Origin of the sequence: Siminovitchia sp. FSL H7-0308, assembly GCF_037980985.1 — a bacterium.
GTDB lineage: Bacteria > Bacillota > Bacilli > Bacillales > Bacillaceae_C > Siminovitchia > Siminovitchia thermophila.
Window position 1 is genome coordinate 865,074 of the sequence record NZ_CP150282.1, and the last position, 57,671, is coordinate 922,744.

56 protein-coding genes, 1 pseudogene and 1 other annotated feature (1 of these 58 only partly in view) are annotated in these 57,671 nt (G+C 42.2%); of the genes and pseudogenes, 41 read left to right on the plus strand and 16 right to left on the minus strand.

The features are described 5' to 3' along the window. Positions 1 to 280: 280 nt before the first annotated feature. Positions 281 to 613: a DinB family protein gene (locus MHB50_RS04125; RefSeq protein WP_205179308.1), complete on the minus strand. Its 333-nt coding sequence runs from the start codon at positions 611 to 613 to the stop codon at positions 281 to 283. A 162-nt stretch (positions 614 to 775) separates the two neighbouring features. Here MHB50_RS04125 and sigY point away from each other — a divergent pair, with 162 nt between their 5' ends. The 12 genes from sigY to MHB50_RS04185 all read left to right on the plus strand — a co-directional run bounded on the left by sigY (position 776) and on the right by MHB50_RS04185 (position 9,062). Beyond that, a complete protein-coding gene (gene sigY, locus MHB50_RS04130; protein WP_236017058.1) occupies positions 776 to 1,312 on the plus strand; it encodes an RNA polymerase sigma factor SigY in 537 nt (178 codons plus the stop codon). Beyond that, positions 1,309 to 1,644, plus strand: coding sequence for a YxlC family protein (locus tag MHB50_RS04135; protein ID WP_077110003.1), 336 nt, complete (start codon positions 1,309 to 1,311; stop codon positions 1,642 to 1,644). Before sigY ends, MHB50_RS04135 begins: the two co-directional genes overlap by 4 nt. Next, positions 1,631 to 1,831 (plus strand): transcriptional regulator, encoded by a 201-nt coding sequence (locus MHB50_RS04140; RefSeq protein WP_139345559.1) that lies wholly within the window; start codon positions 1,631 to 1,633, stop codon positions 1,829 to 1,831. Before MHB50_RS04135 ends, MHB50_RS04140 begins: the two co-directional genes overlap by 14 nt. A gap of 14 nt (positions 1,832 to 1,845) precedes the next feature. Continuing rightward, positions 1,846 to 2,037 (plus strand): PLDc N-terminal domain-containing protein, encoded by a 192-nt coding sequence (locus MHB50_RS04145; protein WP_077110004.1) that lies wholly within the window; start codon positions 1,846 to 1,848, stop codon positions 2,035 to 2,037. Between the two features lie 12 nt (positions 2,038 to 2,049). Then, entirely contained in the window at positions 2,050 to 2,937 is an 888-nt protein-coding gene (locus MHB50_RS04150) for an ABC transporter ATP-binding protein (RefSeq protein ID WP_077110012.1), read from the plus strand. Next, complete coding sequence (locus tag MHB50_RS04155; RefSeq protein ID WP_077110005.1) at positions 2,934 to 3,710, plus strand: ABC transporter permease subunit; 777 nt, start codon at positions 2,934 to 2,936, stop codon at positions 3,708 to 3,710. The genes MHB50_RS04150 and MHB50_RS04155 overlap by 4 nt, the downstream gene beginning before the upstream one ends. 869 nt (positions 3,711 to 4,579) lie before the next feature. Then, positions 4,580 to 5,218 carry a hypothetical protein gene (locus MHB50_RS04160; RefSeq protein ID WP_077110733.1) on the plus strand — a complete coding sequence of 213 codons (639 nt, stop codon included), beginning with the start codon at positions 4,580 to 4,582 and terminating at the stop codon, positions 5,216 to 5,218. Then, entirely contained in the window at positions 5,215 to 5,757 is a 543-nt protein-coding gene (locus MHB50_RS04165; RefSeq protein WP_077110735.1) for a TlpA disulfide reductase family protein, read from the plus strand. Before MHB50_RS04160 ends, MHB50_RS04165 begins: the two co-directional genes overlap by 4 nt. A gap of 206 nt (positions 5,758 to 5,963) precedes the next feature. Continuing rightward, a complete protein-coding gene (locus MHB50_RS04170) occupies positions 5,964 to 6,680 on the plus strand; it encodes a cytochrome c biogenesis CcdA family protein (protein WP_077110737.1) in 717 nt (238 codons plus the stop codon). A 14-nt stretch (positions 6,681 to 6,694) separates the two neighbouring features. Further along, positions 6,695 to 7,282 carry a TlpA disulfide reductase family protein gene (locus MHB50_RS04175; protein WP_077110739.1) on the plus strand — a complete coding sequence of 196 codons (588 nt, stop codon included), beginning with the start codon at positions 6,695 to 6,697 and terminating at the stop codon, positions 7,280 to 7,282. Between the two features lie 12 nt (positions 7,283 to 7,294). Continuing rightward, a complete protein-coding gene (locus tag MHB50_RS04180; protein ID WP_077110741.1) occupies positions 7,295 to 7,978 on the plus strand; it encodes a response regulator transcription factor in 684 nt (227 codons plus the stop codon). Continuing rightward, the gene (locus MHB50_RS04185; protein ID WP_077110743.1) at positions 7,965 to 9,062 is read left to right on the plus strand and encodes a HAMP domain-containing histidine kinase; all 1,098 of its coding nucleotides are present in this window, start codon (positions 7,965 to 7,967) and stop codon (positions 9,060 to 9,062) included. The genes MHB50_RS04180 and MHB50_RS04185 overlap by 14 nt, the downstream gene beginning before the upstream one ends. Before the next feature lie 350 nt (positions 9,063 to 9,412). Here MHB50_RS04185 and MHB50_RS04190 read toward each other — a convergent pair whose 3' ends face one another. Together MHB50_RS04190 and MHB50_RS04195 are read right to left on the minus strand one after the other, a co-directional pair. Further along, positions 9,413 to 9,817 carry a DUF3021 family protein gene (locus MHB50_RS04190; RefSeq protein WP_077110745.1) on the minus strand — a complete coding sequence of 135 codons (405 nt, stop codon included), beginning with the start codon at positions 9,815 to 9,817 and terminating at the stop codon, positions 9,413 to 9,415. Between the two features lie 7 nt (positions 9,818 to 9,824). Further along, positions 9,825 to 10,271, minus strand: coding sequence for a LytTR family DNA-binding domain-containing protein (locus MHB50_RS04195; protein ID WP_077110747.1), 447 nt, complete (start codon positions 10,269 to 10,271; stop codon positions 9,825 to 9,827). A gap of 129 nt (positions 10,272 to 10,400) precedes the next feature. On the opposite strand from MHB50_RS04195, the pseudogene MHB50_RS04200 reads away from it, so the two are divergent. The 3 genes and pseudogenes from MHB50_RS04200 (at position 10,401) to MHB50_RS04210 (ending at position 12,491) form a co-directional block, all read left to right on the plus strand. Further along, positions 10,401 to 11,373: pseudogene (locus MHB50_RS04200) on the plus strand (D-glycerate dehydrogenase). 47 nt (positions 11,374 to 11,420) lie between these two features. Further along, positions 11,421 to 11,696: a YciI family protein gene (locus tag MHB50_RS04205; RefSeq protein ID WP_205179296.1), complete on the plus strand. Its 276-nt coding sequence runs from the start codon at positions 11,421 to 11,423 to the stop codon at positions 11,694 to 11,696. Between the two features lie 180 nt (positions 11,697 to 11,876). Then, positions 11,877 to 12,491, plus strand: coding sequence for an ankyrin repeat domain-containing protein (locus tag MHB50_RS04210; RefSeq protein ID WP_236017057.1), 615 nt, complete (start codon positions 11,877 to 11,879; stop codon positions 12,489 to 12,491). Positions 12,492 to 12,512: 21 nt separating this feature from the next. Here MHB50_RS04210 and MHB50_RS04215 read toward each other — a convergent pair whose 3' ends face one another. Continuing rightward, positions 12,513 to 13,391 (minus strand): cation diffusion facilitator family transporter, encoded by an 879-nt coding sequence (locus MHB50_RS04215; RefSeq protein ID WP_205179292.1) that lies wholly within the window; start codon positions 13,389 to 13,391, stop codon positions 12,513 to 12,515. 574 nt (positions 13,392 to 13,965) lie between these two features. Here MHB50_RS04215 and MHB50_RS04220 point away from each other — a divergent pair. The 3 genes from MHB50_RS04220 (at position 13,966) to MHB50_RS04230 (ending at position 15,913) form a co-directional block, all read left to right on the plus strand. After that, complete coding sequence (locus MHB50_RS04220; protein ID WP_077110858.1) at positions 13,966 to 15,171, plus strand: amidohydrolase; 1,206 nt, start codon at positions 13,966 to 13,968, stop codon at positions 15,169 to 15,171. Positions 15,172 to 15,329: 158 nt separating this feature from the next. Then, positions 15,330 to 15,521, plus strand: coding sequence for a hypothetical protein (locus tag MHB50_RS04225; RefSeq protein ID WP_077110757.1), 192 nt, complete (start codon positions 15,330 to 15,332; stop codon positions 15,519 to 15,521). Between the two features lie 197 nt (positions 15,522 to 15,718). Further along, entirely contained in the window at positions 15,719 to 15,913 is a 195-nt protein-coding gene (locus tag MHB50_RS04230) for a hypothetical protein (protein WP_077110759.1), read from the plus strand. Between the two features lie 20 nt (positions 15,914 to 15,933). Here the strand turns inward: MHB50_RS04230 and MHB50_RS04235 are convergent, their stop codons facing one another. Beyond that, a complete protein-coding gene (locus tag MHB50_RS04235) occupies positions 15,934 to 16,509 on the minus strand; it encodes a YhcN/YlaJ family sporulation lipoprotein (RefSeq protein WP_077110761.1) in 576 nt (191 codons plus the stop codon). A 190-nt stretch (positions 16,510 to 16,699) separates the two neighbouring features. On the opposite strand from MHB50_RS04235, the gene MHB50_RS04240 reads away from it, so the two are divergent. The 6 genes from MHB50_RS04240 to ccpA all read left to right on the plus strand — a co-directional run bounded on the left by MHB50_RS04240 (position 16,700) and on the right by ccpA (position 25,836). Next, positions 16,700 to 19,387, plus strand: a complete 2,688-nt coding sequence (locus tag MHB50_RS04240; protein WP_340085286.1) for a DNA translocase FtsK — start codon at positions 16,700 to 16,702, stop codon at positions 19,385 to 19,387. Between the two features lie 85 nt (positions 19,388 to 19,472). After that, entirely contained in the window at positions 19,473 to 20,573 is a 1,101-nt protein-coding gene (locus MHB50_RS04245; RefSeq protein ID WP_077110762.1) for a nicotinate phosphoribosyltransferase, read from the plus strand. A gap of 208 nt (positions 20,574 to 20,781) precedes the next feature. Next, a complete protein-coding gene (gene murC / locus MHB50_RS04250) occupies positions 20,782 to 22,101 on the plus strand; it encodes a UDP-N-acetylmuramate--L-alanine ligase (RefSeq protein ID WP_077110764.1) in 1,320 nt (439 codons plus the stop codon). 139 nt (positions 22,102 to 22,240) lie between these two features. Continuing rightward, complete coding sequence (locus MHB50_RS04255) at positions 22,241 to 22,744, plus strand: DUF948 domain-containing protein (RefSeq protein WP_077110766.1); 504 nt, start codon at positions 22,241 to 22,243, stop codon at positions 22,742 to 22,744. 36 nt (positions 22,745 to 22,780) lie between these two features. Continuing rightward, on the plus strand, positions 22,781 to 23,296 hold the full coding sequence (locus tag MHB50_RS04260; RefSeq protein ID WP_077110768.1) for a YtxH domain-containing protein: 516 nt from the start codon (positions 22,781 to 22,783) through the stop codon (positions 23,294 to 23,296). Positions 23,297 to 24,834: 1,538 nt separating this feature from the next. Further along, a complete protein-coding gene (gene ccpA, locus MHB50_RS04265) occupies positions 24,835 to 25,836 on the plus strand; it encodes a catabolite control protein A (protein ID WP_077110770.1) in 1,002 nt (333 codons plus the stop codon). A 69-nt stretch (positions 25,837 to 25,905) separates the two neighbouring features. On the opposite strand, the gene MHB50_RS04270 is transcribed toward ccpA, so the two are convergent. The 3 genes from MHB50_RS04270 to MHB50_RS04280 are packed head-to-tail and all read right to left on the minus strand — an operon-like array spanning position 25,906 to position 28,395. Then, entirely contained in the window at positions 25,906 to 27,090 is a 1,185-nt protein-coding gene (locus tag MHB50_RS04270) for an acetoin utilization protein AcuC (RefSeq protein WP_077110862.1), read from the minus strand. Further along, the gene (locus MHB50_RS04275; protein WP_205179290.1) at positions 27,087 to 27,734 is read right to left on the minus strand and encodes an acetoin utilization AcuB family protein; all 648 of its coding nucleotides are present in this window, start codon (positions 27,732 to 27,734) and stop codon (positions 27,087 to 27,089) included. The genes MHB50_RS04270 and MHB50_RS04275 overlap by 4 nt, the downstream gene beginning before the upstream one ends. A gap of 28 nt (positions 27,735 to 27,762) precedes the next feature. After that, on the minus strand, positions 27,763 to 28,395 hold the full coding sequence (locus MHB50_RS04280) for a GNAT family N-acetyltransferase (RefSeq protein ID WP_077110773.1): 633 nt from the start codon (positions 28,393 to 28,395) through the stop codon (positions 27,763 to 27,765). Positions 28,396 to 28,585: 190 nt separating this feature from the next. Between MHB50_RS04280 and acsA the strand changes: the two genes are divergently transcribed. After that, complete coding sequence (acsA, locus tag MHB50_RS04285) at positions 28,586 to 30,304, plus strand: acetate--CoA ligase (RefSeq protein ID WP_077110775.1); 1,719 nt, start codon at positions 28,586 to 28,588, stop codon at positions 30,302 to 30,304. Positions 30,305 to 31,308: 1,004 nt separating this feature from the next. On the opposite strand, the gene MHB50_RS04290 is transcribed toward acsA, so the two are convergent. Both MHB50_RS04290 and MHB50_RS04295 read right to left on the minus strand, forming a co-directional pair. Then, positions 31,309 to 31,461 carry a hypothetical protein gene (locus MHB50_RS04290; protein ID WP_171973854.1) on the minus strand — a complete coding sequence of 51 codons (153 nt, stop codon included), beginning with the start codon at positions 31,459 to 31,461 and terminating at the stop codon, positions 31,309 to 31,311. Between the two features lie 63 nt (positions 31,462 to 31,524). Then, positions 31,525 to 34,527 (minus strand): transglycosylase domain-containing protein, encoded by a 3,003-nt coding sequence (locus tag MHB50_RS04295; RefSeq protein ID WP_077110777.1) that lies wholly within the window; start codon positions 34,525 to 34,527, stop codon positions 31,525 to 31,527. Between the two features lie 110 nt (positions 34,528 to 34,637). After that, positions 34,638 to 34,854, plus strand: a binding site (T-box leader). Positions 34,855 to 34,902: 48 nt separating this feature from the next. On the opposite strand from MHB50_RS04295, the gene tyrS reads away from it, so the two are divergent. After that, positions 34,903 to 36,168: a tyrosine--tRNA ligase gene (gene tyrS, locus MHB50_RS04300; protein WP_077110779.1), complete on the plus strand. Its 1,266-nt coding sequence runs from the start codon at positions 34,903 to 34,905 to the stop codon at positions 36,166 to 36,168. A gap of 73 nt (positions 36,169 to 36,241) precedes the next feature. Here tyrS and MHB50_RS04305 read toward each other — a convergent pair whose 3' ends face one another. From MHB50_RS04305 to MHB50_RS04315, 3 genes are all read right to left on the minus strand, one after another. Further along, positions 36,242 to 36,508 (minus strand): phospholipase, encoded by a 267-nt coding sequence (locus MHB50_RS04305; protein ID WP_077110864.1) that lies wholly within the window; start codon positions 36,506 to 36,508, stop codon positions 36,242 to 36,244. 80 nt (positions 36,509 to 36,588) lie between these two features. After that, positions 36,589 to 36,756, minus strand: a complete 168-nt coding sequence (locus MHB50_RS04310; RefSeq protein ID WP_171973855.1) for a hypothetical protein — start codon at positions 36,754 to 36,756, stop codon at positions 36,589 to 36,591. A gap of 19 nt (positions 36,757 to 36,775) precedes the next feature. Next, on the minus strand, positions 36,776 to 36,985 hold the full coding sequence (locus MHB50_RS04315; protein WP_077110781.1) for a hypothetical protein: 210 nt from the start codon (positions 36,983 to 36,985) through the stop codon (positions 36,776 to 36,778). Positions 36,986 to 37,297: 312 nt separating this feature from the next. On the opposite strand from MHB50_RS04315, the gene MHB50_RS04320 reads away from it, so the two are divergent. Next, a complete protein-coding gene (locus tag MHB50_RS04320; RefSeq protein ID WP_077110783.1) occupies positions 37,298 to 37,840 on the plus strand; it encodes a GNAT family protein in 543 nt (180 codons plus the stop codon). 515 nt (positions 37,841 to 38,355) lie between these two features. Here the strand turns inward: MHB50_RS04320 and MHB50_RS04325 are convergent. Then, on the minus strand, positions 38,356 to 39,285 hold the full coding sequence (locus MHB50_RS04325; RefSeq protein WP_077110785.1) for an aldo/keto reductase: 930 nt from the start codon (positions 39,283 to 39,285) through the stop codon (positions 38,356 to 38,358). Between the two features lie 498 nt (positions 39,286 to 39,783). Between MHB50_RS04325 and MHB50_RS04330 the strand changes: the two genes are divergently transcribed. From MHB50_RS04330 to MHB50_RS04355, 6 genes are all read left to right on the plus strand, one after another. Then, positions 39,784 to 39,900, plus strand: a complete 117-nt coding sequence (locus MHB50_RS04330; protein ID WP_321189662.1) for an RAxF-45 family protein — start codon at positions 39,784 to 39,786, stop codon at positions 39,898 to 39,900. Positions 39,901 to 39,989: 89 nt separating this feature from the next. Next, positions 39,990 to 41,693: an ABC-F type ribosomal protection protein gene (gene abc-f, locus MHB50_RS04335; RefSeq protein WP_340084899.1), complete on the plus strand. Its 1,704-nt coding sequence runs from the start codon at positions 39,990 to 39,992 to the stop codon at positions 41,691 to 41,693. Positions 41,694 to 41,799: 106 nt separating this feature from the next. After that, positions 41,800 to 42,345 (plus strand): DUF1697 domain-containing protein, encoded by a 546-nt coding sequence (locus MHB50_RS04340; protein ID WP_077110789.1) that lies wholly within the window; start codon positions 41,800 to 41,802, stop codon positions 42,343 to 42,345. 981 nt (positions 42,346 to 43,326) lie between these two features. After that, a complete protein-coding gene (locus MHB50_RS04345; RefSeq protein WP_077110793.1) occupies positions 43,327 to 43,803 on the plus strand; it encodes a DUF2975 domain-containing protein in 477 nt (158 codons plus the stop codon). A 10-nt stretch (positions 43,804 to 43,813) separates the two neighbouring features. After that, positions 43,814 to 44,029: a helix-turn-helix transcriptional regulator gene (locus MHB50_RS04350; protein ID WP_077110794.1), complete on the plus strand. Its 216-nt coding sequence runs from the start codon at positions 43,814 to 43,816 to the stop codon at positions 44,027 to 44,029. Positions 44,030 to 44,771: 742 nt separating this feature from the next. After that, positions 44,772 to 45,533 (plus strand): isoprenyl transferase, encoded by a 762-nt coding sequence (locus MHB50_RS04355; RefSeq protein ID WP_077110796.1) that lies wholly within the window; start codon positions 44,772 to 44,774, stop codon positions 45,531 to 45,533. A gap of 777 nt (positions 45,534 to 46,310) precedes the next feature. On the opposite strand, the gene rpsD is transcribed toward MHB50_RS04355, so the two are convergent. Beyond that, entirely contained in the window at positions 46,311 to 46,913 is a 603-nt protein-coding gene (rpsD, locus tag MHB50_RS04360; protein ID WP_077110798.1) for a 30S ribosomal protein S4, read from the minus strand. A 752-nt stretch (positions 46,914 to 47,665) separates the two neighbouring features. Between rpsD and refZ the strand changes: the two genes are divergently transcribed. The 7 genes from refZ (at position 47,666) to rarD (ending at position 55,842) form a co-directional block, all read left to right on the plus strand. Beyond that, positions 47,666 to 48,328 carry a forespore capture DNA-binding protein RefZ gene (refZ, locus tag MHB50_RS04365; RefSeq protein ID WP_077110802.1) on the plus strand — a complete coding sequence of 221 codons (663 nt, stop codon included), beginning with the start codon at positions 47,666 to 47,668 and terminating at the stop codon, positions 48,326 to 48,328. A gap of 249 nt (positions 48,329 to 48,577) precedes the next feature. Then, positions 48,578 to 50,287 carry a septation ring formation regulator EzrA gene (gene ezrA / locus MHB50_RS04370; RefSeq protein ID WP_077110804.1) on the plus strand — a complete coding sequence of 570 codons (1,710 nt, stop codon included), beginning with the start codon at positions 48,578 to 48,580 and terminating at the stop codon, positions 50,285 to 50,287. A gap of 120 nt (positions 50,288 to 50,407) precedes the next feature. Further along, entirely contained in the window at positions 50,408 to 51,559 is a 1,152-nt protein-coding gene (locus MHB50_RS04375; RefSeq protein WP_077110806.1) for a cysteine desulfurase family protein, read from the plus strand. Next, on the plus strand, positions 51,556 to 52,770 hold the full coding sequence (gene thiI / locus MHB50_RS04380) for a tRNA uracil 4-sulfurtransferase ThiI (protein WP_340084904.1): 1,215 nt from the start codon (positions 51,556 to 51,558) through the stop codon (positions 52,768 to 52,770). Before MHB50_RS04375 ends, thiI begins: the two co-directional genes overlap by 4 nt. A 100-nt stretch (positions 52,771 to 52,870) precedes the next feature. Continuing rightward, positions 52,871 to 53,074 carry an alpha/beta-type small acid-soluble spore protein gene (locus MHB50_RS04385; RefSeq protein ID WP_077110810.1) on the plus strand — a complete coding sequence of 68 codons (204 nt, stop codon included), beginning with the start codon at positions 52,871 to 52,873 and terminating at the stop codon, positions 53,072 to 53,074. A 177-nt stretch (positions 53,075 to 53,251) separates the two neighbouring features. After that, on the plus strand, positions 53,252 to 54,838 hold the full coding sequence (locus MHB50_RS04390; protein ID WP_077110866.1) for an acyl--CoA ligase: 1,587 nt from the start codon (positions 53,252 to 53,254) through the stop codon (positions 54,836 to 54,838). 92 nt (positions 54,839 to 54,930) lie between these two features. Beyond that, a complete protein-coding gene (rarD, locus tag MHB50_RS04395; RefSeq protein ID WP_340084907.1) occupies positions 54,931 to 55,842 on the plus strand; it encodes an EamA family transporter RarD in 912 nt (303 codons plus the stop codon). 5 nt (positions 55,843 to 55,847) lie between these two features. On the opposite strand, the gene MHB50_RS04400 is transcribed toward rarD, so the two are convergent. Further along, complete coding sequence (locus MHB50_RS04400) at positions 55,848 to 56,660, minus strand: NAD kinase (protein ID WP_077110868.1); 813 nt, start codon at positions 56,658 to 56,660, stop codon at positions 55,848 to 55,850. A gap of 122 nt (positions 56,661 to 56,782) precedes the next feature. Here MHB50_RS04400 and sppA point away from each other — a divergent pair, with 122 nt between their 5' ends. Next, positions 56,783 to 57,671: the 5' portion of a signal peptide peptidase SppA gene (sppA, locus tag MHB50_RS04405; protein WP_339162172.1), read on the plus strand. The gene runs 113 nt beyond the window's last position; the window shows 889 of its 1,002 coding nt (coding positions 1–889); the start codon lies at positions 56,783 to 56,785; its stop codon lies beyond the right edge, outside the window.

A 57,671-nucleotide genomic window follows, 5' to 3' on the forward strand; every position in this document is an offset into this window, starting at 1 on the left:
AGTGAATACAAAAGGTTCAAGTGGGAGAAAACGGCACCTACATGCCCGATTGGTTCAACTAACATTCAGTAGGAGCCCTACTGAATGAAGTTTCACTTTATAAAATATTTTTCAAAGTTTTAATGATCCCGCTATGAAGGCCTTCGTGATAGGAGGTAAACTGAACGAGCAGGTCGACTGTATCCATGTTGTTGTTAAAAAAGATGGGATCGGTTGAAAAATCATCCTCGCTCATATCCCACGCACGCTTTGAACCGCTATAACAAATGCTTCGGTTGCTTTATTTTGCAGTTTGCCGGAAAAATAATCGGTGATTCGCTGCTTCTGTTGTTCTTTCAATGCTTCTATTATGTTGGCAGGGGATGGCGGTTCTTCCGTCATCCGAAGGCCTTGTTCCGGGAGCGAAAAAGGCGCTCCATTCCGGTTGGTGAACTTCATAATGATGATCAGTTTTATTCATGAGGAACTCGCTCGTTATGTATAAATGGCCGGTATTCCAGCAAATAGTATTAGGCTGCCCCGGGTGCTGTGCATCCCATTTTGTTTCTTTCAAATCCTCCAGTACTTGGAGCGTGAGGCCGCGAAACAGTTGAAATTGACGTAATGAATTCACGAAAATCCACTCCTTGCATCATTTTGCACTACATACTACATTCTGTATCGCTGTAATCCTTTATGTCATTCCCAAAAAAATTATTTATTTTTGAACGATTTGGTCCGCATGCGCGTCATAATAAGTGAGAGAACAGCAGAAAGAAAGGAGGCTTGGCTGCGGTTGAACGTGGGCGATGATGAGAAAAGATTGATTCAAGAGGCAAAAAGCGGAAAGGACGAGGCATTCGCCACGTTATTTCAAAGGAATTATCCATTTTTATATAAATATTTAATCAAGCTGAGCCTCCGGCCGGATGTTTCTGAAGATCTGGCCCAGGAAACGATGCTAAAAGCATACGTTCACATACAAAGCTTTAAGGAAGAATCCAAGTTTTCTACTTGGCTTATTTCGATCGCTTCCCGCCTGTTTCTTGATTTACAGCGAAAAGAAAAAAGGCGAAGAAAAATATTTGAAAAGGCAAAAGCTGAAGCCCTTCGGAAAATGAAATGGCAACTTGCCATGAACGGAGAGAGATGGACAGAGAATATGGAGCTGTTCGCTGAACTCGAACCGGAAATGCGGGTACCGATATTATTAAAACATTATTACGGTTACACGTATGCAGAAATCGCTATTATACTTCGGCTGAAAGAAGGAACAGTAAAATCACGCGTGCATCATGGGTTAAAACAATTAAGAAAGGAGTGGCCGACGTGAAGGAGAACAAAGAGTGGATGAAACATTTCACCGAAGACTTGAAAAAAATTGAAAATGCCCAGGACGCCGCAACACCGAGTCGCAATCAAATCATGAATGCCTTGATGGAACGTAAAAAAGCACGCCGGCAAGCGCTGAAGCGTGAGTTGATCGTATTTATATGCACCGCTCTCGTCATTTTCATGTCTTATGTGGTGATCGCATTCAAGTTGCCGAAAGTATTTTTATGGATTCAGGGATTGGCTTTGGCAACGGTTCCGATTATTTACATGGTGGAAAGAAAACGCCGGAATGAATCGGCAGAGGTGGCTGAGATTGATGATGGAGTCTGATAAACTGCTTGTCTTATTGATTCTATCGCCGTTTATGCTGACACAAAGCATCCTTCTCTTCGTGGATGCCAGAAAAAAGGGCGCATATGCCTGGTTTTGGGGACTGTGGGGGCTCATTCAATTGCCGTTTCCAACTATCTTTTATTATTTCTTTGTCGTCAGGCCTTATCGTAAAAAACAAAAGTGAGAGGAGAGTTACACATGACCCCATCTTGGGAATTGATCATTCCACTCATTGTGTTGGATCTCGTATTAATTGTTACAGCGCTTATCAGCTGCGTAAAGGAAGAACATACAAGGGGACCCAAATGGCTGTGGATTCTCATTATTTTATTCATCAGTATACTGGGGCCGGTTTTATATTTTGTATTTGGCAGGCCAAAAAGAGGGTAGGGGTGCAAAATGATATTATCAGCGGAAAAACTGGTGAAAACGTTCAAGCTGCATACAGCAGTTGATCAAGTAAATATCACCATGAAAGAAAAGGAATGTGTCGCTTTATTGGGACCAAACGGATCGGGAAAAACAACAACACTCAAAATGCTTTCCGGCCTTTTAACACCGGATTCCGGCAGGATCATATTTTTGGGGAAGACAAACATCAATAGGCAGCACATCGGCTATTTGCCACAATATCCATCCTTCTTTCCGTGGATGACTGCCGAGCAATATTTGCATTTTTCCGGGAATCTTTCCGGCGTACCGAAAAAAATATTGAGGGAAAGAGTGGAAGAGATGCTTGCTTTTGCAGGTCTGGAAGACGCTAAAAAGAAGCAAATCGGCGGCTTTTCCGGCGGGATGAAGCAAAGGCTTGGTTTGGCACAGGCCCTACTTCATAAACCAAAATTATTAATTTTGGATGAACCTGTTTCCGCTTTGGACCCTACAGGGCGCAGAGATGTATTGATGATGATGAATGAGTTGAAAACGAAGATGTCGATCCTGTTTTCTACCCATGTTCTACATGATGCCGAACAAATTTGTGATGATATTGTCGTGTTAAAAGATGGAAAGGTCAAGTGGGCAGGTCCTCTTTCTTCTTTAAAAAGGGACCATCTGGGCAGTTCCTTTATTCTCGAAACAGAAGAAGACTTGAAGGGGTGGCTTGGGACTAGAAAATATGTAAAGGACGTTTTTTTCCCAACACCCAAAACAGCGCAATTTATGTTGGAAAAACCAAATGACCGCAACCGCCTGCTGACAGAATGTATGGAGAACGGGTTGACGATTACCCGCTTTTCCATATTGGAGCAAACATTAGAAGACGCCTATATGGAGTTGATTCAAGAATGAATATTTTTTGGACATTGTTTAAAAAAGAGTGGCGGGAGGCTTGGCACGATAAAAAACTGATCTGGATGCCGGTTGTTTTATCTTTACTGGCCATCTCACAGCCGATCACCCAGTATTATATGCCCGAAATATTGGATAAGGCGGGAAATCTGCCCGAGGGAGCCGTTATTCAAATTCCGATGCCGTCCGGGGAAGAAGTCCTGGTAGGAACGCTGTCCCAATTTGGGTTGATCGGAACAGCCATCTTTGTCCTTGGCGCTATGAACCTCATTGCCGATGAAAGAAACAGCGGCTCCCTGACACTCATCATGGCGAGGCCGGTACATGCCTTACACTATATCGGAAGCAAGTGGCTCTCCCATGCGCTGCTCTACCTTTTGTCGTTTGCGTTGAGCTACGGACTCGCCTATTATTATACAAATCTCTTATTTAAAGACGTGGCACTTATCCGTTTTATCAAAAGCTTTGCCGCTTACAGCATATGGATTTTATTTGCCTTGACGGTTACATTGTTGGCAGGAACAGTGCTGAAAAAAGCCGCCGGTATTGCTGGTGCCAGTTTGGTTACAGTTGCAGCCATCGCGCTTTCCGGCTCCCTTTTTCCAAAATATATGGGATGGAGTCCAGCCAATGCGCAAGATCAAGCGGGTAGTATGTTAATGACTGGCAAATGGGCGGACTCCTTTGAGACAATGGCAGTAACAAGCATCATTTTACTCGCTTGCATGTTTTGGGCGTCCTGCATTGTGTTTAAAACATATGAAAGCTATTGATATAGCTTGCTTCATCAAAAAACAAGTCCGGCGCTACATTTGTTTTTGGGAAAGACTGTCGAGGCCGGGACATAAGCGAATACGAAATGGGACTGCGACATAAGTTGAAAGCTGATTCATATTCGTAAAAAACGTGAGAATCAAGCCGCATGAAATCAAGGTTTTTAAACCTGATTTCATGCGGTTTATTTCATTTTTACAGGGTTTTGTCCCGTTATTTGTGTAAAAAAAATTCCTATCATCGCTACTCAACATATTTCGCTTTCCTGAGGGATCTTCAACTCGAGCTATTCCCGCAGGAGTCTACATATGTTGACTACGCTAAAAGCTTGCGCATTATACACTGAGACAATTTATCCCGCATGTAAGGTGCCGTAAGACTCCCCCTTCAAAATCTTGAGTGAATACAAAAGGTCCAAGTGTGAGAAAACGGCACCTAAATGCCCGATTGGTTCAACTAACATTCAGTAGAAGCCCTACTGAATGAAGTTTCACTTTATCCCGCATGTAAGGTGCCGTAAGACTCCCCCTTCAAAATCTGAGTGAATACAAAAGGTCCAAGTGTGAGAAAACGGCACCTAAATGCCCGATTGGTTCAACTAACATTCAGTAGGAGCCCTACTGCCGATTGGTTCAACTAACATTCAGTAGGAGCCCTACTGAATGAAGTTTCACTTTATTGTTCGTTTTTTCATCAGCTGATTTAGTTGTGTCCCAGACTTTTTTATTTTGTTTGTGATACCACTTCTGATATCGAATGACGTAAGGCCATCTTTGGAGTTATGATTCGGTTCTTTTTCTTTATTCACACATTCTTAACATACCTATCGCATAATAGGTGAAATTCTGGAAAAAGGAATGAAACTGTCATGCAACTCTTGCAATTTGGTACATTCACGATTCCCCTTCATTGGGTATTGGCACTGCTTTCGCTTGTTGGCGGGTGGCTTTTAACGAGCGTTTATGTAAAACACCATCAAATGAAGAAAGAGTCGCTGGAAATGATCATCAATGCTTTATTTGTCATCGGGGTTGTGTGGAAATTCAGCATTGTCGTGTTTGATTTTGACACTGTAAAAGCACATGTATCATCCGTTTTATATTTTACCGGCGGCACGAAAGGGTTTTTTCTTGGCCTGTTTGTAAGTTTTTTGTATCTGTATCGCCAAGCAAAAAAGAAAAAGATTTACAAACAGTTGAGTGAGACGTTATTGCTATTTGGTACAGCAGGATATGGCTTGTATTTATTTTTACACGCTATTACCCAAGGGGAAAATCTTTTCATAATCCTTTCCTTTGTATTCACAACGACATTATTCATCGTATGGCTGTGGGACAGAAACGCGCTTGATCGCTTGCCGAAAAAAGCGGGACTAATTTTCATTGTCTATGCCATGATCTTTCAACTGCCGAATGAGTTGACACTGGCGGAATGGAGTCTGGCGATTATTTTTCCATTATGCGCCATTCTTTTGAGCAACAATTTGCTCGTAAAGGAGAACGTATGAAAGAAAAGATGATTATGTCGCTTATTATGTTTAGTATTGGGCTTTTTCTCATTGGGCATTTCAGCGAGGATCGCGAAAAGCAAACATCCACAGCGCCGGAAGGAGTCGGCCATTTACCCGGACAGCGGGCACCCGATTTTCGATTGAAGACGGATGGGGGAGAAGAGCTCTCGCTTGCGGACTTGAAAGGAAAACATGTGTTTATAAATTTCTGGGCAAGCTGGTGCCCTCCGTGCCGTGCTGAAATGCCGCATATACAAAATTTTTTTGAGGAAAACAAAGAGGAAAATATCGCGCTTCTTTCAGTGAATCTCTTGCATTTGGAAAAAAATAAAGAAGCAGTCCGGACATTTTCCAAACAAAATGAGCTCTCATTCCCGATTGTTTTCGATGAGACGGGTGAAGTAAGCAATACGTATCAAGCACAGACGATTCCGACAAGTTATGTTGTTGATAAAGAAGGGGTTATTCGACATAAGATTGTAGGTCCGGTCAGTAAAGAGCGATTGCGCCGTATATTTACGGAACTTGATGAATGAGTTGGATGGGCATTTTCAAAAACGATATCACTTTACATGAAAGCCGGTCAATTTCACATGAGGTTGATTGGCTTTTATGATGCGCTAAGGAAGGAAGCCCGTTCGGCTTACCGAAGAATCACATGCGCCGAGGCTATTTAAGTTCTTCATCAAACTTTAACAATCATAACCCAGACTGTAGAAAAAGATGTGTGAGGAGTGGAAAAATGGAATCGGTTTCCATGTGGGTGGCATTTGTAGCCGGGCTGTTATCGTTTTTTTCGCCGTGTATCTTTCCGGTTCTGCCCGCTTATTTATCGCATTTAACGGGAGGAAATGTTCAGAACCAGCAGCTGCGTGTTGACAGAAGCTTGTTGCTCCAACGTTCTATCGCTTTTATTGTGGGCTTTAGCATTGTATTTATGATAATGGGCGCTTCAGCCACTTTTGTCGGACAGTTTTTTCAAGCAAACAGAAAGTTGATTGAACATATAAGCGGCATTTTAATTGTCGCTTTTGGGCTGCAAATGCTCGGGGTCTTCCAACTGAATTTTTTAATGAAAGATCGGAAATGGGAGCATAAATTGCAAAAGCCGAAAAATTGGTTCTCATCTGTCCTGGTTGGAGTCGCATTTGGAAGCGGCTGGACTCCATGTGTAGGGTTAACGTTATCAACGATCTTACTGCTGGCGAGCGCAAGCACTACTGTAGGGCAGGGAATGCTGCTTCTCGGTGTCTATTCATTGGGCATGGCTTTGCCGTTTTTGTTTATTTCTTTCATGATGACTAAATCGGTACGAATGATTCGATCCATCAATCGCTATTTAGGGAAATTTTCCATTGTGAATGGCTCGATCATGATTTTACTCGGCCTGATGATTTTTACCGGCCAGATGACAAAAATAAGTGCCTATTTTGCGCGGTTTTCCGTTTTTAACTTATAAAGGGGGCATGAGCAATGAAGTGGAGATGGCTCTTATTAGTCGGCTTAGTGGCATTCATGGGTATTTTCTTGTATAAAGAATATATCGGGAAGGACAAGTATGAAATAGCTGATGAAAGTCAAATGGATGTCCTGTTACCGGACGCTCAAGCGGAATCCGGTCAAGAAGAAAGCGGCCTTTCAGCAGGAAGCCGCCCTCCGGCAATCGAACTGCCCACACTGGATGGACAACAGTTCCGGCTTGCTGATTATAAAGGAAAAATCGTCATATTAAACTTTTGGGCAACTTGGTGTCCTCCTTGTCGGGCGGAAATGCCGGATATGCAAAAGTTTTATCAGAATTACAAAGATAAGGGAGTCGAGATTGTGGCAGTCAACTTAACTGCTGCGGAAAATAACAAAGAAGTGGTACAAACATTTATTGATGAATTCAATGTTGCATTTACGATCCCCCTTGATGAAACAGGGATGGTTGGACAACAATTTGAAGCTTTCGCTATTCCGAAAAGCTTTATCATAGATCAAGAGGGTGTGATCCAGCAAGGAATCATTGGTCCAATGACGTATCAGTGGATGGAGAATGAGGTCAATAAATTGCAGTAGCGGGTGAGGAACATGTCAAAAACACTTATGGTCGTTGAGGATGACCAAATGTTGCAAAAGCTCATGGCGGCTTATTTTCAAAAAGCCGGTTTTGATGTAGTGACTGCGGCGACGGGGACGGAAGCCATCCGTCTGTTTCAAAAAGAGTCGCCTTGTTTTGTCATCCTGGATTTAATGCTGCCCGAAAAATCGGGTGAAGAGGTATGTGAGTATATTCGGGAAACGGCTGTCAGTGATGTTCCCATTATTATGGTCACGGCAAAAATCCACGAAAAAGACCGCATTCACGGGTTGAAGATGGGGGCGGATGATTACGTGACAAAGCCGTTCAGCCCGGAAGAACTGGTCACAAGAGTAGAAACGGTATTGAGGAGAGCCGGTCATTACTGTCAAAAGGTATCTTTCGGCAATCTGACCTTAAAGCCGAACAAACATGAAGTTTGGGTCGGTTCCAAACAGCTCCAATTGACAGCTTCCGAGTTTGCCATTTTAAAAAAGCTCATGCTTCATCCTGATCAAGTCATGACAAGAGAACAATTGCTACAGACGTTATATCCGCTGCATGAGAAAGATATTTTTGAGCGAACGATTGACGTTCATGTGAAAAATATTCGAGAGAAAATTAAAAAAGGGGGTGTCTCTGCACCCATGATTCAAACCGTAAGAGGGGTGGGATATAAATTTGTCACCAAATAAACCGTATATGAAAGGGATTTGGAGAACAGGGATTTTTTGGGAGTTAACGTGGGTCAATTTGGCAGTTATTGTAGTTGTCATTATCATTGCCGGTTTTTCCGTCAAAGAATATGCTTGTTTTCTTGCGAATGACATGAATATTGCCGGGCCATTCATGCAATCATCGTTCGACGAGACGATGGATTTTTACTTAATTCGGGTAAGTATTATTGCGTTCTTGGTAGCTGTTGTCATTCATTATATTTGGATCAGGAGAATCATTATTCCGATCCGAATGCTTTCTGATGTGACGAAACGTATGAGCGATGGGGAAGAAATGCGGCTCGTTCCGATTACAACGAGGAATGAAGTCGGGCTTCTCACTGAAAATTTTAATAGTCTGATTAAAAAAATCAAAAGAAGTGAAGAGCTTCGCAATAAAATGGCGGCAGATTTAGCCCATGAAGTCCGTACGCCATTATCCAATATTACAGGTTATTTGGAAGCCATCAAAAACGGTGTCATCGAGCCGGATAAAAATGTGCTGCACTCTCTACATGGCGAAGCTGAACGGCTAAGCAAGTTAATTGAGCAACTGCATCATCTTTCGGAGCGGGAATGGAATCAATATTTGGATGCCAAACCAAGCAATCCCGCAAATATCAAAACAATCGTCAATCATATGGTTTCCATTCATCAAATGAAGCTGGATCAAAAACATATTCAAATAGAAGTTGCTGTTGAAGAGGCGGCTTTCCATATAACGGAAGATACCCTGAAACAAATCGTTGGAAATTTATTGGATAATGCAATTCGCTATGGTATCGAAAATACGACTCTTCATTTAAAAGGAAAGCGGAGAAAAGATCATTATGTTTTGCAAGTGGAAGGACAAGGCCAATTCATTCCTGAAGCATCGCGCCCGCAGATTTTCGAACGTTTTTACCGCGTGGATACATCAAGAAACCGCGAATCGGGCGGAAATGGCCTGGGACTGGCCATCGTAAAGGAACTGGCAGAACGACAGGATGGAAGTGTTGCCCTGGAAACGGACGGAAATTATCATCAATTCATCGTCAAGCTGCCATCCACTGCTATGCTTTAAACCTCGAAAACAAGGTGCAGTCCGTAACAATGAAAAGGTTATTTGTTGTTGATGAGTTTAATGAAACAGAAGTATCTTGTTTAAAATTGAGAAGATATCTTCCATGTCTTCACATGTAAAACGTTGAATGGGATGTTGATGGCAAACAGAGCGGCGCAAAGTTGGTTTTTAATAAAGAAGGGCTTTAGAAAGTGTCTGTTTCACTCGAAAGAAAGCCATATACAGATTTTATTGTTGAGGCGAGTTAGAATATCACCCTGGAATAAAACCTGACCCGCTGTTTTCTCAGTGTTTAACGAGGAATCAATGCCAGTGCTTAACATGACAGAAGCGGGTAAGACATATACCCGCTACTTTATTCCTTTATTCAGTTGGTCAGCCAATTTTTTTTGAATGATATACATGAACAGCCAAATAATCACGTATATAATCATAAAAATGATGAGCATAAACATCATCTCTTCAAGTGAACGGAACCACCCTAGATAATAGCCGAAAGCGGCAAATCCAATAAGTAAAGCGAAAAGCTGTATACCAGTTTTAATAACAATGGATAATCGTTGACTTTCAAATATTAATGATAAGATTCCGCAAAATGCGCCGAAGCATATACTGCCAATCACTTGCGTCCTTAATATGTCAATATCGATTTCTGTCTGGCCAGCTGCACCCGCAAACAGAATAAAAATAAGTAAAAAAATGTTCGCGATGCCAAAGCCAATTAAAATATTTCTGATTGATTTAACGACCAGCATGTTGTGTTCACTCCTTAAATAGTGCTTTGTTTAATTCCTTTGCATATTTTCGGGAAACAATTTCCTTTTCCCCGTTTTTAAAGGCGACGACCAGACTGCCGCCGAAAGTAGCTTCAAAGTAATCCATCCACTCCACGTTTGCCAAACAATATTTTGAGATTCTCACAAAGTGATGCCGACTGTACCGCTCTTCAAATTGTTTGAGCGTATCTTTGTATCGGTATTGCTGCTTACCTCTAAATGCAAAGCATTTATTGTCTTTTGAAAAAACATGGGAAATTTCTTTCGGTTCTACAAGATAAATTCTCTCCTCCCTTTGTAGAGAAATGACCCCATTTTCTTTCTCATCATGAATGATAGATAATAGCTTTTCCACTTTGGCATTCATTTCTTTGATTACGATCATGATTTCGTCTTCTTGAATGTTTGGGTTGATATTCAAATGGACTTTCAAGCAATCCCCCCCTCTTTTATTTGAGTATACGTTCATCGAGTTTCGCTGAAAAGGAGATTTGCGGCAAGTGGTCGAAATAGTATTATAAGATGATAAAATGTAATGATATGTGGAAAGGAGATAAACAATTTGAAAGAGAACATTTACATTACGCGCAAACTCCCTTCCAGTATTATAGAAAAGCTGGAAAAGTCCTTTCATATCGACATGTGGGAAAAAGAAGAAGAAGCGATCCCAAGAGAGCTTTTGCTGGAAAAGGTAAAAGAAGCTAAAGGATTGCTTTGCATGTTGACTGAAACGATTGATGAAGAAGTAATGGAAGCCGCTCCCAATTTGAAGGTGATTAGTAATATGGCTGTAGGCTATAACAATATTAATGTTAATGAAGCGACAAGGAATTCTCGTCACCAATACACCTGGAGTTTTAACAGAAACGACTGCTGACTTAACCTTCGCTCTTCTCATGGCAACGGCCAGGCGGCTTGTGGAAGCATCCAGTTATCTGCGCGAAGGTAACTGGCAAACTTGGTCACCTATGCAGTTGACGGGGATGGATATTTTTGGCGCGACGCTGGGCATTATCGGGTTTGGCCGCATCGGCCAGGCGGTAGCGAGGCGGGCAAAAGGGTTTCAAATGGAAGTGCTGTATTATAATCGCTCGAGAAAAAGAGAAGCCGAAGAAGAAATTGGCGCCACGTATGTCGACTTTAAAACGGTTTTAACAAAATCCGATTTTATTTGTCTTCTTTTACCATACAGCCCGGAGGTCCATCATCTTATTTCCAAAAATGAGTTGTCCTTTATGAAGAAAACAGCTGTGTTGATCAATACAGCCCGCGGGGGGATCGTGGATGAGGAAGCGCTGTATCATGCGCTCAAAAACAAAGAAATTTGGGCAGCAGGCCTTGATGTTTTTGAAAAAGAACCGGTAGATCTTTCTCATCCTTTATTGACCCTTTCAAATGTTGTCACACTCCCCCATATTGGCAGTGCGAGCATTGCCACACGGATGAAAATGGCTCAGTTGGCCGCCGACAACTTACACAATGCGTTATCAAATAGGGGGACAGTGATGAAAGTGAATGATCCGGTTCAAGCATAATTCATGTATAATGAGAAGAAAAATGATGATGTGCTGGAGGAAAAGACATGAAATATTTTGCCGTTTTTTTACCAATGAAAGATGAAGAAAAGAGCAGGGAGAACCGCCCCGCCCATTTGGAGTTTTTGGCCCGCAAACGAGAAGAAAAAAAAGCAGTCATGTTTGGCCGTTTTGTTGATGGGACTGGCGGACTTGTCATTTACCAGGGAGAAAGTCTTGAGCAAGTTGAATCTTGGGTGAAAGAAGATCCATATGTTATAACGGGAGCACGCCATTATGAAATCCACGAATGGGAAATCGCCGCGATGGATATACATAAGTAAACTGAAAAAAAACTGCCTTTTCCGCCGTTTTTTCGGATAAATTGAGAAAAAGGTCGGCTTATGTTCATCTAGGCCTGACTCTCTTGAAAGAAAGGTGTTCGTTTGAAAAAGCATACTTTACTATTTATAGTGTTGTTGTTGCTTCAGGGGTGTTCGGAGAGCGGGAAGGAGGATGCAAACATGAAGAAGGAGGAATCGCTAACGTTACAGGAACAATTGTTCCTGGCGACAGAACAAGGGGATCGTCAGCAGATTCAACAACTCCTGAAAAAAGGGGCAGATGTTAACGGACAAGATGCAAAAGGCCGGACGCCTGCCATGATTGCCACCTACAATGCTGATACAGATACTGTAAAAGTGCTAATTCATGAAGGGGCGGATGTCAACATTCAGGATGACATGAAGAATAATCCATTCCTCTATGCCGGGGCGGAAGGGTATTTGGACATATTGCAATTGACCATAAAGGCAGGCGCAGATCCATCCTTGACAAACCGATATGGAGGCACTGCCTTAATTCCGGCGGCGGAACATGGATATACGGATGTAATCAAGGAGCTTCTTGAAAAAACGGATATCGACGTCAATCATGTAAACAATCTGGGCTGGACTGCTCTTTTGGAAGCAATTATCTTAAACGATGGAGATGTAAAGCAGCAGGAAACGATTCGAATGTTGATACAACACGGTGCAGATGTTCGTATTGCTGATAAAGACGGGGTCACTCCGTTGCAGCATGCTCGTAAAAAGGGCTTTAAAGAGATTGAGGAAATCTTAATAGAAGCAGGGGCTTAGCCGGTGCCGCACAGGTGCCGGCTATTCATTTGGCTCCGGTTCAACGTGAACATGGACATCGTACACTCCGTGTTCGTTTTTCATTTTTTCCTCCACAAGTGTGGCAATGTTATGCGCTTCTTGAATATCCAACGTTTGGTCTACGAGGATTACGACATCGATCACTTCATTACTTCCGTAGTTCCTCCCTTTTACTTCTTTAATTCCTTTTACTCCATCCACTTTTCTCATTTCCTTTTTGTACAAGGAAATTTTATTCTCATCAAAGCCATCAGAAAGCTCGTGGGATGCCTGTTTAAAAATATCCCACGCCGTTTTGCATATGAGTAACCCGACAATAAAGGCGGTGATGGAATCGAGCAAGGGCATGCGAAATTGGGAACCAATGATCGCCACAACGGTTCCAATGCTGACCCAGGCATCAGAAAGATTATCTTTGGCAGCTGCCATAACCGCGGTGCTGCGTATTTTCTTTGCCAATCTTTTGTTGTACACATATACGAAGTACATGACCGCGGCTGAAAAGAGTGCAACATAGGCGGCTATCGTATCAGGAGGCTCATTTTGGCCATGGATGATCGTCTTAAAAGCGCTATTTAACACCTGAATTCCGACTCCGAGCATAATGAATGAAGCTGTCATAGAGGCGATCGTTTCACTTTTCCAATGGCCGTATCGGTGGTCTTTATCGGGTGGTTTTTGGGAAAGCTTCAATCCGATCAATACGGCGATGGATGCTGCTATATCAGTGGTATTATTCAGGCCGTCCGCTTTTAGAGCCTCTGAACCGGCCGTATAACCGAAATACAGTTTGAGAATTGAAAGAAAAATGTACGCGCCAATACTCAAAATGGCCCCACGCTCACCCATTTTGAGGTTTTCATAAGACTGCTGAGACATACATATCATTCCTTCCCGCTTGTTCATCTTATGATAGCAACCAACAGTCGAGTGGGTCTACAGCAACCTTTTTGGGCTGTTGTCAATAAGTAGGCTGGAGATTATATTGTTTACTGGAGTAAACATTTTGACTTCATGAACAATTCATTCAACGACAAACAGACAGGCAAAATCTGTTTGTCTGCAGATCGATCTATTTGGATAGTTTCTTTCTTCCAAAATTTTGAGATTTGAGTCTGATAAAAGAAAAAGCTTTCAAATGTAGCTTTCCATCATGGAAGCGGCCAGAATTGAATAAACAATAATGAGCCCTTAAAAATTGGTGCGCAAAAGCAATAAAGAAAACGAATCCCGGTGGAATGGAGGTTTGTATGAGGGTACAATTGGTGACCAACTCCGTTGTAAGGTTGACGGCAGAAGATTATCTTGCGAAGTGCTGACAAGTCAGAAGAACTGATCATTTACGGATTTGAAATGGATCGGAACCATAACTTGATCAACACCAATACACATTGTTTTATGGTGAGAAAATAATATGCTGTTAGCGCGGCATATGGTGAAAGGGGAAAAACTGATGGAAAAGACAGTTTTTAATCAGGTAGACATCAGCTCCTATATCGATGAAGTCGTTAAATGGAGAAGACATCTTCATAAATATCCTGAACTATCATATAAAGAAAAGCAAACTTCCCAATTTGTTTATAAAACGTTGAGTAACTTCAATAATCTAGAAGTTACAAGGCCAACTGAGACAAGTGTAATGGCAACATTGACTGGGGGATTACCCGGAAAAACCATTGCTTTTCGAGCAGATATGGATGCTTTGCCGATAGAAGAAGAGACTGGCTTATCATTTGCTTCTCAAAACAAGGGAGTCATGCATGCGTGTGGCCATGATGGGCATACAGCCATGTTGCTGGGCGCGGCAAAGTTTCTTTCTCATATTCAACAAGATATACCGGGAAAAATCATATTCTTGTTTCAACATGCTGAGGAGCAGTTTCCAGGCGGGGCAAAAGAATTAGTGGAGGCTGGTGTATTACATGGTGTGAGTGAAATAGTTGGGATGCATTTATTTTCTCCAATACCAACCGGAACAATATCCATTAAATCCGGAATCTTTACAGCTAATTCCGACATATTCGACTTACATATTATCGGCAAAGGGGGCCATTCGTCAGAGCCGCAGGAAACAATCGACCCGATTGCAATTGGAGCACAGGTCGTTAATAATTTGCAACATATTATTTCACGAAAGATTGACCCGGCTGAAAGAGCGGTAGTATCCATAACTGAGTTTAAGGGAGGAACAGCTAAAAACATTATCCCGGAAACTGTTCAAATTGGCGGCAGCGTGAGAACTTTTTCCAAGGGGGTTCGCGAGAAAATCGCATTGCAAATCGAGAAAATTGCGTCAGGAGTCGTAAAAGCGCATGGGGCTTCATACGATTATCATTATCAATATGGATACGATTCCGTATACAATGATCCGGATATGACGTTGAAAATAAAACAGTTGGTTCAAGAAACATTTGGTTTTTCCTCGATTTTGGAAGCGCCTCCAATAATGGGCGGGGAAGATTTTTCTGCTTATTTACAGAAAGTTCCTGGTTGCTTCATAGGCATAGGGGCCGGCCATCCTGATTATAAAGAAAATTTTCCCCATCATCATCCTAAATTTAATATAGATGAAAATGCTCTGGAGGTTGGGGTTAAGCTTTGGATTCGTATGCCATTCTGTTTACAGAATTCACTAGGTTTCAAATCAAAGGAGGAATAAAATGTTTCAGGAACCAGTCATCGCGGCGATGGTGATATTGGGTTTAATCGTATCGCCACAAGAGCGAGAATCCCGATGTTATTTACGGTGTTGCTCGGTTATTTAATCTTAATCTGGACGGGGCTTTTGCCTAACCAGTCGCAACAGGATGTTTAGCAATGATAAAGAAAAACAGCAAGAGAAAAAAGGGAGCGCTTTCTTATAGAGCGATAACAATTCACATGTACTCGTTTGGCATGATCCTTATGAACAAAAAGAAGTTTGAATCGCTTCCTGACGATACGCAACAGATTTTGCTGGATGCTTCAAAAAAAGCCGGAACCTATCAGCGTGAGTTGTCCAAAAGTTGAAAAAAGAGTATAGAATGACAGCAAAGGAAAATGGCATGGAGATCATTGAAGACATAGATCATGAACCATTCAAGGATGCGGTGGAACCGATATATGAAAAGTATGCGGACAAAGTACGGGGAACTACATAAAATCATTCGTGGAAAGTAATCAGCAAAGTGTTATTCCCAGTTTGAGTAAATAAGGGAGTCGTGTGGGTGAAAAAGTTAAAGTTCTTTCAAGTCCGAGGGCCAAAGCAGGATTATATTGGGGATGTCCGTGAAGGACTTCAGGCAAAATGGCCGCATGATGCACGAGTGGTCGTAAATATTGCCGTGAACTATGAAGAAGGCTCCGAGCAAATGAAAGCTTCAGGAAATGGAAGCATTGAACAGGACTTCCCGCATTCATAACGGGGAAGTCCTTTCCTGTTTTATCTGGCATTCGGAAAAACGCGCCTGATTGTTTCTGTAAATTCATCAAAGAAACCACTAACAGGCCGGCCATTGTTAATGTCATTTCGGTAACCTTCCATCCGGTTATAAAAATCCGGGTTTTCCGAAACGTACACATTATCAAGGCGATCGTTCGCTTTTCTTGCTTCCTTGGCGATTTTTCTTTCCGTATCCCTAGTCAACTTGTTGTTGGCACGGTCGGTTAGTTTTACAGCCACATAGGCGTTGCGGTTTGTGACAAGCACATATGCCCGCTCCACTTCATCCAGCCCTGTAATTTTGTCAGCAACATCATCGGCAACATCAACGTTTTGGTTATTATTGTTTCCGTTATTCGTGTTGTTGACGTTGGTTCGATTATCGCTGTTGTCATCAACACCGAGACCATCATCATTATCAAAAATTCCGTCACGGTTGTTTTGAGGATCATAACGAACTCCGAGCGGCTGATTATCATCACTGCCGAATCGATCGTGATTATCATTATTGGCACCGCAACCTACAAGCATTAACGAGATTAATCCTGCACCGATAATGGGCTTTAAAAATTTCATGTTGTCCCCTCCTTGTCAAATCTGTAATTCTTTTTTAATGTTCCAAACGAATCAATTTCTATGCATTATTTGTTATAATGAAGGCTGGCAGTATTTGTACAAAATAAAAAGAAAAAATCACAAATGGAAAGTGTGATCATAATTGAAGTGGTGGAAAAAATTTCTTTCAACTTTTTTTTCTGAAGAAGAAATGATTGAAGATACAAAGGAACATGTTGCTGCCAATGAATTTCACAAGAGCAAACAGCATACTGAAATGAAAACACGCGTAACGTACCAATATCCGAAGGGAGAATTTCGTTTCCCCTTAATCAAAGATCCGCCTCAAAAAAGTCGGACAGAACGTAAGGAACAAAATCAATCTAAACATCCGTCTCCTCGTTCCCCTGAGATCAAAACGGGCAGAACCGATCAAAAGCGCGTTGCCCAGTCTGTCCCAAAGGAGAGCCGGGAGCAACCATATGTAAAAGAGGGGTGGCGCAAGGTTGAACCAAAAAACAGCCGGCCTTTTGAGCCGACGAATATACCTTCGCCAGTTCACGGCTTCCATCGTCCCAAAAAACAGAGAAACAATGCCCCTGAATTTGAATTGACGGCTTCTTTTTCCCGCCAGTTTAGCGAAGAAGTGAAAGAAGAAGAATTGAAGAACGAATTTGAAACACATTCAGGCTTTAATTCCGGTTCAAATCAGGACTCGGAAGTGGAAATTTTTCCGGCTCATGAAAATATCGAGGAAGACCCTTTTGAAGAGGAAATTCCGGATATAGAATTTCCTGAAGAAGAAAAGGCTATTCAGGAAGCCGCCTCGGCATTGGAACCAGTGCCATGGCAAGAGAAGCCATTTAAAACTGATACAGAAAGCGAAGATCTACACGAATTTGCAGAGAATCATGATGAATCGGTGCTTATGAAGAATAAGTTGGAAAAAACACCAGTAGATATCAAAGTGGATGACGAAAAGGAACTTAATGCAACAACCTATAGCGAATCATCCTCTTCTGCAAAAGTTGACGAATATGTTGAGACCATGGATTCAGACACGACCCTTGATTCACCAACCGAAAAAGTTCCATCTATCGGGGACGCTGAAGATAAGATTGCGCAAACTGAATCTATAGAAGTTGAGTCCCTAATTCAAGATCAGACAGAAAAGACCCATACAGCACTGGCATTAGAAGAACAGGAGAATGCGGAAAAGCGCACTGACTTTGAAAGCGGAGTACAGCAACCAGAAGATAGCCGCTCTTCGAACCAAGAAGAAAAGAAGCGCGAAGAGCCTGCCCAAACATCCAAAAGTAAACAAAGGGCTCATTTGCCATTCAATGTATTGATGCTTTCCCAGGATAAACTCAAATGGCAGAAACAAAAAAACAAAGAAGCGGCTCATTCTCGTTCTCCTATTCCGGGCAAATCGTCAGCCGATGAGTCGAAAGAAACGAACGATGGACATTCATTGTCATATGTTTTTCCACGAATTGATTTGCTTGAGCCTCCAGTGGCCAGGACAAATGATGAGGACTGGGTAAACGAACAGTCGGCACTTTTGGATGAAACTTTGGAAAATTTTAATGTCAAGGCCCGAGTCGTCAAAGCGAGCCAAGGCCCTTCCGTAACGCGATTTGAAGTGCAGCCGGACCCGGGCGTGAAAGTGAACAAGATTACGAATTTAAGCAACGACATTAAACTGAGCATGGCGGCCAGGGATATTCGGATGGAAGCTCCGATACCAGGAACTCGTTCCATCGGGATTGAATTGCCGAATAAACAAAGCCGTCCGGTGCAAATCAGTGAAATTATCGGGAGCGACACATTCTTTCGCTCTCCGTCCCCTTTAACAGCGGCTCTTGGATTAGATATATCTGGGGCTCCTGTCGTCACGGACTTGAGAAAAATGCCGCATGGTCTCATTGCTGGCGCCACTGGATCAGGAAAAAGCGTATGCATCAACTCCATTCTTGTCAGCCTTCTGTATAAAGCAAGGCCGGATGAGTTAAAATTGCTGCTTGTTGACCCAAAAATGGTGGAACTCGCGCCGTATAACTATATTCCTCACCTAGTCAGCCCGGTGATTACTGATGTAAAAGCGGCAACCGCCGCTTTAAAATGGGCAGTGGATGAAATGGAACACCGCTATGAGTTGTTCGTCCATGCAAATGTACGGGATATAAACCGATTTAACAAAGTGGCTGAAAAGAATGGAAAATACAGCGACAAATTGCCGTATATTGTGATTATCATTGATGAGCTGGCTGATTTGATGATGGTAGCGCCAGCGGAAGTCGAAGAGTCGATATGCCGGATTGCCCAAAAAGCGCGGGCGTGCGGAATTCATCTTTTAATCGCGACACAGAGGCCTTCCGTTGACGTCATTACTGGCCTGATCAAAGCAAATGTCCCAACGAGAATCGCATTTTCCGTTTCTTCACAAGTCGATTCGCGGACTGTCATCGATGTAAGCGGAGCAGAAAAACTGTTGGGGCGTGGCGACATGTTGTTTTTAAATAACGGTTCCGTCAAACCTGTCCGCCTTCAGGGAACATTCGTATCAGATGAAGAAATCGACCGTGTCATTGAACACGTGCGAGATCAGGGGGAACCGCAATATTTGTTTAAACAGGAAGAACTGTTAAAAAAAGCCGAGCTACAGGAAAATGAAGATGAACTGTTTGTGGAGGCGTGCGAATTTGTCATCAAACAGGGCCATGCATCTACTTCATTATTGCAAAGACAATTCCGGATTGGCTATAATCGGGCTGCCAGATTAATGGAAATGATGGAGGAACGCGGGGTGATTACGGGAGCACGTGGCAGCCGTCCGCGAGATGTCCTCATCAAAGAAGAAGATTTACATTCGTTAAAAGATTCGCTAGTACAATAGTGAAGAAAATGGTATTCTATTTGTGGATCGCTCAATGCCTGTTTTTTATCCTATTGGGCAGACGATGACACAAGGAGTATTTGCGATGAAGGAAATTGATTTAAAGCTGCAGGGAAAAATCAAACGGCTTACAAATGAAACGTTTAAGTTTGATGAACGAGTGAAAGATGGGTGGTTCTCTGCAGTTTATTTTTTAAAAACGAGGGAAATTGCCAAGCGTTACAAACAAGACAATACTGTATTAATGCAGTTTTTCCAAAGAAAACATGCTGTGTTATGCGGAACGGATGAAGCGATCGCGCTCGTGAAATGCTTCGCCGATCATCCTGAAAACTTGGAAATATATTCATTGAAAGACGGAGATAAAATCACTCCCTTTGAAACAGTGTTAACAATTAAGGGACCATATCAGGATTTTGGTTTTTTAGAAGGGATCATTGACGGTATTCTTTCCAGAAGAACTTCGGTTGCGACAAACGTGTATAATGTATCAAAGGCCGCGGCCATTTCTGGAAAACAAAAACCCGTCATCTTTATGGGGGACCGTGATGATCATTTCACACAGCAGGCGGGAGACGGATATGCGGCTTATATTGGCGGATCAACAGCCCAGGCCACACCGGCCATGAATGAATGGTGGGGAAAAGAAGGAATGGGAACGATGCCACATGCCTTGATTCAGCTTTTTAACGGCGATATCGTTGCCGCCACCAAAGCATATAAAGAGACGTTTCCGGAGGATGAACTCGTTTCGCTTGTTGATTATAATAACGACGTGATAACCGATTCTTTAAAACTTGCCCGTGAATTTGGGTCGGAATTAAAAGGAGTAAGAGTCGATACGTCCCGGACTATGATTGACAAATACTTCCTGAGAAACCAACATTTACTTGGCACCTTTGATCCTCGCGGGGTTAACGCGAATCTTATTTTTGCTTTGCGAAAAGCGCTGGATGACGAGGGATTTCACCATGTGAAAATTGTTGTTTCTGGCGGATTTAATGAAGAGAGAATAGCGGAGTTTGAAAAAGCTGGTGTACCGGTTGACATGTATGGTATCGGCAGCAGTTTATTAAAAATTAACACCGGTTTTACCGGGGACTGCGTCATGTTAAATGGAAAGCCTTCCGCAAAAGCAGGAAGAAGGCACCGTCCCAATCCGCGGCTTGAAAAAGTTTGTGATTAAAAGGAAAATTTCCCCAAGCCGCTTTACCATTGGTTCCCATTTGGAAACAATGGTATAATGACACAATACAAAAACCTATCTGTTCATACATATGAATGTTGTCGGAAGCTCATAATATAATGAGCAGTCAATTCCAGAAAGACCTTTGAGCAAAAAGTTTTCCACTTCATATAATACATACAGATAGACGATCGCTGGAGGTTCTGCTATGACTGTATACCATTTCGTCGGTATTAAAGGTTCCGGAATGAGCGCTCTTGCACAAATTCTCCATCATTCGGGTTATAAAGTGCAGGGATCGGATGTGGAAAAATATTTCTTTACCCAAGAGGCTCTGGAACACCTAAAAATAAAAATATTACCTTTTCAACGTGAAAATATTAGACCGGGCATGAAAGTCATCGCCGGCAATGCTTTTCCTGATTCACATGAAGAAATAGATGAGGCGTTAAGTCAAGGGGTAGAAGTGATCCGTTATCACACATTCATTGCCGAATACATGGAACAGTTTGTGAGTATAGGCGTAACGGGATCGCATGGGAAAACCTCTACGACCGGTCTGCTTGCCCATGTTATGCAAGGTGTCAAGCCCGTTTCGTATCTGATTGGAGACGGGACCGGCAAAGGGGATAAAGAGGCTGTCTATTTTATCTTTGAAGCCTGTGAATACCGAAGACATTTTTTATCATACCATCCAGATTATGCCATCATGACCAATATTGATTTTGACCATCCAGACTATTTTTCCGATGTGGGTGATGTTTTTAGTGCGTTTCAGGAAATGGCTCTGCAGGTCAACAAAGCGATTATCGCTTACGGGGATGATGAACAACTTCAAAAGATACAAGCGAAAGTGCCGGTGCTTTTTTACGGTTTTGGCGACGGAAATGACTTCCAAGCCCGGAATATGATAAAATCGACGGCCGGAACAAAGTTTGATGTCTTCGTTCGCAATCATTTTTATGCGACATTTGAAATTCCAACATATGGTGACCATAATATTTTAAATGCTCTTGCGGTCATCGCCTTATGCCACTACGAGCAAATTGATTGTAAGATTTTGCAGAAGCAACTGAAAACGTTCAACGGTGTCAAGCGCCGTTTTACCGAAAAACAAATGGGAAGCCAGATTCTTGTAGATGACTATGCCCATCATCCAGTTGAAATTAAAGCGACGATAAATGCAGCCAGGCAGAAGTATCCTGATAAACCGATCGTTGCCGTCTTTCAACCGCATACTTTTACCAGAACACAAACGTTTTTACGTGAATTTGGGGAAAGTTTGGGTGAAGCCGATAAAGTATATTTATGCGATATCTTCGGCTCCGCCAGGGAAAACCAGGGAGAGCTTTCCATCAATGACTTAAAAGCCAAAATTGAAGGTGCCGAGATACTACAGGAAGATGATACTTCCCCGCTTTTATTGTTGGATGATTCCGTACTCCTTTTTATGGGGGCTGGAGACATTCAGAAATTCCAGATAGCATATGAAAATCTATTGCAGCAACAGTTAAAAAAAGCACAATGAAACCGCCTTTGGGGGGCGGTTTCCTTATAATATGTAAAGAGAAAAAGAACAAGCATGTTTGCATCAAGAAGATTGTTAAAAGAGTTTATCCTTGGACAAACTAGGGTAGGAAATGTTGTATACAGGAGGTGTGGAGTGAATGAGTATCATTCTTTATTTAAGCGTTGCCTTAATTGCTATTGCATTTTTCATTCTTGTCATTAGTTTGACGAAAACATTAAAGGCAATGAAAGAAACGATGGAAAGTGTTTCTACAACCTTAGATGGGCTTGAAAACCAATTAAAGGGTGTAACAGGCGAGACAACAATGCTATTACATAAGACGAACGCCCTTGCTGATGATATTCAAGTGAAAGTAGAAAAACTCGATACAGTTGTAGATGCGGTGAAAGGTGTGGGAACCGCCGTACAAGGGGTTGGCGACACTGTGGTGGACCTCAACACATCGCTGCAAAGAGTGACGAAAACGGTCTCTTCTACAGTTGTGAAAAATGAGGACAAGATTGCCCAAGCTTTACAATGGGGAGCAGTCGCAAAAGAGATTAAGGATAAATGGTTTACAAAGAAAAAAGCCAAGCAAAGTGAAGAAGCCAAGTCTGAAGTAATGATCCATACTCAACAGTTGGAAGGCGGAAGAGGATAAATCAATCATACCAATTTGAGGAAGGATGAGAAATAGATGGGTAATCATGACAATAATACTGGTAATTTTTTAACAGGTGTGATCATCGGCAGTATCGTAGGAGCTGCAACCGCATTATTGATGGCTCCAAAGTCAGGCAGGGAATTGAGAAGTGATTTGAGTGAACAAATGGATGTACTAAAGGATAAATCAAGTGGATGGAAGGAAACCGTCATGGAAAAAAGCAGTGATCTTACCACGACGGCCGTTGAAAAAACGAACCAGCTCCGCCAAGCCGCAATGGATAAAGGCAGCAATTTGGCAGACACGGTAAAGGAGAAAGCGGGTCAGTTCCGCAACACGGCGAAAGAAACAACGAATACGATGGCAGAAGCCGCTAAAGACGGAGCGAACCAAATGCAGGAAACGGCCCATCGTACAGTTGACCTTACCGCGGAAAATGCCAAAGGAGCTGCCGATCAAGCTCAAACCGCGGCAAACGAAGCCAGCGATGAAGTAGCGGAGAAGGCTGAGCAACTGGCGGAAAAAGTCAATAAATCCATGAACCCTTAAAAAATAGACAGGCGGCTTGATAAAAGTTGCCTGTCTATTTAATTGGACAAAGAAAGGCGGGGGTTGCCCTTTATGGGGATAGTTTAAGTGTTTCTCTGATATTTCGTTTCTCGATCGCCAGCGCGTGGCCAGTTTGAAAAAAATTTCTGTCAATCTAGCAACTTCCAATTCCCGTCTCGTTCAAGCCGGTTTTAAAGGTCATCTCTTTCCTGTCAAATTAATTCCTTTCCAACTATTCCGAAATCAATTTTTTCATGTTTATTTTCCTCGGTGACTTGCGACAGTAATTCTTCCAAAGACGGTTTTTCCTTTTCCATATGGAACTCCCCTTTTCGATTGTTTGTCCCACCCATTTTAACAGTTTTTAATTTTATACAAGATGGCGTTGTTTATCGAATTATACTTGTAAAGTGAGAAAAACGCCATTGAAAACGTAATACTATGGACAAGATAATCAATTGAATAAAAAACGCTGTTACTTTTTCCTGCTCAAAGGGTATAGCTACAATGATGTCCTGGATAAAAGCAGCAATGCTTTGATAGAGGAATTTCGTTTAGGAACATAGTGAATGGCCATAATTAAGAAACATGAATGGTTACCATTTTTAAGCTAATAATAGTACGGATCGATCAAAGGGGAAGGACTCTCACGGAATAACGACATCAATCCTGCGTTACAATAATGATTGTTCGGTGCTGATCCATAAAATAAGATTGAATTTTCTATCAGTTTTTGATAAAGTCAACGTATTAACCGAACGTTACTGGGGGAAACCTTCAAAAGGATGATGAATAGCAAATCCACTCGGAATTGATTGGAATACGCAACAGTGTCACGAAATGGATGGAGGGGTTGGCAATAATCTGATGAGGAAGTGATTGTACTCACGTTGTTACATATCAACTTTACGATTTCTCATGGATTTGTGTTGCCGACATTACAAATAACAGGGATGTTCTGCCTCGCTGTCTTCTACTTGAAACGATCGTACATCAGAGAGGTAAAAGTCGCTTTTCGCAAAGCAAAACAGTGCTCCCAAAATGGACAACAGTCGAACTTTTTTGTCAAATTCCGTTTGTGAAAGAAAAGTTATGAAAATTTATTGACGAGAGGTGAAAAGGTTTGCAACAGGATGGCTTTTTGGCGTATGATTATGAAAGAAGTGAAAAATGTATATAATAAAGGTGAAACTTCATTCAGTAGTAGTTTTCTTCCATCTCCTACTGAATGTTAGTTGAACCAATTGGGCATTTAGGTGCCGTTTTCTCCCACTTAGATCTTTTGTTACAACTCAGTTCTTGAAGTAGGAGTATTACGGTAGATTACATGCGGGATACAGTGAAACTTCATTCAGTAGTAGTTTTCTTCCATCTCCTACTGAATGTTAGTTGAACCAATCGGGCATTTAGGTGCCGTTTTCTCCCACTTAGACCTTTTGTATCAACTCAGTTCTTGAAGTGGGAGTCTTACGGAACCTTACATGCGGGATAAATGAAAATACATCGTGTGGCAAGCTTTGAACAGGAGAGTGAAGAAGATGAATGTAACAATATATGATGTGGCAAGGGAAGCAAATGTTTCAATGGCGACCGTATCAAGGGTGGTCAACGGAAATCCAAATGTGAAGCCCGCCACGAGGAAAAAAGTACTGGAAGTAATCGATAGATTGGAATACCGGCCAAATGCGGTAGCGCGTGGACTTGCGAGTAAAAAGACAACAACGGTTGGGGTAATTATACCAGATGTCGCAAATATTTTTTACGCAGAGCTTGCCCGCGGGATTGAAGACATTGCGACCATGTATAAATACAATATTATTTTGAGCAATTCAGACCAAAATGTAAACAAAGAATTGCATTTGCTAAATACGATGCTTGGAAAGCAAGTAGATGGTATTGTCGTCATGAGCCAAAATATTACAGATGAATTTGTCCAGGAGTTAAAGCGGTCTCCTGTTCCGATCGTGCTTGCGGGTTCAATCGAGTCTTCCAATTCGCTTCCTTCTGTCAATATTGACTACAGACAAGCTACGTTTGATGCGACAACGCATTTTATTGAAAAGGGGCATAAAAACATCGCATTTGTGATGGGGCCGATGCGTGATTTAATTAATCATGGGCATAAGCTTGTGGGTTATAAGGAAGCAATGGAACAAGCAGGATTGGAATTCAAAGAGGAATATGTCATTGAAGGCGAATATACGTATGATACCGGGCTTGAGGCGTGGCAAAAAATGAAGCAACTTGACCCGAGACCAACAGCGGTTGTATCGGGTGATGATGAAATGGCCCTTGGTGTCCTGCACGGTGCCCAAGATGACGGCTTATCGATACCAAATGACCTGGAAGTAATCACTTCTGATAATACAAAGCTCACATTGATGGTGCGCCCGCAATTGACAACAATCGTGCAGCCGCTCTATGATATTGGGGCTGTTTCCATGAGGCTGCTAACAAAATATATGAACAAAGAAAAAGTACAGGATAACGTTGTTGTTCTTCCACACCGTCTGGAAACAAGAGGGTCTACGAAAGAATAAACCGTTATGCTTCGATTTTTCCACTAAAATGTGCCAATCAAGAGAGATGTCCAAGGTTGAAAATTCACCTTATTGGACATCTCCTTTTTTTCTTTCCCTCTCCAACTGTTGGCGTAGGAAATATAGGGCCCGCTCGACTGTTTGTGCATTCTTTTGTGTAATTTCTTCCTTGCGCGGAATAGGCTTGTACAAATTTGGCTCATCTTCCCAATTTTTCGGCAGCTCAAAAGGAGCAAGCTTTTGCCAGCGATCCAGCCATTGTTTGGGTAGCGGACCGGAAGCATGTTTTCCTGTCATTTCCAGCCAAATAAGGGACCAAGCGCGAGGGACGACTCGCCAAATATCATAGCCGCCCCCGCCAACGGAAATCCACCTGCCCTCACAATACTCATGGGCAAGCGCATGTTCCAGCTTCGGAATTTCCCGATATGTATTCATGGTGACAGACAAATGTGTCAGTGGGTCAAAATAGTGGGCATCCGCACCGTTTTGGGAAAAAATAACATCTGGTTTGAAATATTCGACAATCTCGCGCAAAGCCGTAGAATAGGCCCAAATAAAAGATTCATCTTCTGTAAACGCATCCAGTGGGATATTGAAAGAATAGCCATATCCTTTTCCCTGGCCCCATTCATTTGTGCTACCGGTACCGGGAAACAAGTACCTTCCTGTTTCGTGAATGGAAAATGTGCATACTGTTTCATCATCATAAAAGGACCATTGTACGCCGTCTCCGTGGTGGGCATCGGTATCTATATACAAAACCCGTGCGCCATATTTCTTTTGGATATATTTGATCGCTACAGCACTATCATTATAAATGCAAAATCCGGAAGCTTTTCCCTTAAATCCGTGGTGGAGCCCCCCGCCCAAATGCAAAGCGTGGTTCGCTTTTCCTTGCATCACATAATCAACAGCTGTCAGCGTTCCGCCGACAATATAAGAGCTGGCTTCATGCATGCCTTCAAAGATGGGCGTATCTTCGGTTCCAAGCCCGAAACTCTCCGCTCTGCTTGGCGGCAAATATCCACTGCTTGCCTGCTTTACTGCATGGATAAATGCCGGATCATGATTAAGCTGAAGCTCTTCCTCCGTTGCTTTCCTGGGGGGAATGATAGCGTCGTCTGCAAGTGCCCCCATTTTTTTTAGCAAATCGTTTGTTAGAGTGAGCCGAAACTGATTAAACGGGTGATGTTCAGAAAAGCGATATTTTAAAAGTTCATCCGAATAAATAAATACTGAATCTTTTTTCATGATGATATCCCCGGCAGATTGGGCCATAGTACGTCAAATCCTTCTTCTTTCAAAGCTTCAATCATCCGGATGGGATTGATCGTGGCAATTCGGAAAACGAGGATCTGATATTGATCGTCATCTGGGTCCGGATAAACGAGTACACTATGCAAATTGACGCGATGTTTGCGAAATACTCCAGCCGCATCATATAGCACTCCGGTTTTATTTTTCACCCGAATTTCCAGTTGCGACCCTGGTTTATTGGCGCCGGTTAATTCAACCATCGTGTGCAGGAGATCAGTGCTCGTAATAATGCCGACCAGTTTCCGGTCATGAATGATCGGCAGACAGCCAATTTTATAATCGTAGAAAAGGACGGCCACTTCTTCCACAAAATCGAGAGGATGGCCTGTAATCACATTTTCCGTCATGATGGTGGACAAAGAAGCGGCGAGGTGTTCCTTTAATGCTTCTCCTTTTAAAAAAGAAGGCAGGGTGCTTTTAATATCACGTTCCGTGACAAGGCCGACAATTTCTCCATCGTTATTCACTAGCGGAAGGTGGCGTATGTTATTTTCACGCATGAGGGACAGGGCTGACTTGACATTGTCTTCCGGCGTAAGAACCAATACATTTTTCGTCATGATTTGCTCGACAATCATCCATCTCCACTCCTTTTCATTACTAAAGCTAATACATTAAACGGTTCGTAAATCGCAGACGATCAAACTGCTCTATTGAACGCTGGTCAACCCTTTTTCCGATTCGTGCCATGAGACAGTTGGCAGGGTGTGAACAAATCTCCGGATCGTCGGTCGCATACCATTCCAGGCCTCCGGCCTGCATCATTTTCTCCATCACTTTTCGATATTCCCACACATTTAGGCCAGTTCCTTTTAAATCCCAGTGCCAATAATATTCCGTTGTAATGATAATATAATCTTCCATCGCGTCATCCATCATGGAAACTTTCAATAAGCCTTTCCCAATTCCTTCTCCACGATATTCAGGTATTACTTCAATTGCTCCAAGCTCTATTAAATTATCCATTTTTCCCTCTGACCAGCGCTCAAGCGGATCGGGATATACGAATGTGACGTAACCGACCACTGTATTGTTGACACGGGCAACAATGATGCGTCCTTCGGGCAATGCGGCAATCTCAACAAGTGCTTCTTGCTGTTTCTGGGGAGGGCGGAAAGAAATGAGATCTTTATGAAACTCCATGTCTTGGAGGGATTCGCTGCTAATAGGTCCTTCGATCAGGACATTCCCTTTACGGGTTTTCAATTCCAGAGCATTGTATCTTTTTTTATGCTCCATTCAAGCACCTCCTTATAGGTCAGATATTTCCGGTCTGTCTATTTCTTTTTTCATTATACACGAATGGTGCAACGCTTACATTTGTAAACAGCAAATTTTATACATGATTTGGAAGAAATTTGAACTAATTGTGAATGTTTGGCTTTTATATTATAATGAATGAATAATTCTTAACAGGGGGGATTACTTCATGGGAACACAACGCATTCCTGCTGCCCAAGGTGTTTACAATTTGCAAGATTATGATAAAACAAGGCAAACATTTGATTGGCAAGAAGCTGAAAAGCACTTTTCTTGGGCTGAAACCGGCCAAGTTAATATGGCCTATGAAGCAATTGACCGTCATGCTGAAACCTTTCGGAAAAATAAAGTCGCCCTTTATTACCGGGACGAGTCAAGAAAGGAAACATATACGTTCGAAGAAATGAAAGAGCTTTCTAATAAAGCGGGAAATGTTTTAAAAACATACGGCGGTGTCAATAAAGGAGACCGTGTTTTTATTTTTATGCCGCGTTCGCCTGAATTATATTTTTCTATTTTGGGAGCCATTAAGCTCGGCGCGATTGTAGGCCCCCTGTTTGAGGCTTTTATGGAAGGAGCGGTCAAAGACAGGCTTGAAGACAGTGAGGCAAAAGTGCTTGTGACAACGCCTGACTTGGTTCATAGGGTTCCGGTAGATGAACTTCCTGCATTGAAAGCCATTTTTCTAGTAGGAGAAAACATTGAGGAAACCGGGCCGTTTATTAATTTTAACAAGAAAATGAAAGAAGCGGACAAGCATTTGGAGATAGAGTGGGTCGATCGCGAAGACGGCCTGATTTTGCATTATACGTCCGGGTCAACGGGAAGGCCAAAAGGTGTTTTGCACGTTCATAATGCCATGATTCAACATTATCAAACTGCCCGTTGGGTGTTGGATTTGCAGGAAGACGATATTTACTGGTGCACGGCCGATCCCGGCTGGGTAACGGGCACTTCCTACGGAATTTTCGGTCCTTGGCTTACGGGAACTTCGAATGTGATTACAGGCGGTCGTTTTAAGCCGGAAAATTGGTACCAAGCGATTGAGGACTACGGTGTGACGGTTTGGTATAGCGCTCCAACGGCATTTCGGATGTTGATGGGTGCAGGTGATGAACTTGTTGAAAAATATGACCTATCTTCACTTCGGCATATTTTGAGCGTCGGCGAACCGCTAAATCCGGAAGTGATTCGTTGGGGAATGAAAGTGTTTGGCAAACGTATTCATGATACATGGTGGATGACGGAAACAGGCGCCATTGTGGTTGCCAATTATCCTTGTATGGAGATAAAGCCTGGATCGATGGGGAAAGCGATCCCTGGGGTGGAAGTCGCCATTGTGGATGATCGGGGGAATATATTGCCACCAAACCGGATGGGCAATCTCGCCATTAAAAAAGGCTGGCCGGCGATGATGCGGGAGATATGGAAAAATCCACAAAAATATGATTCTTACTTCCTTCCAGGAGGATGGTATGTATCGGGAGATTCCGCCTTTATGGATGAAGAAGGATATGTTTGGTTCCAAGGCCGAATCGACGATGTCATTATGACATCCGGCGAGCGGGTAGGTCCGTTTGAAGTAGAGAGCAAACTGCTTGAACACCCTGCCGTGGCAGAAGCGGGTGTCATCGGGAAGCCGGATCCTGTCCGCGGGGAAATCATTAAAGCATTTGTTGCACTGATGGAAGATTACGAACCAAGTGAGGAATTGAAAGAGGATATCCGCCAATTCGTCAAAACGGGGCTGGCTGCTCATGCCGCACCTCGTGAAATCGAGTTCCGGGACAAGCTTCCAAAAACGCGCAGCGGCAAAATCATGCGCCGTGTCTTGAAATCATGGGAACTCGGACTGCCGGCAGGCGACTTGTCGACGATGGAGGACTAACCATAAAAAAGCTGTCCCAAAAGTGAAATGTTTCTGTCAAGTAGACAGTGGAAGCGGCTTGAACCCTGATTTTTTGAGGGCTTAAGCCGTTTCATCTTTATTGCTAGCGCTGATAGACCTTGAATTAATTCATGATCTGGGTCTACTGAAGTTTACAAGGTTTTCTATTTTTGGGTAGGAACGAAAGTCAAAGGGTAGGAGCGAAAATCCAATGAAGGGGGCCATGTACAAACAAAATGCTGATCAATCGCCTGAAGTTTCCCTGCCATGTAGCGTTCAATTAAATCCAACCTAGTCAAAAGCAGAGAATACATCAAATCGTTGGGACATTCAAGAATCTTGAAATGGTTCTGCGGCCATTTTTTCATTGATTCATTCAATGCGGCTTTTTGCTTAAATTCCTTCGTCTGATCTTGTCATCCACGACTTATTTACCTATTTCATTAAATTTTTTCCTGAAATTCAGGTGCTTTTTCACGAGCGCTGTCACTTCTGCTCGTTCGGAATAACTTCGCTTTAAAAAAGTAACAACGAAAACGACTTCACCAACATTTCAATGTGCTTGTGTGATTTGAAACACGATTGCTTGTTGAATGCCAGAAACTATCAGTTTTTTAAATAGCCTCTTTTAAAATGTTACTCACTCATTTGATTGATCATTTGAATATAAAAAAGCTAAGAAAAATGATATTGATAAAACAAGAGGAGTAAATAACACAATATTCATAAAAAACCCATTTACCTTTATCCATTCTATAGCTACATTGCTTTCATGAAATGCAACAAAATCAGGGTTTTCCAATGCTATGAGGAATCTGTTTAGTATGACTCATAAACAAAACATGAATAGAGAGTGAATACTCATCTTTGTTGAAATGAATTTTCATACTCCTTAATCCCTTTTTTATATGCGGTATATTCATTATATTACAATAATTGAAGATGGTCATTTGTTAAGGGAAAAAATAAAGCCCCTCAAAGAACTTCATGAGTAAAGAATTTCTTTATTTTTCATGGTCCTTCTTTTGTAAAAAGATGTAGGATATCGTAAATTTCACATATATTCTCTCAATCGCTTGAATCTGTTTGTTGTGCTCTTTTTCGGCCAAACCGACTGCCCTGCATTTATCTTTCACATTCAAGTCAATTCTTGTCATGAGGGAACATCAGCTCAAAAGCGAACCTGCTCCGCCCTGGGAGCAGGTTTCTTTTGGAATATTTTATTGATTCGGTTCCTCTTTTTTATCTGGAACCGGATTGCCGCCATTTTCGTTCCCGTTCCCGTCGTTTCCACCTTGGTTAGGCTCTTTTGGTTCTTCCTTTTTCCCGTCATCTTTCTGTTGGTCTTTTGGCTCCTCTTTTGGTTCCTCTTTTTTAGGCGGCGGTGTATTTGGAGCCGGTGGTGTTGGTGCTTGTTGTTCCTTGTTGTTATCTTTATCTTTGTTTTTATCAACTTCGGTTTGTTTCTTTTGAGTATCCTCTGTTTTTGCCGGTTTGTTTACTTGCTTGGTTTCCATTTTGTTGGACGGTGCCGATTCACGGCCGGCAATATCGACGGCAACTACATAATACGAACCGCCGCCCGCCCGGTAGGATAGAGAAGAACCGGATGCGATAGACGCGACTCTTTTGCCTGACCCGGAATAGACCCGATAACCAACGACATCATGGCTGGGAGATTCATTCCAAGTGAGCAATCCGTTAGACATGGTGGTTGAAACACTTGCCGGTGCCTTTCCATCGTCCTGCATGATCGCTCCTGCAGCCAGTAAGTTTTTCCACCTTGGATCATTGTCCGGAATCAAATAAGCCGGATTAATCGCTCGTCCAAGTGAGATTTGTTTCACGAATTCTGGACTGAGCATACCGCCTGGTTTTGTAAATTCTTGTGGTGTGGAAGGCAGAGCCATGTATTTTTTTCCTTTGATCATGACGTACCGCCCGTTTCCTAAACTATTATCGACCTTCGTCGGCACAAATTTCGCGTTAAACAGATCAGACTGTACCAAGCCTGCTGCTGAACAGGCTTTTGATGGAAGCATTCCGGAAATGCCGCAATACGAACGCCGTACAATTCCACCTGGCATCTTGAACCTTTCTTTTGGTTTGACCAGGTCGGGAGCCGCGTCATAGGCGCCATTCATTAATCTTGCCCATATGTTGAGATTGCGTCTTCCTTCACTTCCATCAGTTGAAAGTGGGGCTGGCTTCCCATATCCAATCCAGGCGCCAAGTGTGACATTTGGATTGGAAGCAACGAACCATGCATCATTCGGTCCATTCGTTGTTCCCGTTTTTCCGGCCCAATCCGCTGAAAATTTTAGCATTCCGGGGACAGCAGAAGCCGTTCCGTATCTGAGCACATCTCGCATCATGTCAATCATTAAATAAGATGTTTGTGGGCTAAATACATCGACAGGCTTGGCTTTATGTTCATAAATAATATTGCCGTCATGATCCGTAATTTTTTCAATCATATAGGCATCGATGAATTTACCGCCATTGGCGAATGTCGTGAAAGCATTCGTGTTTTCTTCCACTGTAACCCCGTCTTCAACCCCGCCGAGTGCAGCGGCTATGTTGGTATGATCCGCTTTCGTCAGTGTCGTAAATCCCATTTTTTCCAAATAAGCGGCCGGGTTGTTGTTGACCGTTTTTAAGTACGTATAAACGGCGGAGGCGTTGTACGAATGGGCAAGCGCTTTTCGGGATGAAACAAGTCCATAATACCTGCCTGAATAGTTTCTAAAAACTTTACCGCCTGTTGAGAGTGGAATATCTGCCACAACCGCGCCAGGAGCGCTGAGCCCCATTTCCATAGCAGGCGCGTAGACGAGTAGTGGTTTCATCGTTGAACCATTTTGCCGCTTTGCCTTGGTGGCATGGTTCGTTGCTTCCAGTTTATGGTCGCGGCCGCCGACAAAGCTTAATATTTTACCGGTTTTATTTTCAATTAAAATGGCTCCCACTTGGACAGGTTCTTTGATTTTCTCCAATTTTCCCGTTTCCGGATTTCTCTCCTGCCTAACTTTCGTATAACCGTAATTGTTGTATTCATCTTTTACTTTTTGATGAGTGTCATATATTTGTTTATGAATTGTCGTATGGATATGATAGCCGTTGTGCCGGATGTCCCGACGTGCCAAAGTCTCATACTTGTTGTAAAGGCCCTTGTCCTTTTGCAAGTCCTTTTCACTGTAACCATCTTTCTTGGCAAGGATTTCCATCAATATGGTAATGCCGCGTCTTTCAATTTCTTCGGTCAGATATGGATATTGCTCATAAGCCCGCGGCTGTGGCTTGATAAAATCGCCTACAATATTATAATGAATCGCTTCTTCATATTCTTTTTGGGTAATAAACTCTTCTGCGCGCATCCGGGCCAAAACGGTTTTCATCCTGTTTAAGCCGGGTTCAAGAAGCGATTCCTCTTTTAATCCGCCGCCATTGGCAAATGGCGTATATCTGAACGGGCTTTGCGGCAAGCCGGCAATAAAAGCTGCTTGCGGCAAGTTCAGCTCTTTCGCATCCACCCCGAATATTCCTCTTGCCGCGGCCTGAACCCCGCCAATATTTTGTCCAGATGAATTTCTGCCAAATGTAGAAACATTCAAATAAGCTTCTAAAATTTCATCTTTTTCAAGAAACTTTTCAAGCCTTAGGGCAAGCAGGATTTCTTTTGCTTTTCGGTCAAAAGAAACTTCGTTCGTTAAAATTTGGTTTTTAATGAGCTGTTGTGTCAAAGTACTGCCGCCTGTTTGGACAGAAGAGTTGGTTAACTCCTGAAAAACAGCCCTCATTAAAGCTTTGGGAACGACCCCTTTATGCTCGTAAAAATACTCATCCTCTGTCGCGATGACGGCTTTTTTCAAATGATCCGAAACTTCTTCAATGCTGACTTCTTCTCTGTCAATGTCAGACTGGAGTTTCCCCAAATAAATATTGTCGGCAAAATAAAGCTTGGATGTTTCTTCATAATGGAAAATCTCCTGTTTCATATTGGAAGCGGGCCGGACTTTTTCATCTTTTACAAGTGATGCAAAATAGCCGGCGCCAACTCCGCCTGCAAAGATGCCGCCCAGTACGAGAAATATCGTCAATAGAAAGGTCAAGTTCCACGCCACGCCATATGTAATCCGGAAACCTTTCATCCATTCTTTTTTCTCAATGGTAAAAGCACGCTGTTTAAGTCGCTCCCATCGTGCCTTCAAAAAACTCTTCATACAAATACCTCCTGAAATCACAACTAATTATAGCATATGGAAGGCGTTTTTTCGTGACAATTTGACATGGCGGTGCATTGTAGCTACAATATTTTCTATACAACGATATATATTGAGCTAAGAATGGATCAAGTAGTCGACTGTCCCTGTTATGAAGAGAACCGGTGGTTGGTGAAAACCGGTACAAACAGTACGATGAAATACTTCCAGGAGCTTTTGCCGTGAACTTTCATAGTAGCGGCAAACGGTAAGAACCGTTATATCGATGAGCGGGGAAATTTGATTTCCCAAGTTGGGTGGTAACGCGGTGAATAAATCGTCCCTTCGTAGACAACGAAGGGGCGTTTTCTATTTTTAAACAGAAGGCAGGGAAATATGTTGAAGCAATTATTAGATGACTTAAAGTGGCGCGGCATTATTTATCAACAAACGGATGAAGAAGGCATAAAAGAAATTCTGGATAAGGAAAAAATTTCTTTATACTGTGGAGTCGATCCCACGGCAGACAGCATGCATATTGGACATTTATTGCCGTTTCTGACAATGCGCCGCTTTCAAAAACACGGGCATCGTCCGATCGTTTTGGTCGGAGGATTTACGGGACAGATTGGTGATCCGAGCGGTAAAAAAGAAGAAAGGCAGTTACAAACGCTGGAACAGGTTGAAAAAAATGTTCAAGGCATTAAGGCCCAATTGAGGCGGATTTTTGACTTTACGGGTGAAAACCGTGCTCGTATGACAAACAACTATGAGTGGCTCGGTTCGATGGACTTAGCGACATTTTTGCGTGATTTTGGCAAGCATATCGGCGTGAATTATATGCTTGCGAAAGAAACTGTTGCTACCCGTCTGGAAACGGGCATTTCCTTTACGGAATTCACCTATACGCTTCTGCAGGCGATCGATTTTCTGCACCTCTATAAAGAATACGGCTGTAAAATGCAAATTGGCGGTAGCGATCAGTGGGGGAACATTACGACAGGACTTGAATTTATCCGCAAAATGGCGGGAGAGGATGCCAAAGCCTACGGTTTAACGATTCCGCTCGTTACGAAAGCGGACGGAACAAAGTTTGGGAAAACGGAGGGAGGCGCCATTTGGCTTGATCCTGAAAAGACGACTCCTTACGAATTTTATCAATTTTGGATTAACACAGCCGATGCAGATACGGTTCAATACTTAAAGTATTTTACGTTCCTTGAGCGGGAAGAAATCGAAGCGCTTGAAAAATCACTGAAAGAAGAGCCGCATCTTCGCAAAGCACAAAAGGCGCTTGCTGAAGAAATGACACGTTTGATTCATGGGGAAGAAGCGCTTCAGCAGGCGATCCGGATTACCGAAGCTCTCTTTAGCGGTAATATAAAAGAGCTATCTATAGAAGAAATTGAACAAGGCTTTAAAGATGTTCCTTCATATGAGCATCAAGCTGAAGAAACAAATGGACTCGTGGATTTGCTCGTAGCCGCCAAAATTTCGCCGTCTAAGAGGCAGGCGAGGGAAGATATTCAAAATGGAGCGATTTCCGTTAATGGGGACCGAATCACCGACACCGGGTATGAGCTTGGGGAAAAAGACAGGCTCGGCGGAAAATTCACGATCATCCGTCGCGGGAAGAAAAAATACCATTTAATTCAATATTAAAAGTGAAACTCGGCAGCCGTCTGGCTTGCCGGGTTTTTTCATGAAAAATATTCCCGAATTCAATCCGATTATTTTAGCCGCAAAAGAACGCGGTTTTTAATCTCATAAAGTTGTACATAAGCGCACTGGCCCGGCCTTTTTGTGTGTACGGTTCGATTTTTGGTTTTAAACAATGCATAAACTCATCATCGCATATACAGGGATGAATATTGTTCTGCAGACAGTAGTCGTGTCTCATGCAACAAGCATCCACATCATTTACGGGAGCTCCAGGGCCGCTGCAGCCGGGGCCGCACCAATTGTACCCTGGAAAAATACAAAGACCCCGGCTTCTTCTCATGGCTCTTCGCAATCACAACACCTCCTGTATTAATATATGGAGGGATTGGAATATTGGCGATGGCATACGTCTTTTACCATTTAAATTGGTTTGTCGCCACTTTTTTCCTTTGGTGCTCTTTGCTCATTGTTTTTGTTTCTGCTCAGTCTATTTCCGGAGCTATATTCATAACCAAAATGTAGTCCGCCTGTTTTATTTTCATAATCGCCTGTTGTTACTCGATACTGCTTTTTTCCTTTTTGAACCATTTCGCGCGTTCTGCCTCCTTTAATAAGATTGTTCCCGATCATCTTCTTGAATGGATGCCTGCATTTCTTCCTCGTCAGGCTTTTGAAAACCTTTCTCCGGCTTGCCGGCGTTTTCAATGTCGCCGGAAGTTTCATAACCGCCAATATTCTTATTAGATGTCGTTCCGAAAAGGCCCATGCCATCCAATTCAGCATTCACGTTCTTTTGTTCTTTCTGTTTCTTGTCCAATGTTTCCACCTCCTACTGGTAATATGTCCTGAGAGGGATGAAATATGAGGAAAGGAAAAGCCTTAGAATCGGGAGCGGGCCGCAAATCTAAAGCTTCAGGGGCTTTTTCTAAAAAGATGTAATGATATGAAATTTTAACGTTTGATAATGGGTCATATTTTCCAGGACGAATGTGATATTATTCATGGAAAGGCTGGACATGTTTCAGTTGGGGACCGACAAAACAAAAGTAAAGGATCAATTATCAGTCTAGCTTTTTTCTTTGGAAAATATGTTGATCCGAAATTGAAAACTTGCGGGGAGTGACGGAGAATGCTGTTTGAATCAGAAAGATTAAGGTTAAGACAAATGACAACAGAGGATATAGAACTTTATCATGCATGGAGAAATGATATAGAGGTCATGCGTACAACGAATCCTTTTTTAGATGTATATCCGTTAGAAGCAACGAGACAATTTGTGGAGCAAATCATTTTGGGCTCCTCATCAGCAAAAAGTTATATGATCATTGAAAAAGAATTGAATTCACCCATTGGCATTACCTCGTTAATCAACATTGATTATAAGAATAGAAACGCTGAATGCATTATAGATATTGGAGAAAAAGATTATTGGGGAAAGGGTTATGGTTCAGAAGGGTTGAAGCTTTTGCTTGACTACGCATTTCTGGAAATGAATCTGCACAGGGTATCTCTAAAGGTTTTTTCATTTAATGAAAAAGCCATAAAATTATACAAAAAGATGGGATTTCAACCTGAGGGCACCAGTCGTGAGTGTTTGTTCAGGGAAGGGTCATGGCACGATATTATTCACATGGGGATCCTTCAGCATGAATATATGAATAGAAGCTTATAGGGAAGGGATGGAAAAACTCGTTCTCATGTACATGGAGGAAGACAAGGAACTGACAGAACGTCATGATGAACATGTAGACTGCGTAAGCATAAGCTGGCTGTCATAACGTAATGGATGAACATGTAGACTGCGTAAGCATAAGCTGGCTGTCATAACGTAATGGATGAACATGTAGACTGCGTAAGCACAAGTTGGCTGTCATAACGTAATGATGAACATGTAGACTGCGTAAGCATAAGCTGGCTGTCATAACGTCATGATGAACATGTAGGCTGCGTAAGCACAAGCTGGCTGTCATACGTAATGATGAACATGTAGGCTGCGTAAGCACAAGCTGGCTCTCATAACGTAATGATGAACATGTAGACTGCGTAAGCATAAGCTGGCTGTCATAACGAGTTCTATGTCAGAAGGCAAGTTTTCACCAACTTATTGCTGGGACGATGTGACATGTTATCCGAAGGGCGATAAAAAGCAGGCTGAGAAATTTCTCCGCCTGCGTCTGTCCATATTTCTTATTGAAAAATACGATCAATTTCCTGTATTTCTTCATTTGTTAATGTAACTTGCAATGTTTTTAAATTGCTTAGGACTTGTTCTTTTCGCTTCGCACCCGGAATGACGACATCAATGGCTTCCCTCGTTAAGTACCAGGCAAGCGCGACGTTTGCCGTTTCGACTCCTTTTTCATCCGCTATTGTGCGAAGCCGCTCCACTTTCTCCAGATTTTGAACAAAGGCTTCCCCTTGGAAATGAGGCATGTCAGCCCGCAAATCATTGAATGTTGATTCTTTCGTATATTTGCCAGCCAGCAGTCCGGCCGCAAGCGGAAAATACGGGATAAAGGAAAGATTCTGCTCAATCACATACGGGAAAATATCCTGTTCTGCTTCCCGGCTTAACAGATTGTAATTCCCCTGATAAACATCGACATAGCCATCTTTATTCGCTTCTTTTAACTGCTCCAGAGAAAAATTTGACAGTCCGATGCTGCGGATTTTTCCTTCATCTTTCATTTGCTTTAATGCGCCGACCGCTTCATCTTTTGGCGTGTCTTTATCGGGAAAATGAATATAAAGCAGATCAATATAATCAGTCTGCAGTCGTTTTAAGCTTTTTTCCACCTCTTTACGCAAAAATCCGGGGGAGTTGTCATATACCATTTCATCATCAACCTGCTTATGCGCCACTTTCGTCGCGATGACCACGTCCGTTCGATTGAAGTTTTCTTTCATGACCTCTCCAATCAATTCTTCCGAGCGGCCCAACCCATATATGTAGGCAGTATCCAGCATATTGATACCATTTTCAATCGCTGTCCGTACAAGTTGTTTTCCGGCTTCTTCATCTACATCACCGTATAAGTTGTGGCCGCCTACATAGTTTGTTCCCAAGGCAATCGGATTGACAAATAGGCCTGATTTCCCTAACCGCACTTTTTTCATATGAATCCCTTCTTTCTTATGGTTGATCACTCGTGGCAAATGGACTTTTCTTTAGTAAAAATACTAAAGAAGCGTGATGGTGAATTCAACTGAAATGCTTTTTTGCAAGGATGTCGCCGGCAGTTTTACTTGTATTCGACCAGGCGGGTGCCGTTTAATTTTGCAGTTTCCGTATTGCCCTTATTTTGACTTCGGACATTTTGGCGGGAAGCTACATCGACAAGAATGTGCTGGAATTTGGACAAGGAAATGAAAGCTGGGCTATCCCGGGTTCCGGTGTGGACATTGATCACTATATCCCTCGTCGGAACACTGGCATTCCTCGCTTCTTTTTTCGTGAACGCAAATGATTTGGAAGGAAGCTTGGGCATGCCCGGGTGGCGGGATATATTGTAAAAGATATGTCTCCTTACTTGAAAAAAGAAGGAGGACCCGATAAAATGAAATCAACGAATCATGAAACGGAGGTGGGGAGAGATGTTGAATCAAGCTGTTTTAGTGCACGGATTTTGGACGGAATTCTTATTGTTTAACCGTGCAAAATTTGCTGTTGCAGTTGTTAACGGGACACGTATGCCCTTTTTTAACAACTTAATAGCAAATCTAAAACGGTGAAAACATCTCTATACCCACGATATATAAGAACGGTTGAAGAGGAGCTTTCATGCTCTTTTTTTTGTGCCATTCATTATGCGTCAAAAGCCATGGGGAAAGTGTGTTTCCCATGGCTTTTTTGTGTTTATGTACTAAAGGAGGAAGTATACATGATGATTTGCAGCGTAAATAAACTTTCTAAAATGTATGGAGGAAATCTTTTATTTGACAATATATCATTTGACATTCAAGAAAGGGACCGAGTGGGGTTGGTCGGACGAAATGGAAGCGGCAAAACTACGTTATTGAAGTTGTTGGCTGGCAACGAAACGCCTGATTCGGGTCTCATTCATTGGAAAAAAGGCATTTCCATCGGTTATCTTGCACAAATTCCGGACTATCACAACCAATTGCCCGCTAGGGAAATATTAAAAACCGCTTTCACGGAACTTTTACAAATGGAAGAAAAGCTGAGGAAACTTGAAGAGAAAATGAGTCGTGAAACAAACGAAGCAACAATGGGGAAGTTAATAGACCAGTATGGCCATGTGCAAGATCAATTCTCCGTAAAGGGCGGATATGAAATAGATGCCAAAATAGAAAGAATCGTCAATGGCTTAAATATTTCCGACTTATTGGATAAGCGATACTCGGCCCTCAGCGGCGGAGAAAAGACAAAGGTAAGCTTGGCTTTTATTCTTCTCAAGAATCCTGACTTTTTATTGCTTGATGAACCGACAAATCATTTGGACTTGGCAACGGTGGAATGGTTGGGACACTTTTTGCAAGTTTATAACGGGACAGTTGTTGTCGTTTCCCATGACCGTTATTTTTTGGATGATGTCGTAGATAAAATGCTGGATTTGGAAGATGGGAAAGTTGAGCAGTACCATACAAATTATTCAGGCTTTGTGAAAGAAAAAGAAGAACGTTTACTAAGAGAATTCCGTGCCTATGAAGAACAACAAAAGAAAATAAAGAAAATGCAAGAAGCGATCAAACGCTTGCGCGATTGGGCAAACAGGGCCAATCCTCCCAATGAAGGGCTTCATAAACGAGCAAGAAATATGGAAAGGGCATTGGAAAGAATGGAAAAGTTGAATAGGCCTGTATTGCAACGCAAGAAAATGAAACTGGAAATGGCGGCAGGAGATCGAAGTGGAAAAGATGTCATACGGCTCAAAGGCGTCTCAAAGAGGTTTGGAGAAAAGCTCCTATTTAAGGATGTCAACATGCATGTGGCTTATCAACAGCGAGTGGCGATTATTGGAGAAAATGGCACAGGAAAATCAACGTTGATCAAAATGATTCTTCAACAATTCGCCCCCGATGAAGGAGAAGTGAGAATAGGCAGTAATGTAAAGATTGGCTATTTGTCTCAACATATTTTTTCGGAAGTGAAAGGTGAGACCGTCTTAGAAGCATTTCGCAATGAGGTGAGGATGACGGAGGGAGAAGCGAGGCATATTTTGGCGAGATTTTTATTTTATGGACATATGGTGTTCCACAAAGTTTCACAACTGAGTGGAGGAGAAAGAATGAGGCTTCGTCTGGCTCAACTGATGCACCAAGACACGAATTTGCTCATCTTAGACGAACCAACGAACCATCTTGATATTGAATCCCGAGAAGTATTGGAAGAAGCACTTGAAGATTATGACGGCACCATTTTAGCGGTTTCTCATGATCGTTATTTTCTCAACAAGCTGTTCGACAAGATTTATTGGATTCATTCAAAAGAAATGTATTGTTTTGGAGGAAACTTTAATTGGGCCAAAGAGAAAATGGTTGAAATGGGCATGTTTCCTAAATAACGGAGAGGTCTCAACTTCATGACAAATGCGGGGGATAGAAAGTGCGTTTTTTATACGAATTTCGTGTTGTATAATAACTGTAACAAAAACTTTGGGGGAATCGTCTATGATCCATGTTGCACTTCTTCGAGGGATTAATGTGGGAGGAAAAAATAAAGTTAATATGAAAGTGCTGAAACAATCATTTGAACGGGTGGGCATGAAAGCTGTTGTGACATATATCAATACGGGCAATATCATTTTTACAAACGATAGCCTTTCAAAAGCAGAAATCTCTCACATGTTGGAAGAAGTGATACAGGAAGATTTTGGATTATCCATTAAGGTGTTGGTCCGTAGCCTTGATGATTTTTCAATGATCATGGATTCCCTCCCTGAATCATGGAAAAACGATCAACACATGAAAAGTGATGTGATGTTTTTATGGGATGATGTGGATGATGAATCAGTACTCGGCAAGTTAGTCATTAAACCGGAGATTGATACAGTTCAATATGTGCCTGGGGCTGTTTTATGGTCCATTGACAGAAAAAATGTGACCAAAAGCGGGATGACAAAACTGGTGGGCACAAATTTATACAAGAAAATGACCGTCAGAAATGTTAACACAACACGCAAAATATATGAACTTATGCTGACAACACATTCATAAATGTTTATTCGCCGGTTTTTTAATCCGCAAGTAGGAAGGGAAAATCAAAAGCGGCCTTCGTCCTATATACCAAGGATGGAGGCCGCTTTTGCTTCCGGCTTGTTACATAAAGTGAGGTTACACACTCTTTTTGTTAAAAGAAGAACGCAATACAGTTCTCATTTCTTTAGCCGCGGAGGAATGAAATGAATCTCGGCGGGCATTCTACATTTTTGCGTTAGGAATAATCCAATTTAAGAAATATCCCCAATAGACAGAAAGCCCTGATATGCGGATTTAATACATACCGCACAAATCACGGTCATAGTTTAAAGTCTTTACCCAATGTAATATATTGGAAGGGGGAGGATGTCAATGAGGACAAATTTAATGAGATTTATATTCATTGCTGTTGCACTAGCGATGGGTGTAAGTACATTGGTTTTAAGTATTTAGGGAAAATTGAAGTTAATCATGCAATCACTTTATTATCAATTTTGGCGTTGTCTGTTTAGCAATATTGAAGTTACAAGAAAAATAATCAACCTTTTAAATTGCTATTTTTTTAATGCTCAAAGACCCTCAGAAATGGAGGTGGGGGGAGCTATTGATTTGTTTGGTGCGGCGGCTGGACAAAGGAAAAACTTCGGGAGCAAAGCATTCTTTAAAAACTGCCGCCAAAAATTCCCCAAAAGGATGTTTTGCTAAGAGTGAATTCAATATTCCAACCATTTTTCATAACACTTGTATGGTGGTTTCCAACAATCTGAATTTGTGCCCTTTTTATTATAGAAGCAGATTGTGGAACAACCACTTATAACTGTCGCTTAAACACAACAGAGAGTTAAAATTATAGCATTTCCTTATAATGAAGAGTGCTTTTTGCTTTTCAATAAAATTGATGAATCGATAATTATGTATTAATAAAAAGAAAATTTTTATTGAAATTCGATAAATGGTATCTTATAATCAATTTAAAAATAATGAAGTGAGGTGCTTTTTATGAAGCGGGGATCAACACTCTTTCTAAAGACGGCTGTTATTTTTATGGGAATGCCTGCTCTTGCTTTTTGTATATATGGATTGACTTGGTTAGTTAAAAATCCGGTAAATCCAGATTATGCCCATCTACTTTATCCAATTGGGATTGGTTTGTATGTATCGGTGATTCCATTTTTCGTGGCATTGTTTCAGGCTTTTAAGCTTTTAGGATATATTGACAATCACCAATCTTTCTCTGAATTATCTGTTAAACGTCTGAAAAATATCAAATTCTCTGCAATGGTGATCAGTGGCTTGTATGTCGTAATGACGCCATTTGTTTATCTCGTGGCGGAGATGGATGATGCACCAGGTCTCATCATAATCGGAATGATCCTTATCTTTGCTTCAATGGTAATCGCAGTCTTTGCTGCTGTTCTTCAAAGACTTTTAGAAGAAGCGATTCATATAAAATCAGAAAATGACTTAACAGTCTGAGGTGAAAGCAATGGCGATTATAATCAATATTGACGTGATGCTGGCTAAAAGGAAAATGAGCGTAACAGAACTTTCGGAGAAGGTTGGAATCACAATGGCTAACCTTTCTATATTGAAAAATGGAAAGGCAAAAGCCATTAGACTTTCAACTTTAGAGGCAATTTGCAAGGCCTTGGACTGTCAGCCCGGGGATATTTTAGAATACAGAAGTGATGAAAACACTTAATTGATTCTTACTCCTGTTGAATGTTGATTTATCTTTTCATATGAATCAAATGTATAAAAAAACTGCTACTCATGAACGAACAATAATCTCCGAAAAAGCATTGAGCTTGAACAATGGAGTTGTTCCGCCTTCTCTTAAATTTTTCCAGACATATATAGGCTTTTGGTCCTGCTTACAGGAGTCCTTTTTACAACGTATTCATGTCACAAGTGTAGTAGTTATTTATGCCAGATGTGGTGAGGCTTGCAGATATCTCTTTGTGGCAGTTGTCCCCTTGCAGCTGCGCTGTATTTGAACTTTTTACCCACCAATATGTGGGGCGGTGGCGTCTGCCCGTGTTTATCAGTCGTTATTATCGTCTTTTTATGCTACTTGCACTTGCTTTTATGTATGCATAGCAGAAGAGCTCGCATCCTCTTTGGAGCTTGGGAATATCCAAATCAAACCTCTTGTTCACGTGGGTTCATGAGTTTTATTAGGATGTTGCAGTAGCGACGTTAAAGCAGGCTAAGGAGGGAAAATGTCACGAGAGTAGATGCAAACAGGTTAATGTTCAGAAGGTGAGAAACGATCATATCAGCATATTAAATAACATATAAAAATAGAAGGAAAATAGCTTTTTAAATATATAAAGGCTTCTGAATTACATCTGAAAAGGTGCTGTGTCCGCCTCTGTCTGCAGTCTTGAACTGTGTCCAGAGGGTAATTGGAAAGATTTTAACAATATCGCGGGGGACAGACAATGTCAATGAAAATTCCTTTTTTAAAAAATAAGCAATCGAAAGAACTCTTCCACTATCCAGAAGATAATATACCCGAACATATATCCATCATTATGGACGGAAACGGACGCTGGGCGCATAAGCGGGGCATGCCCAGGGTTGCTGGCCATAAAGAAGGGGTATCTGCCGTCGTAAAAATTGTCAAAGCAGCAGTCAAGTGCAAAGTGAAGGTTCTGACACTTTATACGTTTTCCACGGAAAATTGGAAACGTCCAAAGCCAGAGATAGACTTTATATTGAGACTTCCCAAGGAGTTTCTGCATATTTATCTGCCAGACCTTATAGCCAATAATGTCCGCATCGAGGTAATCGGTGACAGGGCCAATCTTCCGGCCCATACATGGGAGGCCTTACAGTATGCAATTGAACGTACGCGGCATAATGACGGTCTTCAGTTGAATTTTGCGCTCAACTATGGAAGCAGGAGCGAGATGCTGAGTGCTATGAAAGAAATGTTCGCGGATGTAAACGATGCGAAATTGTCACTGGCTGACGTTGATGAAAAGCGGTTTTCAGAATATCTGTATACAGCTGGTATGACAGACCCCGACTTGCTTATTCGCACTGGTGGGGAAAAACGCCTGAGCAATTTTCTTCTCTGGCAGCTGGCGTACACGGAATTCTGGTTTACCGATGTGCTGTGGCCGGATTTCTCCGAGAAGGAATTTTTGCGCGCGCTTGAAGAATACCGAAAACGAAAAAGAAGGTATGGCGGAATATAAGATGGTGAAGGAAACATGATGCAGTCTCTTTTTTGTTAATCTCGAAACTTTCGTCGCAGTTGATGGCGTTTGGAGCGAATCACAATCAAGGAACGACGTTAGTGTTTTACCCGGACACCCGAACTGCTGAACAAGAACTATCGAAATATATGTCCAATAGCATTCGATAAAGTCCATACTGTTCCAGTGGAAAAAGACGTTCCTCGAATAACGCAGTGATGTGAAATGATATGGAGCTAATCCGCGTCAGCATCAGCATCCGCGTTGGCTTTGAGTTACGTTTGAAAGGACGTTTGGATTTCATTAACAACGACGACGCCAAAAGGATTGAACGATAAAGCTTTTAGATAGGATACTCGGTTTTGAGCCAATCCTGCCACGCCGAACCGAGTTGGATTTTTGATGGGAAAATTTGTGGGATTGAAGCAAAGACTAAAGAAGACAGGGTTTTTTTATACAAAGAGGCTTTAGCGAAAATATGATCAAATGGACTGGAATGTGAATTGTTACATGCAATGGTGATATTGTTCCACCCCAAAAACTTTTGGCTGGCTGAAAAAGACATTAGTGATAAAGTTGGGAATCGACATAAAAAATCTTGATAAGAATTGTTAAGCAAGATACATGAAGTGATCAATCCGGCGTCTGGCCGATCATTTTGATTAAGAACTTCCCTAAACAGCTAAATGATACTGTTACTCAAATAAAAAGCCCCAAAAACCTTTATATACCAAGGGTTTGGGGCTTTTAAATATTGTGCTATACAAAGCAATCTTATTAACGTGAGTAGAACTCAACGATAAAGGCCTCATTGATTTCGGGAGGCAATTCGGAACGCTCTGGGAGACGTACCAATGTTCCTTCAAGCTTGTCTGGATCAAAAGAAACGTATTCTGGAACAAAGTTAGTAGCCTCGACAGAGTCCTTGATAATGTCAAGGTTTCTTGACTTTTCGCGAACGCTGATGACTTGGCCAGGGATGACTTTGTAAGACGGAATGTCAACGCGACGTCCATCTACCAGGATATGTCCATGGTTTACGAGCTGGCGTGCCTGGCGGCGAGTGCGCGCAAGACCTAGACGGTAAACGATGTTGTCAAGGCGCTGTTCAAGAAGGATCATGAAGTTTTCACCATGTTTACCTTTCATTTTTCCAGCTCTGTTAAAAGTGTTTTTGAACTGGCGCTCAGTAACACCGTACATATGGCGAAGCTTTTGTTTTTCCTGAAGCTGCAATCCATATTCAGATAGTTTTTTGCGTTGGTTCGGACCATGTTGTCCTGGTGCATATGGGCGTTTTTCCAATTCTTTTCCAGTACCGCTTAAAGAAATGCCGAGTCGGCGTGATAATTTCCAGCTTGGGCCGGTATAACGAGCCATAAATGACTCCTCCTTTGGTTTTATTTTGTTGTAAAATAAAAACCGATACGAGATTTACATAGACGGATATTTTATTTTCATGCACCTTCGCCCTAGCAGCAGCGGGTTACGCGATGCACCTCAAAAGAGGAATAAAATACGGCACATCCATGCAATCTTTCAGGCTGCATTATTTTACACACAAGCTCAATTATATGGGGAATTACGTATAAAGTCAAGATTCTCTTTTTCGTTTGGTGCAGCGGCAAATCCGATTTCGCGCAGACTCTTTGGCAGCATATGATCAAGCCGCCAATTCCGGGCTGATCGCGGGGCAAGCCAAAGCCCTTACCCGCGCATAGCTGGAAATACCGGCGCATAGAAAGAAATACCCGCGCATAGAAAGAAATACCCGCGTATAGCCGGAAATACCCGCGCATAGCCGGAAATACCCGCGCATAGAGAGAAATACCCACGTATAGCCGAAAATACCCGCGCATAGAGAGAAATACCCACGTATAGCCGGAAATACCCGCGTATAAGCGAAAATCTCAGCACTAAAGCGCTGCCCGGTCCTCAAAACTAAATGTGACCATTGTTCGACTGGCCTGTGGACCCTATTCCCACTCAAAAAACATCATTTTTATCACATTTCACAAAAATATGTCGAGAAATTTTCGCAGGTGAAAGGCGTGACCGCACCGAAATGGTATATATCATGTCTTTTACGAGCTCCGGATCTTCAAGACAATGGATCAAAAGGAGGTTTCACATTGTCTGTTTCTGTAAATAATACGAAAGAATTGATCTTTGAAGCGGCGATAGAACTGTTTCATGCCAAGGGTTTCAAAGGGACGACGATCCGTGACATAGCTGCCAAGGCAAGGGTTAATCCTGCGAATATTTCTTATTATTTTCAAGGAAAGCAAGGTTTGCTTGAAGCTTGTCTGATCCGCTTTTTTGAATCTTATGTGCTGTGTCTGGAAGAAGAAGCAAAAAAGTTGGAGTGGGAAGAGCCGGAAATTTGTTTCAATAGAGCGATTAAAAAGATTTTATATTATCAAAGTGAATGCTATTTGTTAACAAGGCTTGTATGGAGGGAGATCACGATTGATTCCCAAGTGTCACGGGAAATTATTTCATCCTACTTGATGAAGGAACGATATTACCTGAAAATATTGGCTTCAGCGGTGCTTGAGGAAAAGAAAACAGTTTTGCCGTTGAGTATGTTCATTATCCAGTTGAAGGGAATGCTGACCATGCCTTATTTAAACAGCCAATATGTAAGTGAAGTGTGGGGAATCCATCTGCAAGATTCTTATTTTATAGAAAAATATTACGGATTTATCAAGGACTGGGTTGGTGCAACGATCGGGTCCCGACGAGATTCTGCCTATGTTGAGTCGCTTCAGCCTGCTGCTTTGAAGAGTGTTTAACGCCCGGCATGACAGGGCGTTTTTTTATTGTTTAAGCTCAAAAGACAGGCAGGATATGGATTGAAAAATGGGAACTCAAGAGGCGGAGCGAATTTTTTTCCTTATTCGTTATAGAAATAAATTGAGAAAAATATGCATTTATCAGTCAAAAAATGTCGCCGACATGGTATTATAGAAGGAAATAAAAAGATATACGAAAGTTGATATATATATGTTTGGGCTGAATGATGGAAGGAGCAGGGGCAGACAATGAAATACGGTGTTGAACTCGTCATCAGCGCGATCATCTTTGTCATTCTTTTGTTTGTGGTGGGTTATATCATCCGAAAAAAGTATTACAAGGACATTGATCAGCTGGAAGCGGTAAAAATGGAAATCATGAACCAGCCTGTCGCAGCAGAATTGGCAAAAGTAAAGCAGTTGAATATGACAGGAAAAACGGAGGAATTATTTGAAAAATGGCGGAAAACATGGGATGAAATTGTCACTGTCCGATTACCTCATATTGATGAGCTTCTCTTTGATGCGGAGGAATTTACGGATAAATTCCATTTTAACAAAGTGAAAGAAGTCCGTGCAAAAATTGAAACGAGCTTGTCAGAAATTGATAAAGATATTCAAGAAATTCTCGATCAATTAAAAGAGCTTGTTGAAAGTGAAGAAAAAAATAGAACTGATTTTGATCAGTTGAAAGAGACATATAACAAAACAAAGAAAAGGCTGATTACAGAAGGTCATACATATGGAAGTGCGCTGAATCGTTTGGATAGCATGTTAAAAGAAGTTGGAGAAAAAATTGCCAACTATGAGCAATTAACGGAACAAGGCGACTATCTTGGGGCGCGGAAAGTAATTCTTTCTGTAGCTGATGAGTTGAAGCTGCTGGAAGAAAAGTTGCAAAAGGTTCCGATCTTGTTGAAGGAATGCCAGACAAGTATTCCTTCCAAATTGGAAGAGTTGACAAGTGGCTATCGGGAAATGATCGAACAAGGATACGTCCTGGAACATATCCAAATGGATCAAATGATGGAAAGTATCAAAAAAGAGATGGAAACATACAAGGAGCTTTTGTCCAATACCGAAACCGAAGAAGTGGAAAAAGGGCTGGAAGAAGCGAAAGAAAAAATTGAATCACTTTATGACCTTTTGGAAAAAGAAGTATATGCAAGGCAATATATCATGCAAAAAAACGAAGAGACGGAAGCCTTTTTGCTTAAACTGGTTGAAGAAAATGCCAAACTCCTATCGGAGACTGATCAAGTTCAAGAGAGTTATCAATTAATGGAGAATCATTTGGACATCCCAGTAAATTTGGAAAAATCATTAAGCCAGCTAGTAAAGCGCAACGAGTTGCTCAAAGAAAAACTGGCAGAGGATCGATCAGCTTTTTCTTTTCTAGGTGAAGAATTAGCCGAAATAGAAAGCGAGCTGGAACAATTGGAAAAGGAGCAAAAAGCTTTTGCAGAACATCTCCAACGCTTGCGAAAAGATGAGCTGGAGGCACGGGAAAAAATTGCCGACCTCAAGAGGAAAATAAGCGAAATCGTCCGGCTTGTGCAAAAAAGCCGTATGCCGGGATTGCCAAGTGATGTCGAGTCGCTTTATGAACAGGCGGGCGAGCAAGTGGAAGATGTGTTTCGCTGTCTGCGGGAAAAACCATTGAACATGGAAATGGTTCAAAAATATTTATATGAGGCAACCGATACGGTCGATCACTTGTATAATCGGATGGAAGAGCATATCGAAAACGCAAGGTTTGCCGAACAGGTTATTCAATATGCAAATCGGTACAGGGGACAAGATAAGGAGCTTCGGGAAAGCTTGGAAACGGCTGAGCGCGCCTTTCGTAATTATGAATACCGTGCGGCATTGGAGCAAGCAGCCACAGCCGTTGAAAAAATAGAACCCGGTGCCTTAAAGCGGATTGAGCAAATGTTTAATGAAGAGCTGCATGTGTAAAAAGAGCGAACCGAAGGGGATTCGCTCTTTTTGCTTAAAATTTTGCCATCCATATTTTCATCATTCATTGTGTATGTTAATATGTATGATTGACTATCGAATTCATTAGTAGGTGTAACCATGATTTATTTGGATAATAGTGCTACTACAAAACCTTATGACGCTGTCATAAAAGCATTTACAGATGTCAGCAGACAATTTTTCGGCAATCCTTCTTCACTTCACGTAATGGGAGGAGAAGCGGAAAAGCTTTTAACAAAAGCACGTGAACAAATCGCGCATCTTGCTGCTGTAACACCCGGTGAAATTTATTTTACATCGGGGGGCTCCGAAGGAAATAACCTGGCGATCAAAGGAACGGCCATGATGTATCGAGACCGCGGCAACCATATTATTACGACAAGCGTGGAGCACCCGTCCGTAAAGGAATCTTGTGAACAATTGCGGGAATTGGGATATCAAGTGACGTACATTCCCGTAAACAAAGATGGATTTATTCATCCAGATGATATAGCACATCATATAACTGATCAAACGATTCTTGTTTCCGTCATTCATGTAAACAATGAAGTGGGAATGATACAGCCGATTGCCCAGATCGGCAAGCTTTTAAAACAATTTCCGAAAGTACTATACCATGTCGACCACGTTCAAGGTGCGGCCAAGGTGCCTTTGGATCTGTATGAATCGAACATTGACATCTGCACTTTTTCTGCCCACAAATTTCATGGATTGAAAGGGAATGGGTTTGTTTTTATAAGAGATGGCGTTAGAATCGCGCCGCTCTTATCAGGGGGAAACCAGGAGAATGGTATGAGAAGCGGGACGGAAAATACAGCCGGGATCGTGGCAATGGCGAAGGCCTACCGGATGGCGGAAGAAAAGCGGAAACGAGAAATGGAAAAGCTGTGGCAAATCCGCGCCTATTTGTTCAACGAGTTCCAAAAAATGCCGGATTTGCTTGTCAACACGCCTGAAGAAAAAGCGGCCCCCCATATCATCAATGTTTCTTGCGTGGGACTAAAAGGTGAAGTCGTTGTTCATGCTTTATCGGAAGAAGGGATGATCGTATCAACGACGAGTGCCTGCTCTTCCAAAGATAAAACACCAAGCGGTACGTTGAAGGCGATGGGGGTGTCTGATTCAATCGCAAATGGGGCGATCAGAATTAGCCTTTCGTATGAAAACACAATGGATGAAGCGGTGCAAATGGTGGCCGCGCTTGAAAAAGTGCTGGTTAGATTAACGAAAGTAATGAGGCGAAACGGATGAAATATGACAGAATATTGATCAGATACGGAGAAATGACATTAAAAGGGAGAAATCGCAAGCATTTTATCAGAATGCTGAAGAAAAACATTCAATATATTTTATATAAGTTCCGCAATGCCAAAGTAGAAGCGGCACATGACAGAATGTACATCATTTTAAATGGGGAGCCTTACGAGCAAATTATGACAAAGCTGCGTCATGTTTTTGGGATCCAATCGTTCAGCCCCGCGGTGAAAACACCAAAAGATATAGAGGAAATCAGGAACGCAGCCCTTTTTGTCGTTCAAAAAACGTACGAGCCGGGGAATACGTTCAAAATATCGGCGCGCCGGGCCGATAAAACGTTTGAATATGATACGAACGAGCTTAATCATGCTGTTGGCGCCCATATTTTGATTAACGTGGAAGGCATTCGGGTGGATGTGAAAAAACCGGATATTAATGTGGTTGTTGAAATCAGGCACGATGCCGCCTATATATCCGGAGAAATCATTCAAGGCAGAGGCGGCTTTCCCGCGCGTTCATCTGGAAAAGCGATGTTAATGCTTTCGGGCGGTATTGACAGTCCCGTTGCCGGATATTTGGCAATGAAGCGGGGAGTTGACATTGAGGCCGTTCATTTTCATAGTCCGCCGTATACGAGTGAGCGGGCCAAGCAAAAAGTGCTGGATATAGCGGCCAAGCTTGCTCCTTTTACCGGAAGGGTTAAAGTCCATATCGTTCCGTTTACGAACATTCAGGAAACGATTCATAAGGTAATTCCTGAGGGATATTCCATGACTGCCACAAGAAGAATGATGCTCAGGATTACAGATGAACTGAGAGAAAAACATGAGGCGCTTGCGATTATTAATGGAGAAAGCCTGGGACAGGTTGCCAGTCAAACAATGGAAAGCATGTTGGCTATTAATGATGTCACGAATACCCCTATACTGAGGCCGTTAATTGCGATGGACAAAAATGAAATTATCCAAATTGCAAGAGATATCGACACTCTTGACATTTCTAACAGACCCTATGAGGATTGTTGTACCATTTTTACCCCGCCAGCACCAAAAACAAGGCCAAAAAGAGAAAAAATCATTGAATATGAGAGTAAGTTTGATTGGAAACCGCTGTTATCCGAAGCCATTGACCAAACGGAGACGGTTGTCGTCAAAAGTGGCGGAATCGAACAGGAAACCGGAGAAGATCACGCCCATTTATTCTAATTGTAGAATCTTTTTTCAAAAGCAGGAACATTTACCAAGTTTTTTTTGAATGATGCCGTGTGTTTTCGCACAATCTATCCTTACAAGGAGGTGAAAACACATGGCAAACAACAACAGCAACCAAATCCTTGTTCCTGGAGCGGAGCAAGCTATCGATCAAATGAAAATGGAAATTGCTCAAGAGTTTGGTGTCAATCTTGGTGCTGACACAACTTCCCGTGCAAACGGATCTGTTGGTGGTGAAATCACCAAGCGCCTTGTATCAATGGCACAACAACAAATGGGTGGCGGACAATTAAGATAACAATCTTATAACGTATGGCTATGGAAGCGGGCTTTGTCCCGCTTCCTTTCCTTTTATTTAGCGATAAGAAAGGGGCTGCGTTTAGTGTAATGAAATAGTTCTTTTTGATATTAAATTTTCTTATTATTTTGTATAATAATAGGCGAATAAAAAAAGGGGGAGACCATAGTGGATAAAGTGGATCGAGACAGCTTGATCGCTCCGGAAAACTATAACATCATGCTGGAAATGGAACGATTTGCAGATCAACAAAAGCGAATTGCGATTCAGTGGGAAAATGAAGAGGGAAAAGAGCAAGAAATTACGTATCCCGAGCTGTTGAAAAAGGCGAATAAAATTGGAAATGTTTTCCTCCAATCCGGATTGAAAAAAGGGGATACAATTCTCGTGATGATTCCGCGGCTAATTGAAGCATATGCTGTTTATATGGCGGCTCTTAAAGCCGGCATCATAGTGATTCCAAGCTCAGAAATGCTCAAAACGAAAGACCTGGAATATCGAATTGTCCATGGAGACGTAAAAGCAGTTGTCACATATTGTCCTTACGTTGAGCAATTAAATCAATCAGAGTATGCTGGTCGTTTGAAAAAGTTTTCTGTTGGCGGGGAAGCCCCAGGGTGGCAGCACCTTGAAAAAATGATGGAAAGCGCCGGAGACGAAATGAAAATTGCTCCTACCACAAGAGAGGATACGGCATTTTTATCCTATACTTCAGGGACGACCGGCAATCCGAAAGGCGTTGTACACACGCATGGATGGGGTTATGCCCATTTGCGGACAGCCGCGCCCAATTGGCTATGCATTGAAGAAAATGATGTTGTTTGGGCGACTGCAGGTCCAGGGTGGCAAAAGTGGATTTGGAGCCCCTTCCTTTCGGTTCTTGGAACAGGAGCCACGGGGTTCGTCTATCATGGAAAATTTGAACCGGAGAAGTACTTGGCTTTAATGGACAAATATCATGTGAATGTCCTTTGCTGTACGCCAACGGAATATAGGCTGATGGCTAAAGTGGATCAGTTGGATCAATACAAGTTGGAGCATTTACATAGCGCCGTTTCTGCGGGAGAGCCGCTAAACCGGGAAGTAATTGATGTGTTTAGGAGACATTTCAATATTGATGTCAGGGATGGCTACGGGCAAACGGAAAACACGCTCCTTGTAGGAATTACGAAAGAGATGGAACTCCGTCCAGGTTCGATGGGGAAACCGACACCCGGCAATATCGTTGAAATTATTGATGAAGACGGGAGTCCATGTGTGGTTGATGAAGTCGGCGATATTGCCGTGCACCGAAATTCACCGGCTTTATTTAAAAAATATTATAAAGATCCTGAAAGAACAGCGATGCAATACCGGGGCGATTACTATATTACAGGGGACAAAGCGCGAAAAGATGCCGACGGGTATTTTTGGTTTGAAGGGCGCGGTGACGACATTATCATCAGTTCCGGCTACACGATTGGTCCGTTTGAAGTCGAAGATGCCCTCATCAAGCACCCCGCGGTCAGGGAGTGTGCGGTTGTGGCCAGCCCAGACGAAATCAGGGGAAATATCGTAAAGGCCTACGTAGTATTGAAAGAACAATATGAAGATAGTAAGGATCTGATCGGTGAATTACAAGAACATGTGAAGCAGATGACCGCTCCATACAAATATCCAAGGGAAATTGAGTTTATTGACGAACTGCCTAAGACAGTTTCAGGAAAAATACGCCGGGTTGAGCTTCGGAAACGAGATCAGGAAAAAAAACAATTCAATAGTTAGTCTTTCAGAAAATGCATCTTATATAGCCAAATTTCTCAAAATCGGATATAATGAAAATATTTCGAGAAACTAAATATCGGGAGAAATTGGCCATGACTAAAAAAGAGCAAGGCGGCGTTTTTTATGGAACTGCCGCCTACTTTATGTGGGGGATCTTACCTGTTTATTGGAAACTGCTGGATACTATTTCGGCGCAAGAATTATTGGCGCACCGGGTCTTTTGGTCTTTTTGGTTTATGCTTTTGTTAATGGTTTTTAGCAGAAAGTGGAATTTTTTTATGAAAAATGCAAGGGAAGTGATCCGTCGTCCCAAAACGATACTTGCCTTTTTCGCTCTTTCTCTCTTGATCAGCGCCAACTGGTTTATTTTTATTTGGGCGGTCAATGTGGGAAAAGTAGTAGAAACAAGCCTGGGTTATTATATTAACCCGCTTATCAGCATCGTTTTAGGTGTTGTTGTATTAAAAGAAAGGCTGGCGAAAATACATGTCATTTCCTTTTTTCTCGCTTTGGTCGGAGTACTTATTTTGACTTTTGCCTATGGGCAATTTCCGTGGATATCATTTGCTTTGGCTTTATCGTTCGGAATATACGGATTGATTAAAAAAATGGTTGTAATGGATTCAGCTTCGGGGCTGACCATTGAAACGATGTTTGTCATGCCTGTAGCGCTTATCTATTTGGCAGTCCTTGCTGTTAAAGGGGGCGGCTCTTTTTTGTCCGGTTCCTGGAGTGTGGATCTTTTACTTGTGGGATCGGGAGCTGTCACCGCTTTGCCGTTGTTGTTTTTTGCAAAAGGGGTACAGAGGATCCCACTTTATCTAATGGGATTTTTGCAATACATTGCGCCATCCCTCATGTTGATACTCGGTGTGTTCCTGTATAAGGAACCTTTTGGAACGGTCAGGCTTGTCGCTTTTACTTTTATATGGGGAGCGCTCGTCCTATTTTCCCTGTCCTCCGTTAAGTGGACACATGTGCGACAGCGCGATAAAACGGCATAACATCCTTACAAAAAGGTTCTTTTGACTTTTTCCCAAAAAGAATTGTTTTTCAGTTTGACTGTTTTTATATAGCGGTCGCTTAATTGAATATCAACTTCTTTCACATGCTGGATGCTAAGAGCCTCATTGTCCATGCCCATTGTCGGATATTCATTTCCGCCTTGGGCTATTTTCAAGGTCAACGTCCTGTTTTTGCTTAATATGAACGGGGATCCGAGCGTTCGATAGCGATTGCTGTTAACGGACGCCATTTCACTTACTTGGAGACAGGGCAGGAGCGGGTCGACAACGGCTCCCCTGACTGACTTGTTATATGCGGTGCTCCCTGTCGGTGTAGCAATAATCATCCCGTCCCCGCGGAATGTTTCAAAATGAAAGCCGTCTATAAACACGTCCAGTACAAGTGTTTTAATGATTGTGGAGCGAATGGTAAATTCATTCAAACAATAAAAGGAGCCTTCTTCATCAATATCCACTTTAATGACAGGATATTTTCTTACCTCGATTTGCTCCATTGTCATCGCATCGATCATTCCGTGGAGATCATCTATTTGAAAGTCGCAATACAGACCGCGGAAGCGGTCGTCATCAATTCCGACATAAAGAGCATCTTGACGGAATCCTGTTTTCCGAACGGCTTGCAGGAAAGTCCCGTCTCCCCCAATACTGGCAATAATGTTGGCTTCACGAGCGTTTTCAACGATTGTAAAGCCGTGTCTTTCTGCCGTTTCATGAAGAACGGCTATTTTGGCGCTCGCTGCCTTGTCGTTTTGATAGAAAATATGCTTATAGAAAAAGTATATTTTTTTCCGGACCATTTGGTAAATTCTCCCTTCGCCCATTTCACTTTCTTCATGTTCCTTATTTTGATAAAGTTTATCATGAAAGTGAAACCCTTTAAAAGCTTTATCCGTATGTATCATTGGAAGGAGGAAGTCGAATGAATGGAAAAAGGTGGGCCGCACTTGGTATTGCGGCGGGTATATTTTTTGTGTCCATTATAATGAACATGGCCAGTGCTTTTTTCTTTGGCGATTTTAAGAAAATGTTTAAGGAAAATTTTCTGGCAACCCAGACGTTCAGCGAAGAAGTTATGGAGTCTGGAGATCCCATGAAGCGGATTGCTGTTTTAAATGTGGATGGGGTTATTCAGGATACAGGTGAAGCACCTTCCTTCATGTCGGAAGGATATTTTCACAGAGACTTTATGAAGCAATTAAATCAGGTTAAAGACGATGACAGTATCAAAGGAATCGTTCTCAATGTAAACACCCCAGGAGGCGGTACGAAAGAGTCGGCTGAAATTCATGACAAATTAGTCGAAATTCAAAAAGAGACGAAAAAGCCCGTTTATGTATCGATGGGCTCTATGGCTGCATCTGGAGGATATTATATATCAGCATCTGCTGATAAAATTTTCGCAACTCCTGAAACGATCACCGGTTCTCTCGGTGTGATCATGCAAAGCTTAAATTATAGCGAATTGGCTGATAAGGTCGGTATCGACTATAAAACGATCAAAAGCGGCAAATTTAAAGATATTATGAGTCCGTCGAGAGAAATGACAGATGAAGAAGCCCAGATCCTTCAAAGCATGATAGAAAACTCGTACAACGGCTTTGTCAAGGTCATTGCTGATGGGCGGGGCATGTCTGAGGACGAAGTCCGGAAAATCGCCGATGGCCGCATATATGACGGTTATCAGGCGAAGGAATTAAATCTGATAGACGAGTTCGGTTATAGTGAAGATGCGATTGAAAAGATGAAAAAAGACCATAAACTGCAAGGTGCCGAAGTAATTCGATTTACTTCCGACGCCGGCTTTGGAT

Bases quoted from the DNA above. Each gene is read 5' to 3' on its own strand.
- MHB50_RS04400 (WP_077110868.1), bottom strand. From the start codon at position 56,660: ATGGTCCGGAAAAAAATATACTTTTTCTATAAGCATATTTTCTATCAA.
- MHB50_RS04190 (WP_077110745.1), bottom strand. From the start codon at position 9,817: ATGCTGGTCGTTAAATCAATCAGAAATATTTTAATTGGCTTTGGCATC.
- acsA (WP_077110775.1), top strand. From the start codon at position 28,586: ATGGGAACACAACGCATTCCTGCTGCCCAAGGTGTTTACAATTTGCAA.
- thiI (WP_340084904.1), top strand. From the start codon at position 51,556: ATGAAATATGACAGAATATTGATCAGATACGGAGAAATGACATTAAAA.
- MHB50_RS04145 (WP_077110004.1), top strand. From the start codon at position 1,846: ATGACCCCATCTTGGGAATTGATCATTCCACTCATTGTGTTGGATCTC.
- MHB50_RS04155 (WP_077110005.1), top strand. From the start codon at position 2,934: ATGAATATTTTTTGGACATTGTTTAAAAAAGAGTGGCGGGAGGCTTGG.
- MHB50_RS04375 (WP_077110806.1), top strand. From the start codon at position 50,408: ATGATTTATTTGGATAATAGTGCTACTACAAAACCTTATGACGCTGTC.
- MHB50_RS04255 (WP_077110766.1), top strand. From the start codon at position 22,241: ATGAGTATCATTCTTTATTTAAGCGTTGCCTTAATTGCTATTGCATTT.
- MHB50_RS04310 (WP_171973855.1), bottom strand. From the start codon at position 36,756: ATGGTTCAAAAAGGAAAAAAGCAGTATCGAGTAACAACAGGCGATTAT.
- MHB50_RS04355 (WP_077110796.1), top strand. From the start codon at position 44,772: ATGTCAATGAAAATTCCTTTTTTAAAAAATAAGCAATCGAAAGAACTC.
- murC (WP_077110764.1), top strand. From the start codon at position 20,782: ATGACTGTATACCATTTCGTCGGTATTAAAGGTTCCGGAATGAGCGCT.
- MHB50_RS04295 (WP_077110777.1), bottom strand. From the start codon at position 34,527: ATGAAGAGTTTTTTGAAGGCACGATGGGAGCGACTTAAACAGCGTGCT.
- MHB50_RS04205 (WP_205179296.1), top strand. From the start codon at position 11,421: ATGAAATATTTTGCCGTTTTTTTACCAATGAAAGATGAAGAAAAGAGC.
- rarD (WP_340084907.1), top strand. From the start codon at position 54,931: ATGACTAAAAAAGAGCAAGGCGGCGTTTTTTATGGAACTGCCGCCTAC.
- rpsD (WP_077110798.1), bottom strand. From the start codon at position 46,913: ATGGCTCGTTATACCGGCCCAAGCTGGAAATTATCACGCCGACTCGGC.
- MHB50_RS04325 (WP_077110785.1), bottom strand. From the start codon at position 39,285: ATGAAAAAAGTGCGGTTAGGGAAATCAGGCCTATTTGTCAATCCGATT.
- MHB50_RS04385 (WP_077110810.1), top strand. From the start codon at position 52,871: ATGGCAAACAACAACAGCAACCAAATCCTTGTTCCTGGAGCGGAGCAA.
- MHB50_RS04350 (WP_077110794.1), top strand. From the start codon at position 43,814: ATGGCGATTATAATCAATATTGACGTGATGCTGGCTAAAAGGAAAATG.
- MHB50_RS04160 (WP_077110733.1), top strand. From the start codon at position 4,580: ATGCAACTCTTGCAATTTGGTACATTCACGATTCCCCTTCATTGGGTA.
- MHB50_RS04290 (WP_171973854.1), bottom strand. From the start codon at position 31,461: ATGACAAGAATTGACTTGAATGTGAAAGATAAATGCAGGGCAGTCGGT.
- MHB50_RS04345 (WP_077110793.1), top strand. From the start codon at position 43,327: ATGAAGCGGGGATCAACACTCTTTCTAAAGACGGCTGTTATTTTTATG.
- MHB50_RS04215 (WP_205179292.1), bottom strand. From the start codon at position 13,391: ATGTCTCAGCAGTCTTATGAAAACCTCAAAATGGGTGAGCGTGGGGCC.
- MHB50_RS04210 (WP_236017057.1), top strand. From the start codon at position 11,877: ATGAAGAAGGAGGAATCGCTAACGTTACAGGAACAATTGTTCCTGGCG.
- abc-f (WP_340084899.1), top strand. From the start codon at position 39,990: ATGGGGAAAGTGTGTTTCCCATGGCTTTTTTGTGTTTATGTACTAAAG.
- MHB50_RS04235 (WP_077110761.1), bottom strand. From the start codon at position 16,509: ATGAAATTTTTAAAGCCCATTATCGGTGCAGGATTAATCTCGTTAATG.
- tyrS (WP_077110779.1), top strand. From the start codon at position 34,903: ATGTTGAAGCAATTATTAGATGACTTAAAGTGGCGCGGCATTATTTAT.
- MHB50_RS04165 (WP_077110735.1), top strand. From the start codon at position 5,215: ATGAAAGAAAAGATGATTATGTCGCTTATTATGTTTAGTATTGGGCTT.
- MHB50_RS04240 (WP_340085286.1), top strand. From the start codon at position 16,700: ATGATTGAAGATACAAAGGAACATGTTGCTGCCAATGAATTTCACAAG.
- MHB50_RS04220 (WP_077110858.1), top strand. From the start codon at position 13,966: ATGGAAAAGACAGTTTTTAATCAGGTAGACATCAGCTCCTATATCGAT.
- MHB50_RS04180 (WP_077110741.1), top strand. From the start codon at position 7,295: ATGTCAAAAACACTTATGGTCGTTGAGGATGACCAAATGTTGCAAAAG.
- MHB50_RS04340 (WP_077110789.1), top strand. From the start codon at position 41,800: ATGATCCATGTTGCACTTCTTCGAGGGATTAATGTGGGAGGAAAAAAT.
- MHB50_RS04245 (WP_077110762.1), top strand. From the start codon at position 19,473: ATGAAGGAAATTGATTTAAAGCTGCAGGGAAAAATCAAACGGCTTACA.
- MHB50_RS04170 (WP_077110737.1), top strand. From the start codon at position 5,964: ATGGAATCGGTTTCCATGTGGGTGGCATTTGTAGCCGGGCTGTTATCG.
- MHB50_RS04270 (WP_077110862.1), bottom strand. From the start codon at position 27,090: ATGAAAAAAGATTCAGTATTTATTTATTCGGATGAACTTTTAAAATAT.
- MHB50_RS04225 (WP_077110757.1), top strand. From the start codon at position 15,330: ATGATAAAGAAAAACAGCAAGAGAAAAAAGGGAGCGCTTTCTTATAGA.
- ccpA (WP_077110770.1), top strand. From the start codon at position 24,835: ATGAATGTAACAATATATGATGTGGCAAGGGAAGCAAATGTTTCAATG.
- MHB50_RS04275 (WP_205179290.1), bottom strand. From the start codon at position 27,734: ATGATTGTCGAGCAAATCATGACGAAAAATGTATTGGTTCTTACGCCG.
- MHB50_RS04140 (WP_139345559.1), top strand. From the start codon at position 1,631: ATGATGGAGTCTGATAAACTGCTTGTCTTATTGATTCTATCGCCGTTT.
- MHB50_RS04305 (WP_077110864.1), bottom strand. From the start codon at position 36,508: ATGAGAAGAAGCCGGGGTCTTTGTATTTTTCCAGGGTACAATTGGTGC.
- MHB50_RS04280 (WP_077110773.1), bottom strand. From the start codon at position 28,395: ATGGAGCATAAAAAAAGATACAATGCTCTGGAATTGAAAACCCGTAAA.
- MHB50_RS04320 (WP_077110783.1), top strand. From the start codon at position 37,298: ATGCTGTTTGAATCAGAAAGATTAAGGTTAAGACAAATGACAACAGAG.
- ezrA (WP_077110804.1), top strand. From the start codon at position 48,578: ATGAAATACGGTGTTGAACTCGTCATCAGCGCGATCATCTTTGTCATT.
- MHB50_RS04260 (WP_077110768.1), top strand. From the start codon at position 22,781: ATGGGTAATCATGACAATAATACTGGTAATTTTTTAACAGGTGTGATC.
- MHB50_RS04175 (WP_077110739.1), top strand. From the start codon at position 6,695: ATGAAGTGGAGATGGCTCTTATTAGTCGGCTTAGTGGCATTCATGGGT.